The following is a 54,625-nucleotide window of genomic DNA, read 5'->3' as shown; positions in this document are numbered from 1 at the left end:
TGCTCCGGACGATCATGTTGGCCGTCTGGTGCGGGTCTTGTTGGACGAACTCACGCAGATGCCGATACAGGGCCTGGAGTTGCCCGCTTCCAGCCATCCCAAAATCAACGCGATCACCGCTGCCCTGATGGCGGAGCCGAGCGACCGTCGCACCCTGGTCGATTGGGCGGCACACGTTGCCATGAGTGAGCGATCCCTGAAGCGGCTGATGGTCCAGGAAACGGGGCTGACCTTCGGCCGATGGCGGCGGCAACTGCACCTGGTCATCGCATTGCGCGAACTGGCCAGCGGCGCGACGGTCCAGAGGGTGTCGAGCGACTTGGGATACGAATCTGCTACCGCCTTTATCGTCATGTTCAAGAAGGCATTGGGCACAACGCCAACGCGCTACTTCGCGAGCTGATTTGCCGAATGGCCAATTTCGGCAACGCTGGCCGGCCTTTGCGGCACGTGCCATGACCGCTTCGGGCCGACAGCAGACCAAAGGCGTTGGCAAGGCCACAAGCGGAAGTTGACGTGTGATCCATCCAGGATCGTGATCCGCCAGATCGATTATTAAACTGGGGCTGAAAGTGATCGCCTACGACATCGAGCAACTGGACGGCAAGGTTAGAGGCGCTTTCCTTCAAGGCGTTAATTCCGGAAAAACTGGAGTGATCGTTCTCGGCGGCTCCAGCGGCAGAGTCGATACGGCAAGGGCGGGATTGTTGGCAGAAGTCGGGGCTCGCACACTGGCGTTGCAATGGTTTGGAGGAGCTAATCAATCGCCAGGAATCTGCGAAATACCCCTTGAGACTTTCATCGACGGAACGGACCTTCTGGTGTCCAGAGGATGTGAACGAATAGTTATGGTTGGAACCTCGAAGGGCGCTGAAGCAGCCCTGCTTGCTTCGACCATTGATCAGCGTATCAACGCAGTCATAGCAATTAGTCCTAGTTCTGTGGTTTGGGGCAACATTGGCGCGGGCGTTGACAGAATAGCTTGGCCTGAGCGTTCATCTTGGTCGTTTGGTAGAGCCCCACTAGACTTCGTTCCCGCCGATATCAACTGGCAGAAGGAATACCGGGATGGACTCGTTTCCTATCGGTCATTTTTTGAAAGATGCCTCACAAACGATCTTCAAGCGAATAGACGAGCACGAATTCCAGTCGAAAATTCAGCCGCTGATTTGATCCTTGTCGCTGGCGGTAGCGATGCGCTCTGGCCATCGGACGATTTTGCTCGGGAGATAGTTCAGTCCAGGCATGCGCATGGCAGATCGGCAACGCTGATCTTTGATCAAGATGCTGGGCATCGCATTCTATTTCCCGGCGAGACGACGCCACGATCAACCCTCCACGCACACGGCGGAACTGACGAAGCCGATGCAAGGCTTGGGCAGAAGGCATGGCGAGCTATAGCCGCGATGCTATAGGTTTGTCGGTATCGCGCCAGTAGGCGACATCTGGATGATACACTGTAATCACCGATGTGGCTGTCTATAGGTCCCACTTCGGTCCGTCTGTTGACAGGACGATTTCCACCGGATCACCACACACTTCAACAAGCGGCCCATCGGTCTCATTCCAGCGGAATAGGTTGAGATGCCACCCACCGGGTATCATGCGAGACCTGTCGATGATGCCGTCTGCGCCTGCTGCTCGCGCAATATTGACAGCCCGCCACGACGCCGGTTCGCGTCCTTCCGACAATGCTGTTCGCCAAGATTCGTTAGATTACTCGCGATCTATCCCGAGGCGTTTACAAGCCTCTTCATCATGCTGGTCGAGTACCATCGCGTCGACGACCCTCAGCGGAACGACAACGCGCGGATATCCGTCCTCGCGCATGTAGCCAGCTATAGCGCGTATGGACCACTCCAATGCGGCGCTCGTGTAAAGGGTCCGCTCGCCAGGACGATGATAGCGCCCTGCACTGTTCGGTCCCGGCGGGTCCAACACTTGGTGAACTCTATCCGTCACAACAGAGCGGTAGAATGTACCGGAAATTTCCTTGAATACATCACGGGCTTCGGCCATCGCGGTAGGTCTTTCGCGCGGGGATCATTTTTACGTCTATGAAAGATGCATGACACTGGCGTGACGTCCGCTCAGGGCCGACAATAGCCTTCGGCCGCCAAAAGCGGTCAAAGGACACCTCGTCTCAAATCGAAGCTTACGCCCCCGCCGGCCTTTCCGAAGCAATTCACGAGAACGACTTCACGCCTCGTGAAAGTGTCCTCATCGCTCCTCCATTCCTTGAAAGCGATCCTCACTGCATACAGTCGAGGGGGATCGGAATGCGGGGCTCCGAGGCTCTGCGTCTCAGGCGAATAATCGCCGGGAACGGTCACCAAGACTTCGCAACAGTCGGGATTGATCGCCAGGAAATTGGACACGGACGTATAGCGCCACGGATTGCTCGCCGTCCGCTGATGACCGATTTCATGAGCGATTCCGGCTTGGACATAACGGTCTGCGGCACCGGCGATGAGGGCCTCATGTGTTACACTTTTGCAGCGTATCTCTTCTTCGGCCGAAAGAGCCTTGGCAGAGAAGCTGGCTGCATTATCAAAAGGTGCTGTCAACCACCCATAGCCCAAGTCTATGATTGCTCCGCTGGACAAGAACAGAGCGATAAGGAAGGCTGTGGCCAGGACGATCTTCGAAGTCGATGGTCTGCCCGTCATTAAGTTTATCTCCAAACGGTCATCGGCGTTATTGGTTGGATGCCGATTTGATCACATCGGACATTAAGTCAGCAATGGGCCGAGAGCGGACATCCATGGAAAACCAAAAGTGCCATCAGGCATTTGCAGCGATGCGGCTCAGAATAAATTGATCATCGTTGGCACCGCGCCGGTCACGAATGCCCTATGAGGTGTTCGACGAGGCGGGGCGCTTCTTCGGTGATTGCCAATATGATGCCTGACTTGCGTGTGGAGGCGAAATCCAGTCCGGCAAAGTAGAGGCCCGGCAAGACGCCCACCCCATCGGCGTGAACGGGCTGCCCGGCGGCATCCAGCGCACCGGGAAGTCTCATAAAGCTGAAATCGCCCTTGAAGCCCGTGCACCACACCAGGCTGGTGATGCCGGATAGGGAGAGATCGAGCGAATTGATGGCCGGGTCCGGCCGACGCCACGCGACCGTCTCCGCCGGGTCGGGCTGCGAAACCGGTGCGTCGATCCCGGTGCGGCCGATATAGTCGTCAATATGGCGTTTGGCATTGTCAGAGGCTTCATCCGCAAAACGAACATTCGTTTCGAGATCGTCGGCGAAAGAGAGGCGGCCGCCACCCGCAACCCCGGTCAATCGCCCGAGAAGCACGATACCCTGTGCGCCAAGCCCTTGAAGGCTGATCGTGTGTTCCGATCCGAGCACACCACGCGGCGGGATGCGTCCCGCAAGCCGAATGACCTCCTCTCGCCGCACGTCGAGAAGCCCGCTTTCGAGGAGCCAGATCATGATGTCGCGACCCCGATAGCGGCGTGGAAGCCGCCCGACGCGACTGGTCGCAAGGAAGACCGTCCGGCCCGCTTCCGCCAGCTCCTCCACGATCTGGGCGCCCGATTGGCCGCTTCCGACCACCAGCACTGCTCCGCCGGGCAGATCGGCAGCGCTGCGATAGCCGGAAGCGTCGATCTGGCAAAGGTCAGGCGGCAATGCATCTGGCGGGATCGGGCGCACGGGACAATTCAGGTTGCCGCTTGCGACGATCACCTTCCGCGCCCGAAGCGTGCCCTGCGAGGTGGTCAGCCGATAGACGCCATCCTCCCGCGCGAGTTCGCTCACCGCGGTATCCGCTTCGATCGGCAGCCCGTTGCGGCCGGCGAAGTCTTCAAGGAGAGCGACGAACTGATCGCGCGTGAAAACACCATAGGGATCCGGACCCTCATAGCGGTCGCCAGGCATGACGGTCTGCACGTTGGGCGTATTCATCCGAAAGGACTCCCAGCGCTGCGTGCGCCAGGTCTCGCCTATGCGACCCCGCTCCAGGACGCTATGACGCAGGCCCCGCCGTGCCAGCCAATAGCTGACACCGAGGCCCGCCCAGCCGGCGCCGATGACGACGACATCAAGAACATCGGCACTCCCATTCTTCTGCCACGATGATCTCACGAGCGGCATCCCCCAGCCATCCCCGCGCGGCATTAAGCCTTGTTCACGACAATGAGTCCAGCGTCGCCGATCTCCGTCCGACTGGCCCCGGCCGTGCCTCGTGCTGATGCCACGCATGGCATCGCAGACCTCAGCCATTTCCCATCTGGTAGCCAAATGACCGCGTCGCGCCGACTGCAGTCACGGCGCAGAAGCACGAGGATCAGTCATCGTGGCTGCCGCGTCGACGCGATCGATCCGGCAAATTGCCCGATCAGGCAGGAACATAGGTCAATCTGATCGCCTCCTCGCCGATCCGATCGCTGGCGACAAGGCGGAGCGACGGCCGGGGGCCGGTGAAGAACGGCTTGCCGCGGCCGAGCACGACGGGGTGGAAATAGAGCCGATACTCATCGATAAGGCCGAGGTCGGTCAGGCTTCCCGCCAGCTCCGGCCCGGCGACTTGGATCTCCCCGGTAAGTCCGGCCTTCAGCCCGCGGATCGCCGCCTCGACGTCATCCGCGATAAGCGTGGCATTGGGGCCGACCGACTGCAGCGAGCGCGACACGATCCATTTCGGCTGGCTCCGCCACGCCATGGCGAAGTCGCGTAAATCCGGGGTCCATTCAGGATCGTCATCGTCCCAGTAGCGCATGACCTCGTACATGCGGCGGCCGTAGAGGCTACCGCTCAGGCCGCGCACCTGCTCGATCCAATGGCGAAAGAGGGTGGCGTCGGGCGCAAATTCCTGGTGGTCGACATAGCCATCCAGCGACAGGTTCATTCCGAAGACGAGCTTCGCCATGTCATATTCTCCATCCCGGGTTCTTCAGGATAGCTTACGCCACTGATAGGGGTAAGTGAGCTAGGCATAAATTGCACGATTTACCGGTATTGTGGAGCAAGCGCCGCAAGAACCTGACGAGCACTAACGTCCGCACGCCACGTTGATGCGCGGCGCGACGAAGGCCGATGATCATCGTAGTGCTGGCGCCCCACTTTATCTTACCAATCAGGATTGACATTCTTCGCGTTGACTGCTTCTGCGAACTTTTCATTCTAGCGATCTATAGATGTACTGTCATCCAGGATCGTAGTTGCAATAATCAGGACAATGTATACTTTGCGAGCATCGCGGGGAGAGGTAAATGGCAGCAGAAAATTCCGGAACTTTAGCGGTGCTGATTGATGGCGACAATGCTTCGCCGAAGATCGTCGTCGGCCTCATGGCGGAGATCGCCAACTGCGGAACGGCCAGCGTCAAACGCATCTACGGCGACTGGACGGGTCCGAACCTAAAGGGCTGGAAGGAATGCCTGCTCGAATATTCAATCCAGCCTATTCAGCAATTCGCCTATACGACCGGAAAAAACGCGACCGACGGCGCAATGATCATCGACGCCATGGACTTGTTGTATACTGGTCGTTTCTCGGGCTTCTGTATCATCTCCAGTGACAGCGATTTTGCGCGACTGGCGGCGAGAATCCGGGAACAATGCGTCACTGTCTATGGGTTCGGTGGGAGGAAGACGCCTCGTTCCTTCATCACGGCCTGTAATAAATTCGTCTATTTCGACGTCCTCAATGCTCAGGCTGCAGAAGTCGACGAAGCAGCGGCCCCCGCCCAAAAAACCACAGTCCAGGCCAAACCTACGGCTACGAAGGCGCCGTCTAAAAAGGCTGGATTGGATAAAGCGACAAGAGACATGTTGACCAAAGCGATCACCGCAACTTCTGATCAAGACGGTCGAGCAAATCTAGCTGAAGTGGGAGGGCATCTGGTGAAGCAAGCGCCTGACTTCAAACCACGCAAGTACGGCTTCCCCAAGTTGAAGGATCTCGTGAGGTCGTCAGGTATCGTCGATGTAGAGCACGCACCGAATAACCCGAAAACAATCCTAGTTCGCCTTAAGAAGGCGTAAGCCAGCAATAGACGTGAGACCGGGATTGCCCCGCCAGCCGATCGGGCAACGCGTCGCGGACCAGGGAACAAAGTTATCTGGCGAAAGTAAGGGTGCTGAGCCGTGCAGAGGCAAAGCATTGAAGTGCTGCCTCCCAAGCTACTTCAGCATCTCTGCACGGCTCACCGAACAGTAACCCGGCCGCGGCTGAAATTGTTCCCGCTCGCTCTTTTCGCCCAGATCCAGAATCGCCTAAACCTGTCATTGTGGCTGTCGCAAAACTCCCTATCCTGCGATGTTGCAGACGGCGGTAAAATCATTGCCGGTTTGATCTCGCAACGGGAAAGGCAACCATAGCGACATGGAGGAAAAGAAACGCTGGACCAACCATAGTCAGATGTCCGATCCAATCCATCACAGGCCTTTGATGGCGGATTTGCCGAACGGGGTCGGGCGATTGAATGAAATTATTCAAGGCGTGCTCGTTCACGCCGATTGGGCAGCAGAATACGGTCTCGACCAAACAAGGTTGGACGCATCGGCGAGAAAAACATTGCCGATCGCGCAACGCTTCGACGATGTGTTCGCCAGAGATCCTCAGCCGCTCCACTGCCGGCGTCCCGCAGAGAGACGATCCACCGGCACGTGTCGCGATTTTGCACTCGCATTGTCTTCGATCCTTCGCAGCAAAACTGTTCCCGCACGCGTGCGCTGTGGCTTCGCCTCCTACTTCTCGGCAGGATGGGAGGATCATTGGGTTTGTGAATATTGGAGCGCGGCAACCAGACGCTGGCATTTGAGCGACGCGCAAATCGACCGGATGCTGAAAGAGAAAAAACAGATCAAGTTCGACCCAGCCGACGTACCGCGTGACTTTTTCATGCCCGCAGGAGAGGCCTGGCTGAAATGCCGTCGAGAGACGGTCGATCCTCAGGCATTTGGCCACGGTGAGGTGAATGGCCTGTGGTTTGTGAAGATCAATGTCATCAGAGATCACTACGTGCTGAATGGCCGAGAAACCTCCAATTGGGATCGGTGGCGCGAAGCAGATTCTTCTCAAAGGCTGATACGTCCGCAAGACCTGCCGCTGCTGGACAAACTCGCCCGTGATCCCGCGCAGGATTTGATCGAGGTTTTGCCGGACTGGCTGTCATGAGATGCCTGAAGCCGGCTAGGCTTAAAGTCTTTTCGCGCGGTTTAGTGGGATTCATTCCCGCTGCTTGTGGTTGGATCCTCGGTCAAGCGAACTTCAATAACGGAAATCATGCTTGGAAAAAGCTTATCTGATAATCTTCGAATTCACCTGATCTCTCCGGCTGAACAAGCTCTACGACGAATGTACGATCAGGAAATTGCCACCCAAGCTTTGCGATGTAGATTTCGCGCAGGCGTTCGCCCAGGATCGCCAGCTTGTCGCCGGCTACATCCGTGCATGCCGAGTGCTGAATGTCAGCGATGTGAAAATGATTCATCACCCATTCGATAGACTGGCGCGTTGCCTCAGGATTTCGTTCAAAGGATCGCAAGCCCTCCAAATTGAAACCGTCAACGAGAATGTATTTTTCAAACGCGACGAAGCGGGGCCAGAATATCTCTGAATAGCCTACTGCGAGCGAGAAATTTCCGCTGTTGGCGGTCCAGTCCCGGAGGCTGATCCCTCGACCATCATTCCAGGCTGCGAGTTCTGATTTCATACTATCTGGAATGTTCGCCAATCGTGCCCTCCCGGTCATGTAAACGTGCCGAGACCAGAAGAGCCTAACTCGTCGTTTCTTTCAAGGAACGGTGGGAACTCTTGGCGTCCGGTTGCGCCGGAAGCTGCCCACCCCGCCCCGAACCATCGTCATCTTCACTGCGGCCGGCGCTATGCCGTTGGTCAGTGATCTCAAGGAAGGGTCGGCGCGCGCATGTAGCGGGCTGTCGCGTAGACGACCGTCGCTATGATGGCAAGGAGGAAACCAAGACTGGTGGTGACGGTACCGAGGCCGAGGCCGCCATATTCCATCGGCTGGGACAGGAGGTCGCCGAAGGACGCGCCGAGCGGGCGGGTCAGGATGTAAGCCAGCCAGAAGGCGGTAGTGGCATCCAGCCTGAACTTGTAATAGGCCACCGCGATCACCACGATGATGCCGCCAAACAGAAGGCCCGTATTCAGGTAGCCCAGTTCGAAGCGTTCCGCGACCTGGTCGCCGACCGATGTGCCGAGGGCAAAGGTGAACAGGATGGCGAGCCAATAGAAACTCTCGCGCCGTGGTGTCAGGATCGAGTGGATGGAGAGCGTGCGGTCCACCCCGTACCAAATGGCGAAGGTGACGGCGAGCGCAATGCTGAAGCCCACCGTGGTGGTCATCAGCGAGACCCCGAAATTGTCAACGAGGTTATCGGTGACAAGGGTACCCACGACGCTGATCAGGACGACCGTCAGCCAATACGACCACGGAACATACTTGCCCTGGTAGAACTGGATGGCGAGCGCGCAGAGAAACACGCAGGCCATGAAAATCGACGTGGCGGTAAGGCCATAGCCGAGGTTGACGTTGAGAAAGTCTGCTGCGGTCTCCCCCATGGTGACCGCCAGCAGCTTGATCAGCCAGAAGTCGACCGTGACCTCGGGGACGCGGCTGGCAGATTGACTGAATGATGTGCTCATCTTGGTATCTCCTGAGGTCACGGGCGCGGCTTACTTGCCAAGAAGCTTCATGGCGTCCATCAGGAACTGGTCGGCACGCTTGTCGTCATCGGCATTGCAGCGCTCGACCGCCTTGGTTTCCAGCTCGTCGGCCTTCTTCATCACATCGGCCGACACCTTGGCGGTCCCCTTGGCCGCGCGGTATTCCTTCAATACGTCCTCGCACGGGCGCGAGGCTGCATTGGCCTGCGCGACGAAGGCTGCGGAGCCGAGCGTGAGGGCGGTGAAGATCAGTTTGGCGGAACGGTTCATGGTGTTTGTCTCCATTGGTTTGTCGTGCACCTGTCGGGGTACGCTCAAAGCATGGGGCGCAAGGCTTAGGAGAAACTTAGAGCCGCCGGATCAGGCGAGAGGCCATTCGAGAACGACCCGCAGGCCGCGTCCTGCAGGATTGTCCATCAGCCGGATGGTGCCACCGTTGCGGCCGGCCAGATTGCGGGCGATCGCAAGGCCGAGGCCGCTTCCATCTGTTTTAGACGGATCGATACGGTAGAAGCGGTCGAACACGCGCTCGCGCAGTTCGGCTGCAATCCCCGGCCCGTTGTCGGTCACGGAGAGAACCGCGTGATCGTTGCGTGTCAGCACGGCAAGATCCACTTGCCCGTGGTCCGGCGTGTATCGCAGCGCATTGTCAACGACGATATCGAGGATGGCGGCCAGTTCCACGGGGTCGCTCCTGACCACGCAGGGAACCGATTGCACCATGCCGAGATCGATCGCTTTTGCGTCGGCCGCTGCCAGGAACCGGCTCAGGCACTCTTGAAGCGCTTCGCCAAGATGGACTGTGGCCGCCTCGCGGCCGGCCCCCTCGCCGCTCTCGCTGCGAGCCAACCTGAGAAGCTGGGTAGACACCTGTGTCGCCCTGCGCACGCCGGCCTCCAGGTCGGCGACGGCCGCGTCGCGCTCCTCCGGCTGCCCTGCCTGCCTGAGATTATCGATCTGGAGGGAAAGTGCCGTGATCGGTGTCCTGAGCTCATGGGCCGCATCTGCAAGAAAGGCACGCTGTTGCTCCAGCGTGGCGCGGACGCGGTCAAACGCGCGGTTGATCGCCAGCACCAGCGGACGCACCTCCACAGGGGCGTCCTTGACCGAAAGAGGGTCAATGTCCTCCACGACGCGGCTTTCCACCCGGCCGGCCAGGATATGGAGACGCTCCATGATCGCACCCACCAGCCAATAGGCGGCAAGCCATGACAGGGGTATGGCCAGCAGGAACGGCCATGCGGTGTTCCAGGCGGCGTCCGCCGCAAGCTCATCGCGCTCGGCCGTGCGCTGGGCGACCATGACGGTACGGGCTGGATCGCCCTTATCGGTAAAAAGCCGCCACTCCTCCCCATTCGCCAGAAAGGTGGAGAATCCGCCAGAGGCGGGTGGTGGGAAAACCACACGCGGATCGTTCGTTCGGGTCGCTCGCGCATCCGCGAAAGTGATCCTGACAGCCACAATCTCATCGCTGGAGGCTCCCGCGCTCGCCAGAGGTTCAAGACCGCTGCCATCGCCGACCACATGAGCGATCTGCTGGAGCTGGAAGTCCAGGATGCTCCACGCCTCAAGACGTGCGCTGTAATAGGAAAAGGCTGCGGCAAAGGCCGCAAGAGCCGTTAAAAGCGCGGAAAAGACGAGAATGAACGAGCGGCGGAGCGACATGTCAGGCCTTCGGGATCATCCAGCCGGCGCCGCGCACATTGCGGATAACATCCTTATGGAAGCGCTTGCGGATATAATGGATCAGAACGTCAATCGCGTTGCTCTCGATTTCCTCGCCCCAGCCGTAGATACGCTCTTCAAGCTGACTGCGCGAGAGGATCAGACCCGGTCGCTCTGCAAGTGCCCGCAGCAGCGCGAATTCCCGCGCAGACAGGGTTTCCGTTACTTCCCTGAACGTGACAAAATGCGTTGCGAGATCCAGCGTCACCTCTCCCGCCTGAATTAGCGACTGGGTATGCCCGGCCTTGCGGCGCATCACCGCCCGGATACGGGCCAACAGCTCATCGAGCTCGAAAGGTTTCAGCACATAGTCGTCGGCGCCGAGGTCAAGGCCCCTCACACGGCTTGGCAGATCGTCGCGTGCCGTGAGGATTAGTATGGGGACGCCTTTCCCTGCCTTGCGGATCGATTCCAGCACCTGCATGCCATCGATCTGGGGCAGTCCGAGATCCAGCAGGACAACGCCGTATTCCGCGAGGCCGACGGCTTCCAGCGCAGTCTTTCCGTCCGTCACCCAGTCCACGGACATGGCACGCCGCTCCAACCCTTTCAGCAGGGCTTCGGCAATCATCCGGTCATCTTCGACAAGCAACAATCTCATCTATCAAACGTAAGCGGTCTGGTGAAATTTGTCTTCTGCTGACTTGGGCAGACGACAAGCATGAAAACCATAAAGATCGAATTTTCCAGCAGTGCCTTCTGCCGAGGACAGCGGCCTTTATTGTGATCTGTGTTTGGCACACACCATTTTGAGCGAGTTCTATCTGGTTTGAGCGAGTTCTATCTGGCACAAATAGAACGTCGCAAAAGTCAGCGTTTCGCGATCGACTTTGACATCTCGCGGACAACGACGTTTGGACGAGGCCGTCATCGATCGGCTGGCGGCGTCCGGTTCGCCGGAAGCTGCCCACCCGCCCCTCACCTTACCAATCCGTAAGTTGTCGCCCAACTGCCCGCTCAGCTAGATTACCCCCACACCTGCCGGGAATGATCGGGCTGATGCGGATCCTGCTTATCGAGGACGATCGGAAGACGTCCGATTATATCGCCAAGGGCCTTTCCGAGGCAGGCCATGTCTGCGACGTGCTCGGCGACGGCCGCGATGGGCTGTTTCAGGCGCAGCGCGAAGCCTATGACGTCGTCGTCGTCGATCGCATGCTGCCGGGGCTCGACGGGCTGGCGATCGTCCGCTCGCTGCGGGCGGCCAAGGTCGGCACATCGGCGCTGTTCCTGACGTCGATCGGCGGCGTCGACGATCGGGTCGAGGGGCTGGAGGCGGGCGGCGACGATTATCTCACCAAACCCTTTGCCTTCTCCGAGCTTCTGGCGCGCGTCAATGCGCTTGGCCGCCGGCCGCCGGTGCAGGAGCAGAGGACGGTGCTGAAGGTTGCCGATCTCGAGCTCGATCTGATCCGCCGCGAAGCCCGCCGCGCCGGCCAGGTGGTCGAGCTGCAGCCGCGCGAGTTCACCCTGCTCGAGGCGCAGAAGGCTGGCGCGCCTCTGATTCCTCGCCGGGGCAGATCATCGAATATGCCGAGCCGGAATTGAAGTGTTGGATGCCGATGCCCTCGGCCAATCTCGCTCGCATCTCGATGCCCTCCCCCTGGGAAGGCGACGACGCCCAGCAGCTCGATGGGTCGGGGATTTAAGAGATAACACTCATCGATAAAGTCTTCAGCCCGCGCGGATCACCGCGCGGCGTCATCCGCGAGAAGTGTGGCTGACTGACTGCAACGAGCGCGACACGGCCCACTTCGGCCAGCGCTGCCATGAGTTTCAGGTGTTGACATCTATGCAGAGGTTGATGGCTGTTGACCGCTTATTCTGAGTCTACTGTGAATAGCGCACCCACCATAATGAGACTTCGTGTCGCCCTTTTCCGTAATCGAAATAATCCACCGGCAGACCAGCCGCTATCTTAGCATCCGACATCGCCATTCGTTCCGCCATGCATGAGTTATCAAGCATTGCCGAGCGCAATGGCGGGGCCGTCGTGCAATATCTCGGCGATTCCATTTTCGTCATGTGGAATGCCCCGGTCGACGATATCAGCCATGCCGAACATGGTTGGCGATGCGCACTGGCGATGAAAGCGGCGGTCGACGGCTTGAACGAAGCCAATCTCAGCAATGGCCGCCCCGAGCTCCTGACGCGATTCGGATTGCACACCGGCCCGGCCGTCGTCGGCAGCTTCGGGGCGATTTCGCGTCAGCAGTACACGGCGATGGGCGATACGATCAATGTGGCATCACGGCTGGAAGGCATGAACAAGGATCTGAACACATCGATCCTGACAAGCGCCGCCACCCGCGCCGCCGTCGCCGACCGCTTCGACTTTCGCCCCTTCGGCCTGGCCCCGGTCAAGGGACGCGCCGAGAAGGTCGACATATGGGAGCTTGTCGGGGAAATCAGCGACGAGAGCAGATCCTGCGATCGATGAATGACGGCGCAGGTCGAAGCCGATTCAAGATTCACTTTGGAGAGGTAGATGATGGCACGAGTCTTAAGCGATGATCTTCGATTGCGAGTGTTGAAATATGCGGAATTGTGTAGCAACGGAAAGGTGCCCATCATTCCAGCTTCTCGAAGAACCGCCACGGCCGGTTAAGTCCACTAGCTTGCTCCCCCGAAAATCTAAACTCTCGAAGAGGATTTCCATGCAAAGTTCGCGCAAGGACCTGCTGATCGCACTGGCTCTGATAGCTGCGGGCTTCGTAGGCTTTTTTCTTTTTCTCTATCTCACAGGACACGATCCGGACGAGCGTCCATTGACCCTGATCGAATGGGTGATCGGTGGCATCCTGATCGTGCCGGGGTTTGGATATCTCGTGAAGTGGAGACGGGCGAAGGATGGCTAGAGCAATTCCAGAAAAAGCGCGAAGCGGTTTTCCGTCCGGAATTGCGTAAAAACAAAAATTTAGAGCGGTTCTGCGCTTCCGTGAAAAGCTGAACCGCTCTTGCTGCTCAGTTGAGCTCCTGCGCGAGTCCGACAAGAAGCCCCTCAGGCCCGCGGATGTAGCAAAGCCGATAGGACTCCTGATACTGAACGACTTCGCCCACTAGCTCCGCGCCCCGCGCACGCAGTCGTCCAAGCGTCTCGTCGACGTCGTCGACGGTGAACATGGCACGGAGGTAGCCAAGCGCGTTAACCGGGGCATCGCGGTGATCGGCGACGACAGTCGGCCGCAGGAAGCGGGAGAGTTCTAGCCGGCTGTGTCCGTCCGGCGTGCGCATCATTGCGATCTCGACATGCTGATCTCCCAGTCCGGTGACGCGCCCGGCCCACTCTCCCTCAATCGTGGCCCGCCCTTCGAGTTCGAGGCCCAGTTCGCGAAAGAAATCAATCGCCACGTCGAGGTCTTCGACGACGATCCCTACGTTGTCCATCCGCTTGAGCGCCATGCTTGTACTCTCCCCCTTGTCGTTCGATTTCCTTCCAGGACGTGCATGGGCCATCGCTCCCGACATCGCTATCAGAATCTTTAGGGAAAATGTCTGGAAGGATCGATCGGGCGCGCACTCTGCAATTCCGAACAATAAAAAAGGCCGGGCGAAACGCACCGACCTTCTCAACATCGCTCTTCACACCAGTGCCAGTACATCCGTGGTCAAGGGCAGATTAACGACTTCGGCGTCGCGAACGCTCCTGTGGAGCACTCACCAGCGATGCCGATGGGCAGTATGTAGCCGCTGATTGTGTTCAATTCAAGTCCACAGCGTCAAGTTATGCCGGACTAGGTCCTGTTGACAAAGTTCTCCATCATCGAATTCCAGCGAGAGCGTGGGAAACGGGTCGGCGCGCAGAGCTTCGAGACGCTCGGTCGTGCGGCGACCTGACGCAGAGCGCGCATGTGCCTTCGTTCGGCGTAGTCCGCCCCGAACAGCAAGAAGTCACGGACGAACGCATTCATCTTGCCGAGCACACGCTGGATCGTGCGGCCCGAAATCTTGCAGACGCCGTCCTCGTCGACGACGAGGACGCGGAGATGATGATAATCGCCTCCGGGCTTCACGAGCCTCGTCATGATGCTCCCGGTGCTCTCCCAGTCGCCGCTGTTCGAAACCGCGGTCTGTGCCGCCTCCTCGATGAGCTTGCTGACGACGGTTCCGTACCGGGCGGAGCGGTTACAGCTATCGATCGCCGTCGTCCGTCCGCCGGGCAGCGAAGCCGCCGCATACCAGTCCGCCGCCCGGATCTACGTCGGCGGCCGCCGCTTCGAATCCGGCAGGGTTGTCGACTTCTCGAAGGAAAAGCCCCAGTCGGCGCTTGAACGAAGTTTGTTGGAATGCGTTTACCGCGGTATTCATGAAAGGAAAATCCCATGAACAAGCTCATGATGACCGCAGCCGCAGCTACCCTCGGCGTCGTTCCCTCGTTCGTCCCGGCAGCAGAGGCTGCCAGCCAGCCCAAGCAACCGAAGCATGCCGCTCAGCAGGTCGTAAATACACCGAAGACCCGTCTTGGAACCCTGTCTTGCGAAGTCGCAGGTGGCGTCGGCATGGTCCTCGGTTCGAGCAAGGCGATCGACTGCAGCTTCAAGCAGAAGACCGGCAAGGTTGAGCACTACACCGGTACGATCGGAAAGCTCGGCCTTGATATCGGCGTAACCGGCAAATCGTACCTTAGCTGGGTCGTCGTCAATACTGCCCCTACGCGCGTAGGCGACGGCGCCCTTGCGGGTACCTATGTCGGCGCGTCAGCCAGTGCGTCCGTCGGCGTCGGCCTCGGTGCCAACGCGCTGGTGGGAGGAAATGCGAAAAACTACGCATTGCAACCACTCAGCGGTGAAGCCGGAACCGGCCTGAATGTGGCTGCAGGCGTCTCCCGTCTCCAGCTTAAGGCTGCGCGGCAGCGCTAGGAATTGCCTAAAACGCGAATCTAGGAGTTGCGTGAAGCGGCCAAGGGTGCTTGCCTCCTTTAGCCCATAGCGGACATGGGCTAAAGCACTTTTCTCTCATTTTCCAATGACATCATCTATAATTGCGCCGAATCGCCGGGATACCAGCATATGACAAGTTCAGCCCGCTCCGCCGAAGGTCGCGCCCGCTTTGAAAATGTGCAACGGGCGGTCCGCCTATCGGCAAGACTTAGCGCGATCGGCTTCGACGATCTTCCCGGCCTGCGCTCCGCCTTTGAAGAGCTAGTAGGAAAGCCAGTGGGCGATCGGTTCATGGTGATCCCTCCTTTCTCGACCGACTGCGGCTTGAACATAAGCGTGGGAGCCAACGTCTTCATCAACCAGGGTTGCCACTTCATGGATATGGGCGGCATCGCTATCGGCGATGACGTAATGATAGGGCCGAAGGTAACCATTGTTTCCGCGGGACACCCTGTGTCTCCTTCGAAGCGTCGAAACGGTATCACTGCGGCACCTGTCATCATTGGCAAGAATGTCTGGATCGGCGCTGCGGCTACCATCCTCCAAGGCGTCACCATTGGTGAGAATGCCGTAATTGCAGCCGGTGCAGTGGTTAGTCGAAGCGTCCCGGCGAACTCTATGGTAGCCGGGGTGCCAGCCCGAGTGATCAAGCATCTGTAGTCGAGCCTCTCGCCATGTCCGACATTGGCCCAAACCGGGCTTCCTTCTCAATGCAGCTGGCCGCAATCAGTCCCTCGTGGTTTGAGTGTGAATAGGCCTCGAACATTGACCCTTTACTTGTCTTCACGCCCGTAGTTGATGGCCCCTTGAATAGGTGGCATCATCATGAGCATGGGTTTAGACCGCAAACAGCAGGTACGCGGGACGACGCCGCCGTCAGTAGAGCAGCAGAAACCTCGAATTTCGAACGATAAAACACGGCGGCGCGAACCCGCCCCGTGCTTCTTCTCACACAGTCCACTCTGAAAAGCCCTGCCATTCCAGGCCAACCGCATCGGGCAGAATTCTTGATTTTTGCACGATACCGTCAACCCCCCTTATCAGTTTGGCGACGGTTGAGAGAGAGCTGAACGACCATCGCCTCGCTCGTCGAGACCTGCAAACTCAACGGCGTTGATCCGCTGGCCTATCGGACCGCCACGCTCACCGCCATCGTCAACGGCCACAGACAGAGCCGGATCGATCAACTGCTGCCAGATTCCTGTCGCAGGACCGCTGAAGATCATGAGGTTGCGGCAGGACGCCCGCGGTCATGCGTGCCGCCATACCTTGATTGCGGAAATCACCAGGATCACAGCAAGGGCAGGCAGCAGCACGACACTCGGGACGATGCCGAGGAGCTGTCCGCCGATAAACGCGCCAAGGATCGATCCAAGGGCCATGACGAGCAGGAACATACGGTTGCTTCTGATGACGGCAAAGCTTTGGTCACGGCTGTAGCGGGTAAAGCCGACGACCATCGTCGGCAGGCTGACAGCCAGGGAAAGGCTACCTGCGAGCTTGATGTCTGCGCCGAAGAGAAGAATGAGGGTTGGAATCAGAAGCTCGCCGCCCGCGACCCCGAGCAGGGATGCCACGATACCAATCACGAGCCCCGCGACCACGCCTGCTATGATCTGCGCAGTCCCCGTCACAAGGGCCGACCCGGCTGAGATGTCGTGACCTAACACCAGCACGCCCGCGATCATGAGCAGCAAGATGGCGATCACCTTGTAGAGCGTCTCGGACTTCAGTCGCGTCGCCCAGCCCGCGCCGAGCCAGGCACCCGCGAGACTTCCGGCCAGGAGGTTGACGATGATTGGCCAATGCGCCGCAATCTGGTCGAAAGGAACCGTCGCCGCCCGAAATGGCAGAGCGAATGCTACGACGACTAGGCTCATGGCCTTGTTGAGGATCACCGCCTCCAACGCTGCAAAGCCGAACGGAGCGATCAGAAGGGGCAGACGGAATTCTGCTCCTCCAAGTCCGATCAGGCCACCAAGGGTGCCGATAGCCGCTCCGCAGATAAACGCCGCTGGCCGATTGCTGGAAAGGTCCTTCAAGGCGGGATCGGCCATGGCGTTATGTTCTCAAGGAAATCACGGGCCATGACCTATGACCCGGAAGCCGCGCATCGACAAGGGTAGCATGGCGCGTGTCACCGCGAGTGGCGCATGGCAAACCTGCGAACCATGCGGCGCCCAGAACATGAGTTTCTCGGTCAACCTGCCTATGTCGCCGAGTGCGCTCTTCACGTCATCCGTCTCTGTACATATGTAAGTATCCTGACTTTTGCGGCGAGAATTGTTGTGATTTTCATCGCAAAAATGGCACTGGATGAATTCAGTGCCAGATAACCTTGAAAGCCACACCCCATGACGACCGTGATCCGCCCCATCGCTTCGCCGGACGAGGCACAATGGCTGCCGCTCTGGCAAGGCTATCTGCGCTTCTACCGCCACCGCCTGCCGGAGGAACTCACGTCGCTCGCCTTTTCGCGCCTGGTCGATCCCGGATGCCAGCCGCATGGGCTGGTGGCCGAGCGCGACGGCGCTCTGATCGGGTTTGCCCATTATCTGTTCCATCCATCGACCTGGGCAGCCAACGACGTCTGCTATCTCGAGGATTTGTTCGTTTCGCCTGAGGCGCGCGGCAGTGGCGCCGGGCGGGCCCTGATCAAGGCGGTCTACGACTACGCCGATGCGTCCGGCGCGGCCACCGTCTATTGGATGACGCAGGAGTTCAACGCCGATGGTCGTGCGCTCTACGATACGCTGGCGCGACGCACCTCTTTCATCCGCTACGAACGCTGACAGAGCCGTGCCGGATGCCGGCGGGCGTCAGCGAGGTGAAATCGACAGCGATGCCGATATTCATGCCTGGGCGCTCGCGCGGGATGATCGGATTGCATGTCCTGTCGAAGCTGTTCCGGGACGCGGGTGGGCTGTGGCTCTACCGACGTGATCCCGGCCAAATCGTCGAATACGACCGGGATGCTGGCCCTGAACACGTACCAAGCTTGCGAGGAACCTGACCATGACATGTCATATCTGCACCGCCTGCGGCACTCAGTTCGGCGAAAGCACGGAGCCACCCTCTGCCTGTCCCGTTTGCGAAGATGATCGACAGTTCGTGCCGCCATCAGGTCAGGCATGGACGAACATGGCGGTCATCGGCTCGACCCATAAAATACTCTGGACCGAGGAAGCCAAGGGCCTTCACTCTCTTCAGATGTCACCAGAGTTCGGGATCGGCCAGCGAGCCTTCCTCATCGAAGGCCCCGACGGCAATATTCTGTGGGACTGCCTCAGCCTGCTGGACGAGACCAGCATCACGAAAATTGCTGCCATGGGCGGCCTTGCGGCCATCGCGATTTCGCACCCGCATTTCTATTCGTCGATGATGGCGTGGAGTGAAGCCCTTGGCGACGTGCCTGTCTATGTCCACGCCGATGATAGCCAATGGGTGCGGAGATCAGGGCCGGCACTCAGCCCATGGACGGGCGAAATCTTCGAATTGAACCAGGCGACCCTGGTCCGCTGCGGCGGCCATTTCGCCGGCAGTTCGGTGCTCTATTGCCCCTGGCTGGAAGACGGACGGGGTGCGCTGTTTGCTGGTGACACAATGCAGGTAACCCTCGATCGCAGATATGTCAGCTTCATGCGCAGTTATCCGAACCTCATACCGTTAAATGCGCGCGCGGTGAAAGGCATAGGAGAAGCGGTGCGTCCCTTCCGGTTCGAGGCGATCTATGGAGGATTTTCAGGCAGGACGATCAAACGCGAAGGATCGCATGTCGTGGAGCGATCAATCGCGAGATACATCCGGGCGATCGAGGCCGACCCACAACAGGACTAGGCCGTGAACCCATAAGTCTTGATGACCGCCCTGGGTGGAACCCGTCATGCAAATCGACTAGTCGTAGTCCATGCTTAAGTTTGTAGAACAACAGCTCGGCCAAGGTTGGGTCGCCGAGCCAAATGCGCCAGAGCCTCAGGTTTCAGTTGCAGGCCCCTCGGTCAACGTCTGTTTCCGCTCGTATAGGCCCGTGCAAGACAGAAAACCGTCGGGTATTCTCAGGGCTTTGAACCTATTTTCGAAGGCCGGTCCGAAGTTTGATGAGACATGGGGCACTCTAAGCTTCATTGGTTGCAGCCGGTGGCGCTGGGACGACACCAACGATCATGAATGGTATAAGGTAGATGGCCATGGTCGCTACAGTGGCATAGCCCCGCGTTGGGGCGAGTTCTATGAGTTAGTTGGCCACGACACGATCCGCGATGCCGTGCCTTGGGAGACAATCCGGGCAGACACCGCTAACTCCCGACATTTCCTCTATTATTTTCGCGACGAAACGCTTGAGTTCATGGCCGAGGAGTGGTCTTTCATCCCTAGCCTGACGGTCTAATTTTGCGTTCGTTTGGAGCTGAGACTTTCCTGTAGTAGCGGAACCTGATTCAGATTCCAGGATGAGCCGCTATGATCTAACCGACGTTGAATGGCGCGTAGTTGCGCGGATTTTACGAGCTTGGGTTTAAGCGCCATCTCTCTCGCTCATTGAGCAAGCCGCCCCAAGGCTGCCACCATGACGGACGGCAACTTCGCGCAGTAGCGCGTTATATCTACACGATTATGCATCCGTTTCTTCAGGCTGGACTACGGAGACCATCACCGTCGTCCAGATAGCGAGCCTTCAAGTTATTGGCGACCGATAGATAATAGTTTCGAGCAGTGGCGTTCATTTGGCGCTCCCCTAGCTCGCGCAGCGCTTTCATCTTGACTGTCATCGCCGCGCGGTTGCCGGGCTCGAGGTCGAGCAGATAGTCCGCTTGCTCTGCAGCCCACTGAAACTCACCGGCTGCGAGCGCCGCTTCAGCACTTTCCAGCATTTTGGCGGAGCCGCCCGACATCGCTACGAGTTTTCCCGCTCGCTCTTTCGCAGGAAGGGGCCAAATATTGGTTGGGTTACCATCGAACCAGCCTGCATTGTGGCAATAAATGCCACGGATCGACCACGGCACGGTCCCATAGAATTCCTGCAGGTAGGGATGCTGCGCTAGCTCTTCAGGCAACTTGATTTGCTGTACCAGCTCATCAGGGGTCATACCCTTGGCAATGCCTTCCATCGTCTTTTCGTACACGAACTTGATGGCATCCCGATAAGCCGTCAGTGCGTTGCGAGCATCGGCCGCATTCTCGATCACACCCATGTGGCCCGGTACAATAAAATCCGCTTCGAGCGAGAGCAGCTTGTCCAAGCTCTCGATCCACTTATCTGCCGGGCGCGTCGGCAGGCCGCGCAACGGAGCGATATTCGGAAAAGTCTTCAGCAAGACATCGCCGGCGATGAGTACCTTTTGCTCCGGGAGCCATACCGAAATGTTGTCGTCCGCTTCCCCAGGGGTCAAAATCGGTTGAAGTGCGATACCTGCGATAGTGATAGGTTTCTCATCACCATCGAACGTATTGGTCGGCGGCAAAAAACCTTGGCGGGTATGAGGCATCGTCCTGCCGTATTCCAACTGCGTGCCCGCGTTGATGAAGTCCTCGGCCGGAAGATGCATGCCGAAGGCATCGCCTCCATCGCGCTGACCGCGACCCATGCTGGGTGTCGCAGAACGCAAAAGCTCGTGGCTATAAATTCCTGGGTTTTCATTGCCCGCGAACACAGTCGCACCGCCCGTATGGTCGGGGTGATTATGGGTATAGATGATCGCCTTGACGGGACGAACGAGGTGAGAACCAAACGCCTCTACGATGGCCGTCGCATCAACAGGATTGGCGGCGGTGTCGACGATAATCGAACCTCCCCGGCCGGCAATCAAGGTGACGTTGCTCGCCGAGTAGCCGATGGCGGCATATACCCCGTCGGTGACGTGGACGACGCGTGGCCGAAATTCCTCCGAATGGGCAATCAGCTTCTCCCTACCAATGAACTCGTCTTGAGAGCCGGTTTGGAGTGTAGGTTTAATGGTCATGGCATCCCGTTTCCGTCTGTCGTCGCGAAGGCATCTTACTAATCGGGGGCCTGAGGTCGAGAACTTCATGGCCGCAATTGAACCTATAGAGCCTTTGGAAACATATACCCTGCGGGATAATTCCACGGCAGGAGGCCCTGACTGAGCAGGGCCCCCGCACCTTACCAATCCGTAAGTTGTGGCCAAGCCGGCGCCTCGGCTAAATTGCCCGCTCCAGGCATGTCGGGAACGATCGGGCCGATGCGAATCCTGCTTATCGAGGACGATACCAAGACGTCCGACTATATCGCCAAGGGCCTTTCCGAGGCAGGCCACGTCTGTGACGTGGTCGGCGACGGCCGCGATGGGCTGTTTCAGGCGCAGCGCGAGGCCTATGACGTCATCGTCGTCGATCGCATGCTGCCGGGGCTCGATGGGCTGGCGATCGTTCGCTCGCTCCGGGCTGCCAAGATCGGCACATCGGCGCTGTTCCTGACGTCGATCGGCGGCGTCGACGACCGGGTCGAAGGGCTGGAGGCGGGCGGCGACGATTATCTCACCAAGCCTTTCGCCTTCTCCGAGCTGATGGCGCGCGTCAATGCGCTTGGCCGCCGGCCGCCGGTGCAGGAGCAGAAGACGGTGCTGAAGGTTGCCGATCTCGAGCTCGATCTGATCCGCCGCGAAGCCCGCCGCGCCGGCCAAGTGATCGAGCTGCAGCCGCGTGAGTTCGTCCTGCTCGAAGTGCTGATGCGCGGCGAAGGCCGGGTCATCACCAAGACGATGCTTTTGGAGCGGGTCTGGGATTTCCACTTCGATCCGAAGACCAGCGTCGTCGAGACCCATATCAGCCGCTTGAGGGCCAAGGTCGACAGACCGTTCCAAGCCCAGCTTCTGCACACGGTCCGCAACACCGGATACAGCCTGCATGCGCCGCGTTAGAACATGATGGCTCCCAACCCCACAGGATTTTTGGCATCGTTCTCCAGCCTGCGCCGGAGCACGCCGTTCCGGCTTGCCGTCACCTTCGGCTTGCTCTTCGTCGTCACCTTCTTCTTGAGCGGCGCGATCATCTATCACATGCTGGACCTTGGCCTCTCCCGCGATCTCGAACAGTCGCTCACCGAGATGAATTCGCTGATCGTTTCGACCTACGAGCCCGGTGACACCGGGGATCTCGTCAACACGCTGAACAATTATGCGAGCTTCCAGTCGACCTCCGACGGGCTTTATTCGCTGACCGACCATGCCGGCAAGAAGCTCGCCGGCAATTTCGCCGCACCGCCCATCCCGAACGGCGTCTATACCGTCAGCTCGGGCGATGTCGGGCTGAAGGGGCATGAACGCTACCGGATGCAGGTGTCGACGATCGGCCCCTACAGCCTGGTGGTCGGCGACAACTTCAACGATGTCGACGAGATGCTGAGGATCGTGCTTGAAAGTTTCGAATGGGCCGCGGCGATCGTCGTGGCGACGGCGATCGGCGGCGGCGCCTTTCTCGCCGTTCGCGCCCAGGCGCGGCTGGACAGGGTGGCCAACACCATGAACGACGTGTCCCACGGCGCGCTCGACGCCCGCATTCCGATCAGCGGCAACGGCGACGATCTGGATACGGTGGCGATCCAGATCAACGCGGCGCTGGTGCGGCTGCAGACCTTGGTCGAGAGCATGCGGCAGGTGAGCACCGATATCGCCCATGATCTGAAAACGCCGCTGAACCGGCTGCGGCTGACGCTCGATGCCGCGGTGGCGGGCAATGACCGGCAGGCGGATGTGTCGGTCCTTCTCGACGAAGCGAGAAACGAGAGCGACCGGATCAACGCCACTTTCGAGGCGCTGCTGCGCATTTCCCAGATCGAGGCCGGCGCCCGCAAGGAGCGTTTCCAGCCGACCGATCTCGATGCCGTGCTTGCGGTGATTTCCGAGGTCTATGTCGACGTCGCCGAAGATGCGCAGAAGTCGCTGCGGATAACGGCGCGCGCTCCCGCCATCATCCGCGGCGACCGCGATCTGCTGACCCAGATGATCGCCAACCTGGTGGAGAATGCGATCAACCACTGCCCGGCTGGAACGGTGATCACGGTTTCGCTGCGCCGTGAGCACGATCGCGCCATCCTCTCGGTCGCCGATACCGGCCCCGGCATTCCCGCCGGCGAAAGGGACAAGGTCTTCCGACGGCTCTATCGGCTGGACAAGAGCCGGACGACGCCCGGAAGCGGGCTCGGGCTCAGCCTCGTCAAGGCGATCGCCGAGCTGCATGCGGCCGAGATCACCATGGGAGACAGTCAACCCGGCCTCATCGTCTCGATCGCCTTCCCCCTACTCTCGGGAGAACGATCCTGACCGCTCATCCCGGCGAGCGATCCTGACCTTTCATCCCGGGTGAGCGGTCCCGACCGCTCACCCTCGACACCGCGAGGCGGCTGAAGCGGGCTGCAAAGCGGCGTATTTCGGCAGCAGTGCGATAGGGCAGAACGCTCCACGGCCGGCGGCGGCCAAGCCGGTAGGCCGAAAGCCCTGACTGGATCTGCGAGCTGGCATCCGCCCTCTGGCTGACCGGCAGCGGATCGACGAAGCAGGCGCTTAAGCCCTCGTCGAATTCCAGGTCGAAGGCGAGATCATAGGGCAGCCGCATCGGCAGCAGCGCGCCGACCATCCAGCCGGCCGCCTTGCGGTTGATCAGATAGGCGCCGGAGCCCTTCTCGCGGGTCAGCGCGATGGCGAGCGAGCGCGATGCCGTCAGCGGCGCCACTTGGTGCTTGCGCCCGGTGTTGACGGTGGAGAGACGCAGGATGTCCCAGCGCTCCTTATGCTGAAGGGCAGCCTCCACCACATCGGCGAGGTCATCGTCGAAATCGAGGTCGTCTTCCAGAATGAGGGCGAATTCGGCATCGCCGGAGAGGAAGCGCCAGGCGCATTCGACGTGGCTGAGATAGCAGCCGATCTCGAAAAGGTTCGGCCGGCGGCCATGCCGGCTCAGATAGGAGGCTTCGTCGAAATCCGGATGCGGCAGGCTGAGCGTTGCGCCATCCACCGCCGCCACCCGCTCGAAGGCAAGGCCGATGCCGGAAAGCAGGCGCTCCATGCGAAACCGCCGCAATGGCGCCCGGTCGAGATTGATCAGATAGGTGTTGACCCGCAGACTGACCGGATGGATCGCCGGCATCAGGGCGGCAGGTGTAGCGCGCATGTTCATGAGAAATCTGGCCTTCGACTTGGCAATGACTGCGCCAAACCTGCGCTCGAAATCTCACCGGCACCTCGCCGGGGCTATACATTTTCGTAAGGTGGCAAGGGTTCGAGTGTGGGGCGGCTGACGTGCGGGCGCCTGCACCCGGACGAGACATCCGGCGGCGGTTCCCAGACGGCAGACTTTGCTAAGCGACAAGAAGACGGTTGCCGCGATCCGGATCGCCGATCCTCAATCGGATTTGCAGCCCTTGGAAATCCCGCCGATTCAAGACAGACTCGTCCCGCTCTAACTCTTGGGGACAATCTGATGGAAAACCACGAGCCGTTTTTACGCGAGGCGATTGCCCTCTCGAAATCCGCGATGGACCGAGGCGACGAACCATTCGGCTCGGTGCTGGTGAAGGACGGCGAGATCATCCTGCGCGCCGAAAACAGCGTCTTCACCGGCCACGATATGACGAACCACGCCGAGATGAACCTGGTTAAATCTGCGGCGCAGCACTACGACACCGGTTTTCTCGCCGACTGCACGCTCTACACCAGCACGGAGCCGTGCGCGATGTGCTCCGGGGCGATTTACTGGTCGGGCATCGGGCGTATGGTGTTTGCGTGCTCCGAAGCCCGGCTTGGCGAGATCGCCGGGATCGGATTGAACGTGCCGAGCCGGGCGATCCTGCAAACCGGCGCGCGCATCGTCACCGTGGTTGGCCCGACGAACCTCGAAGACGAAGCCGCCGAAGTGCATCAGGAATTCTGGCCGAAGCATCTGGGCAAGGTTTAGCCTCAGCTGGAAGTTTGGCGAAACCGCGCCCCCAACCTCCGCCTGGGATCCATGTCCGCCGCTGACGGATGCCGCCGTGGATCCTCGGGTCAAGCCCGAGGAGGACGGAGTGTGGGGTGAGCTTTGGGGCAAATAGCATCGGGAATGGCGGGAGAGGCAACGTAAAGACTGCGGTTCACATCCAACGCCGACGCGCCATCCGTTGCGCAGGCCGGGAGTTTGGCGAAAACACATCCCCAATCTCCGTCATCCCAGGCCTTGAGCCTGGGATCCATGCCCGCCGCCGACGGAGCCCGCCGTGGATCCTCGGGTCAAGCCCGAGGAGGACGGAGCGTGGGGTGAGCTTTGGGATAAATACACTGTTGTGTCAGGACATGGGCGGCAATGAGCCGAAGCGGTCAGTGAAGAAGGGGAAAATCTTGGCCGAGAATGATTATGATGCCTTCGCGGCGGCTTATGACGCGGATAATGAGGTCAATGCCTGGAATGCCTATTACGAGCGGCCGGCCATTCTTGCCTTGGTCGGCGAGGTCGCCGGGCTTTCGGTGCTCGATGCGGGATGCGGCGGCGGGGCGCATGCGGCAGAGCTGATTGCGCGCGGGGCAGATGTCACCGGGATCGATTGCAGCGCCGGCATGCTGCAGATCGCGCAACGTCGCCTCGAGGGGCGGGCGCGCCTGCTACAGGCGGATCTGAGCGTTGCATTGCCGTTCGAGGATCAGGCGTTCGAGCTGATCCTCGCCTCGCTGGTGCTGCATTATCTGCCGGACTGGTCGGGGCCGCTCATGGAATTCAACCGGCTGCTGCCGCAAGGCGGCCGCCTGGTTTTCTCGACACACCATCCCTTCATGGATCACCCGTCGAGCGGCCGCGACAATTATTTCGAGACCTACAGTTTTGACGAGACCTGGCAGCGCGGCGAAAAGCAGATCGCCATGCGCTTCTGGCATCGGCCGCTGCACGCCATGTTCGACGCACTCAAAACGGCTGGATTTCAGATCGACATCGTCAGCGAGCCGCAGCCAGATCCTGGCGCCCGGACGCTATTCCCTGAGGCCTATCGGAGCCTGACGATGACGCCGCGGTTCCTGTTCTTTTCGGTGGTGAAAACATGACGATGTGGATGATAAAAATTTTCCCTCCGCTCGGGAACAACAGCCTCCGCCAATCGTAAGTATGATGGGCCGTGCGGAGGTGCGTCATAACACAGCCATGCACTTCGATACTCTGTGCGGCCCACTCCTGCCCCACCCCCAGTGATCCTCACCCCACCTCGCCCAGATGGCGTTGGACCCACTTTGTCTCTTCCGATGCGGTGCGGCCGAAATGGCGTTTGAAGTCGCGGCTGAATTGGGCCGGGCTGGCGTAGCCGACGGAGGCTGCGACCTCGGCGATCGTGCGCGTCTGGCGGGCGATCATCAACCGTGCTTCGTGGAGGCGGATCGCTTTGACATATTGCATCGGGCTGCTGCCGGTCAGTTCCTTGAAGTGGACATGGTAGGAGGGAATGCTCATGCCCACCTCCTTGGCCAGATCGGCGACCGCGATCTCGCAGCCAAAGTTTTCCCGCAACCAGGCGAGGCTCCGGATGATCTTTCCGGATCTGCCTTTTTGCTGCAGCGCCGCGATCATCGCGCCGCCTTGCGGCCCGACCAGCACCCGGTAGTGCAGTTCACGCAGCAGGCCGGCGCCGAGCACGGCGACGTCGGCGGGGCTGCGAAGCGCCGTCAGCAGCCGCAGCAGGACATCCTCGATATCGCCAGCCATCCGGCTCGACACCAGACTTTTCGGCGCGTCGCTTCTCAGTTCGGCGTGTTTTTCCACCTGCAGGGCGATCTCGGCCGCCATCTGCATGTCGAACTCGACATAGACGGCCAGCAACGGTCGCTCGGCGCTGGCCGTCGACTTCATCCGGAAGGGAACGGGCAGCGACACCGCCAGATAATGGTCCTCATCGTAAGCGAAGACTTCCCCTTCGAGGATGCCCTGCTTGCTGCCCTGCAGGACGAAAACCGCGCCTGGCTTGTAGAGCACCGGCACGTCGTCGAGCACCGCTTCGGTCCGCAAGATGCGGACGGAGCCAAGCGCCATCGGATTGTAACCATGGCGGGGCGCGAGCGCTGCGGCCAGCTCGACCATTTCTCGCCGCCTCGACGGGTTTCGATCGTTGATAGGATTTGGCAACATATTCAAACAATCCGCCATCGAAGCACCGATCGCTTCATATTATTTGTCAAACACCCGCAATCAAGGAGTGTTTGCAGATCATGTCGAAAAAGACCTTCTTCATCACCGGCGCCAATTCCGGCTTCGGGCTGGCCATTGCGACGGCGGCGGTCGCGGCCGGCCACAGGGTGATTGGCACCGTTCGCTCGGAGGCCTCACGCGCAGCGCTCGCCGCAGCCCTGCCTGCCCTGCGGCCGGTCCTCTGCGATGTCACCGAGTTCGACCGTATCGCTGACGTGGTCGGCCAGGCGGAGGACGCGCATGGGCCGGTCGACGTGCTGATCAACAATGCCGGCTACGGCCATGAGGGCGTGCTCGAGGAGTCGCCGATCGAAGAGATGCGGCGTCAGTTCGAGGTGAATGTCTTCGGCGCGGTGGCGGTGGCCAAGGCGTTTCTTCCGAGGTTCCGCGCCCGACGCAAGGGGTTCATCGTCAACGTCACCTCGATGGGCGGGATGATCACCATGCCCGGCATCGGCTATTACTGCGGCAGCAAGTTTGCGCTGCAAGGCATATCGGAGGTGATGCGCTCGGAAATGGCGCCGTTCGATGTGCATGTGACGACGCTCTGCCCCGGCTCGTTCCGAACCGACTGGGCCGGTCGATCGATGGTCCGCACGGAGCGGACGATCGCCGATTACGATGGCCTGTTCGATCCGATCCGCCAGGCGCGGCAGGCGGTCAGCGGCAAGCAGCTCGGCGATCCCGCCAAACTGGCCGCCGCCGTCCTGGCGCTGGTGGAATCCGACACGCCACCGCCGCAACTTCTGCTCGGCAGCGATGCGCTGAAGCATGTGACGGGCAGGATCGCCCGCCTCAGCCAGGAGATCGAAGCATGGAAGCCTGTCACCCTCTCGACCGATGGGTGACAGGAAGGAAGGCGGCAAGTGCACCCGGCGCCCCGGATATTTGGGCCAAGACTTACGACGCCTTGCGCTTTGCGAAGCCGAATGTCTTTCGCAGACTGCTGTCGACCGCGTTTGCCGGCATGAACCGGCGCAGCCGGCTGAGAAGCGTCGCCTGGCCACCGGCCGGTTGACGCATTTTGTATGGACCGTTGATTGCGGCGAGGATTTTCTCGGCGACTGCCAGTGGCGACGGCGCGGTTTTGATCTGGGCCTGTACCGCCTTGATGGTCGCGTCGGCCTGCGTGGCGTAAGCGCCCAGGGGCGCTGCGGTTTGGGCCGCGTTTACATCGAGCTTGGTGTTGGTAAAGGTCGGTTCAACCAGCACGACGCGCACGTTGAACTCTCGGATCTCATGGTCCAGCGACTCCGACAGTCCTTCGAGTGCATGCTTGCTGCTGGCATATAATCCCATGAACGGGGCCGGCAGGAAGCCGAGGACCGAGCTGATATTGATGATCAGACCGCTCCGAGCGGCGCGCATGGAGGGCAAGGCCGCGCGGATCATGCGCAGAGGGCCGAAAACATTGGTATCGAAGACCGCTTGAGCTTCGGCAGGCGACGTGTTCTCGACCGGGCCGACCAGCGAAACGCCGGCATTGTTGATCAGGATGTCGATCCTGCCTGCCTCGGACAAAACCCATTGAACGAAATCGGAGACCGAGGCGTCATCGGTCACGTCGGCAGTCCCATAACGCACGCCGGGAATGGCATTGACGCGCTGCGGGTTACGCACGCCGCCAAACACCTGGAAGCCGTTTTGGGCAAGAAGACGGGCCGAGCTTCGCCTATTCCGGAGGATGCCCCGGTGATGACGACAACTTTATTTTGAGACATGGATGCTCCTGGTTGGGCGCGAGTGGTTGATTGCGGGCTTCGCTAGAAAGGTCGGACTTTTCACCCTGTCGGCAAAGGACAGCAGAACCTGGCATCCAAGCGCGTAAGATTTCGATCGACATCTATCTACACTTTAGATGTCAATCGAAATATAAAATCAAGCACTTTTTGCTTTACGGAGATTTTTTTCGGTGATCACGCCTCCGGACGCGCCGGGGCATAACGCCGAGCCCGTGCGGCCCGCCGAGGTGACCAAGCAGCACGAGCCTCACGAACTCAGGATTTCGGAGCGGCAGTCCCGGCTCGGTTTCGAGCGACCATTTCGTCGTGGGTCAGGCTCGTGCCTGCCGCGAAGAATTCCTTGATCAGGGCGTCGCGATGATCGGCTGCGCGGGATCGATCCGCCGATCGCAGCGCCTCTTCCAGCTCACTTGCTGCAAGCTCGGTGCAATAGGCTGGGTTGCCGGGCTGCTGACGCCAGGACTCCGCCAGCCCTCCTGCATCCAGCGCATTAAAGCCGGTGGCCTCAACCAGCTCCATGGCAGTCGCCTTGGCTTCCGGAGCATCGCCTGCAACCGGAATGGCGATGCGTCCATCCGTGCCGTCAGGCCGCCCCTTCTCCGAGAGCGTTGCCGCCAGTACGGCATTCCACGCCTTGACGACGGGTCGGCCGATTTGCCCGCTCACCCAAACGCTTTCGGGCATCCCGCCATCGACGTCCGCGATCGCACCGTCGCGAAACGGATAATAGTTTGACGTATCGATCACCACGACCTCTTTGGGCACGTCATTGAAGAGCCCACCGAGATCGCGACAGCTTGCGAATGGGATCGAAAGAACCACCACCTCGACGCCCCGGACGGCTTCTTCCTTCGAAACGGCGGCCGCTCCGATATCGCCGGCAAGATCGCGGATGGTGTCCGGCCCCTTCGAATTGGCGAGCTTGACCTCATGGCCGCCGGCGGCGAATTTTCTCGCCAGCGTCGCGCCGATATTTCCAGCGCCGATGATCCCGATCTTCATGGGATGTCCTTTCTCTGATGTGGAGGAACGCCCGGCTCAATCGCGGGCGGGGCGAGCGAATGCGTGCAGCGTGTCGCGCAGATCGGCCAGCCCCTCGTCCGCGAGCTGGCAGGCGGTTTTGATCTTGTCGGTGACGGCCCAAAGTTCCTCGCGCAGGGATTCACCGGCTTTGGTCAGATGGATGAGCACCCGCCGCTCGTCATGGTGATCGCGCGTCCGGGTCACCGTGCCGGCCGATTCCAGACGCTTCAGCAGCGGCGTGATCGTTCCGGTGTCCATATCGAGCTTTAAACCCAACTCTCCAACGGCGCGGGGCGTACCGCTATAAAGTTCAAGCATCACCAGGTATTGCGGGAATGTCAGGCCGAGCGGCTGCAAAAATGGCTTGTGAAGGCGCGCCATCCGATTGGCGGCGCCATAAAGCGCAAACGAAAGTTGGGTGCCGACCGCGCGGCGGGATGCGATCTCGTTGTTCGACATGGCTTCATCTAGTGTGCATTTATCTAGTGTGCTAGATAATGGCTTTATCGGAAAGAACAAGGCCGGCAGCGCTAAATTACGCGCTGATCCCTTTCGGTGACGTCGCGCGGTCTGACGTGCCGAGCGCTGTCAGGATGAAGCGGATTTGGGCATGGACGCTGACTGCGGTCGCCTCACCCTCCTGAACGCGCTGCTCGACCAGAACCGGATGGAAGAACGGCAGGAAGGCGGTGATGATGCCGCGCGCGGCTTCGTCGGCGTCTTCAACCTTGAACTCGCCTGTCTGCACACCCTCGCGGACAAGCGCTTTGAGGATTGCCAGGATCTGCTCATTATGGGCGTTGATGGTTGCCCAACTTCCATCCGCGGCGGCGACGAGCAACTGGTGCATGGGTCTATCCTCCACCAGCCTTCTCGCGCTGTGCCCATGAATGGCGGTCAAGAGATCCGCCAGCTTTTTGCTCGCCGGCGCATCGGTTTGTGCGATTGCCAGAGCGATTTCAGCAACCTCTTTGACCACCAGCCCGCAGACGGAACTGTTGATTGCCGTCCTCGAGGGAAAGAAGCGATAGATATTGGCGCGGCTCATGCCGAGTTCGGCGGCGATGTCGGCGACCGACGTCTTATGATAGCCGATCCGCCGAAAATACCTTTCCGCCACTTCGAGTATCCGCGTCCGCGACTGCTCGAGGTCAGTTGCTGTCGGATCCGCAAAAGTCATGACCGCCTCCGGAGATATCACTCGGCAGCCATTGCCGTCGGTGACTCCACCGCCTTCGGTGAATTTTCATGGCTCTCGTTTTTTGTCGGCTTGATGCGGAACCAGATGGCGTAGAGAGCGGGAAGGAAGAGCAGGATCATCACCGTGCCGACCGCCGTTCCGCCGATCAGCGTGTAGGCCATCGACCCCCAGAACACCGAGTGCGTGAGAGGAATGAAGGCAAGCACGGCGGCAAGGGCGGTCAGGATCACCGGTCGCGTCCGCTGCACCGTCGCTTCGATGACGGCGTGATAATCGTCGAGACCGGCTGCCTTATTGTCCTTGATCTGTTCGGTCAGGATCAAGGTGTTGCGCATCAGGATGCCGGCCAGCCCGATCAATCCGAGAATGGCATTGAAGCCGAAGGGCTTGTCGAAGAGCAGCAGAACCGGAACCGCTCCGGCAAGACCGAGAGGCCCCGTCAGCATGACCATGGTCATCGTCGCCAGGCTACGGACCTGCAGCACGATAACGATCAGCATGGCGGCAATCATCATCGGGAAGATTTTCACCAGGGCGTCGTTGGCCTTGGTTGATTCCTCGATGTTGCCGCCCATCTCGATCCGATATCCGACAGGAAGCGAGGCAATCAGCGGCTGAAGCGCCTTCATGACCTGCTCCGAGACTTCAGGCGGCTGCGACGCCTCGCTGATATCGGAACGGATGGTGATGACAGGCGTACGATCGCGGCGTTTCAGGATCGGTTCTTCAAACCGGATTTCCGAGTGGCCGATCTGATCGAGCGGAACCTGTCGCCCATCCCGGCTCATCAGCGAGAAGTCTGCCAATCTGGACGGATCGAGCCGGTTGCCGCCGGCACTGCGGGCAACGACAGGCACGTTGCGGATATTCTCGCGAACCTCGGTGATCGGAACTCCGCTCAGCAGCAATTGCAGCTGTTGGGCCGCCTCGGCCGGCGACAGGCCGATCAGGTTCAGCCGATCCTGATCGGGAACGAAGCGCAACACCGGCGTGCGGTTGCCCCAATCGCGGTTTGCCTGGCGCACATCCGGCACGCTCTTCATGATATCGAGGGCTTTGTCGGAGATCTGGTACAGTTGCTGCGGATCCGGGCCGGTGATCCGGAATTCGACCGGAAACGGCGTGTAAGGACCGAAGACCAGCTGCGTGACGCGGACATAGGCTTCAGGGGCGAGCCCGTCCGAAACGGCGGCGCGCAGGCGAAGCTTCAAGTCCTCGCGTGTGTGAGCGTCAGGGGTCAGCACGACGATCTTGGCGAAGGACGGGTCCGGCAATTCCGGCGCCATGGCAAAGAAGAAGCGGGGAGCGCCCTGACCGACATAGCTGGTGACGGTCTTTGCCTCCGGCTGCTTCTGCAGCCAGTCTTCAAGCTTCTCAACCGTTGAAGTCGTCGTCTCGATGCTGGTGCCTTCGGGCATGCGGACTTCGACGAGGACTTCGGGACGGTCCGAGGTCGGGAAGAACTGCTTTTTCACCGATCCCATTCCAACGACGGAGGCCCCCATGGCGATGGCGACCACCACACAGGTGACGAACTTGTGGCGCACGGTGAACTCGATAACCCGCCGCAGGCGCCGGTAGTTCGGGGTGTTGTAGATGGCGTGATGGCCACCTTCGACCGGCTTGATCGCCGGCAGCATCTTGACGCCGAGATAGGGCGTGAAGGTTACCGCGACAATCCAGGAGACGATCAGGGCAAAGCCGACGACCCAGAAGATGTTGCCGGCATATTCGCCGGCGGTCGACCGGGCAAAGCCGACCGGCATCAACCCTATGATCGTCACCAGCGTGCCCGACAGCATCGGGGCCGCGGTATGGCTCCAGGCATAGGCTGCCGCCTTGATGCGATCCATCCCCTCCTCCATCTTCACCACCATCACCTCGATGGCGATGATGGCGTCGTCGACCAGGAGGCCAAGCGCCAGGATGAGCGCACCAAGGGTGATGCGATCGAAGAACCGGCCGGTTTCCAGCATGATGAGGAAGACGACGGCAAGGGTGAGCGGAACGGCCAGGGCGACGACGATGCCGACACGCCAGCCGAGCGCAATCAGGCTGACGAACAACACGACGCCGAGCGCCATGGCGAATTTCAGCATGAACTCGCCGACGGCTTCGTCGATGTTGACGGCCTGGTCGCTGACCTTGGCGAGCGTCATGCCGAGCGGCAAGGTCTTTGCGATGGCGACGGATCTTTCTTCCAGCGCCTTGCCGAGGTCCAGACCGTTCCAGCCCTGTTGCATCACCGCGGCGAGCATGATGGCGGGTTCGCCGTCATGGCGAATGAGATAGGTGGCCGGATCTTGATAACCGCGCCGCACTTCGGCAAAATCCGAGAGCTTCAAGGTGCGTCCGGCCGCAGCGATCGGCGTGTCTGATATCGCCTGGATGCTGTCATAGGCGCCGTCGAAGCGAATGAACACCTGGGGCCCACGCGTATCGATCGATCCGGCCGGCGTCAGGGTGTTTTGCCGCTGCAAGGCGGCCGCGATGTCCTGTGCCGAAATGCCGAGGGTGGCGAGCTTGGCATAGGAGAACTCGACGAAGATCTGTTCGGGCCGCTCTCCGAGGATGTTGATCTTCTTGACGCCAGGCACATGCAGGAGATCCTGGCGGATCACCTCGGCCTGGCGCACAAGCTCGCGCATCGGCATGCCCTTGGCCTTCAGCGCATAAAGCCCGAAGCTGACATCGGAATACTCGTCGTTGACAAAGGGACCGAGCACGCCCCTGGGCAGGTTGCGGGCCTCGTCTCCAAGCTTCTTTCGAGCCTGATAGAATTCCTCCTCGACGGCCGTGGCCGGCGTACTGTCCTTCAAGGTGACGGTCAAAAAGGCGTAGCCGGGCCGCGTTGTCGTCTCGACACGATCGTACCAGGTGAGTTCCTGGAGACGTTTTTCGAGCGGCTCGGCGACCAGATCCTGCATTTCGCGCGCTGTCGCGCCCGGCCACACCGTTGCCACGGTCAGGGTCTTGATGGTGAAGGACGGGTCCTCGGCGCGCCCAAGCTTGACGAAGGCATAGGCCCCGGCGGCGGCGAGCAGTACGATGAAGAACAGGGTGACGGCCCGCTCGCGAACGGCGAGCGCGGAAAGATTGAAGTTCATCAGTTTGCCGCCTCTGCCTGTTCCACCTTGGCGCGCACGCTGGCGCCGTCCTGCAGCAGATGGGCGCCGAGAGCGACGACCGGCTCGCCTGATTTGACGCTGGAAACCACCGCCACCTCCTCACCCATCTGTTCGATTTTCACCTGCCGGAAGTGGACGGTCGACGATGTCTGATCGAAGACCCAGACGCCGGTGCGGCTGCCATCGTCCAACACGGCGCCGACCGGCACCGCGGCATGCGATTGGCCGCTGCTGTTGGCGATCCTGATCGTCACCGTCGCGCCCAGCGGCGCTGACGCTGCAGCGCCATCCAGAACCCAGCGTGCCTCATAGGTGCGGGTTTGCGGATCGGCAGCGTCGGAGATCTGGCGCAGCCGCGCCTTGCCCTGTCGGCTTTCGTTTCCGTAGAGACTGGCATCGGCTATCTCGCCGAGCTGCGGCCTGAGGAATTCCGGAAGCCAGACCAGCGCTTCACGCGGGCCGGCCTGTGCGAGCCGGGCCACGGTTTGGCCCGCGGTCACGACCTGCCCCGGCTCGCCCAGCGTTTCGACAACCGTTCCATCGGTATCGGCAACCAGGACGGAATAGGCAGTCTCGTTTTCCGCCACCTTGGCGTCCGCCTCCGCCGCGGCAAGCTGCGCGGTGGCGGTGTCAAGCGCTGCCTTTGCCTGCTCGTAGCGCTGCGGCGTCGCGGCCAATCCGTTTTTCACCAAAGCGGCGTAGCGTCTCTCGTCTGCCTGCGCTTGGGTCAGCACGGCCTCAGCGGCAGCGACCGCGTTTCGTCTCGCCGTCAGGGCGAGCCGCAGATCGGTTTCGTCGATGCGCATCAGCGGCTGACCGGCCTTGACCTGCACGCCGACGTCCACATAACGCTGGACGATCTTGCCGGGCACCCGAAATCCAAGATTGCTCTGCACCCGCGCGGCGATGGTGCCGGTGAAGCTGCGCTCGGCTGTCTCCGGCGTCGTTGCTTCAACCAGCTTGACGAAAGGCGGTGCGGTGCGGGGATCGGCAGCTTGTGCGCTTCCTTGCGAGGACGCCCCGACAAAGAAGTATGCCATGGCGCCGGCAGCTGCCAGCAGGCCGAACGAGGCGAGGAGAATTTTGCGGTTCATGTCGGTAAGCCTTCTTGACCTGCGCAGTGATTAATTTAGATTGCGATCTAACTCTAATTCTGGTATAGATGTCAAATGAAATCTAATTGGAGATCGATATGAGAGTCAGTCGCGCTCAGGCCGAGGCCAATCGTGAGACGGTGATCGATGTCGCAAGCCGGCTCTTCCGCGAGCATGGCTTCGACGGCATCGGCCTGAAGGACCTGATGAAAGGAGCCGGCCTCACCCAAGGCGGGTTCTACAAGCAGTTCGAATCGAAGGATGATCTTGTGGCGCTGGCATCCGGGCGAGCGATGGAGAGCGCGGTGCGCAGATGGTCGAGGGTTGCCGCCGGAAGTCCCAATCCGCTTGAAGCGGTTGTCGATCTCTATCTCTCGCCCGGCCACCGGGAGGAGAAAGGCGATGGTTGTCCCTTGGCGGCGCTCGGCGCCGATGCGGCCCGCCAGAGCGAAGAGGTCCGCGCTCCATTCCAGAACGGCATCGAAGCTCATCTTCAGATTCTCGACGAGTTGATCCCCGCGTCGGACGGCGCAAAACCCTATGACAAAGCCATGGTCATCCTGTCGCTGATGGTGGGCGCCGTCACCATCTCGCGCGTCATGACCGATCAAGGCATGTCGGAGCGTGTGCTCGAAACCGCGACCGATGCGGTCAAACGGATCGCCGGCGAGACAGCGGCGGAATGACATCCCGGTTCTTCGGCTCAGACGTTATTCCAAGCCTTGCAGAGCGCCAGGGTCGCGAACCACTCGCCGATGCGGGGGCGGGCAGCCAATGACGGCGCTCGGTCGTATGGGGAACGTAAAAAGCCCCGCCAACATGGCGAGGCTCTCCGACTGCTGATCTGGCCGACAGTTCATAGAACTTTGCGCCGATACCGAACTTGAGCTCGTGCTGGTCGAGGTCGACATCAACACCCAGAATATCTTTTTGCCGAAGTCGTTGAAGCGATATTCGCCACAGACGAAGATATTGTCGGTGAAGGCAAAGTCGACGCCAGCGCCGACGGTGTAGCCGTTGAACGTTTCCGTTTCCTTGTCGAGGCCCGGCAGGTCGACGTAACCGCGTGGCAGTCCAGCGAGCTGCGCCGAAGACGAGTGCCTTGTCGAAAGCGCAAGCAACACGACAACCAACAGCGCCGGCCCAATCGGTTTAACAACTATCGTTTTCCGCTTGACTGCCTACCTACTGGAAGGTAGAAGCAACCCATGATCAATCTTCTCACGACATCCGATGAGATCCTTGCCTCGGCGCGGGCGCTGATTACCACCGGCGGATATAACGGCTTCAGCTATGCCGATATTGCCGAGGTCGTCGGCATCCGCAAGGCCAGCATCCATCATCATTTTCCCAGCAAGACCGATCTGGTGCGCACACTTATCCAGCGATATCGGGACGATGCCGAGATGGGGGTGGCGGCTCTGGAGCGGAACGTGCAGGACCCGCTCGCGCTCCTCAAAACCTATGCGGGCCATTGGGCCAAGTGCATCGACGATGCCAGCCGGCCGTTTTGCGTCTGCGCGCTGCTGGCGAGCGAACTGCCGGCGTTGCCGCCCGAGGTCGCCGAGGAGGTCAAGGGGTTTTTCCGCTTTCTCTCGGCCTGGCTGACTTCGGTCATGGAACGCGGCGCCAAGACCGGGGCTTTGAGCCTGTCCAGCGAACCCCGCGTCGAGGCCGAAGTGTTCATGGCATCCGTCCATGGCGCCATGCTTTCCGCACGGGCTTACGGGACGCCGGAGGTGTTTCCCACCATTCTGGCCCCGACCCTGCAGCGGCTGTCTCCGACCGTCGCTCGATAAGGTTCCGGGCGGAATGGCCGCCCGGAGTGACAATTCCGGCCTACAAAACTACCAACTAGTAGGAAGAACAAGATGAAAACGAACTTTCTCCCCGCCCTTATGCTCAGCCTCTCGGCGATCTCGTCGGTGGCTCTATCGGCCATGCCTGTCTTCGCTGAGGACCAGAAGGCCGAGCAGATTCACGTCAGAGGCAGCATCGTCAATTACAGCGGCTCGACCCTCACGGTGAAGACGCGCGAAGGGGCGAGCGTCGATGTCACCCTCGCCGACGGCTGGAAACTTGCGGGCGTCGCCAAGGCTGAGGTCACCGACATCAAGCCGGGTGATTTCGTCGGCATCGCCTCGCTGCCGAAAGAGGGCGGCGGTGACGGCGCGCTTGAGGTGCTGATCTTCCCGCCGGCCATGAAAGGCGCCGGTGAAGGCAGCTACGGCTGGGATCTCAAGCCGGACAGCAGCATGACCAATGCCACCGTCGCCGACGCCGTCAAGGGCGTCGACGGCCGGACGGTCACCGTCTCTTATCACGGCAAGGAAAAGAAGATTTCCATTCCGGACGGCACGCCGGTCGTCACCATCGCTCCGGCAACCAAGGATGATCTTGTTGCCGGCGCCGTCGTCTTCGTGCCCGCCGAGAAGGCCGCCGCCGGCACCATCGCCCATCAGGTGCTTGTCGGCAGGAATGGCGTGGTTCCGCCGATGTGAGCCACGCCGTCGCCGGTCGGCCCGGCCGCCCCGGGTCGATCGGCGACCAACAATCCCAAACTCAGGAAAGAACTCATGATGACCTACGATCAAACCACCGTCGCCGCTGGCGACAGGGAACAATGGCTGACGCGGTATTATTTCACCCGCGCAGCGTTTTCTCTCCTCTGGGTCGCAGCCGCCCTGACTGCCGGCCGCCAGTCCTTCTCGGTGGCGGCAGCGCTGCTGATCCTCTACCCGGCCTGGGATGCCGCCGCCAATTTCGTCGATGCTGCTCGACATGGCGGCCTGGCAAATAACCGCAGCCAGGCGATCAACGTCGCCGTCAGCGCAGTGACAACGGCCGCCGTGATCGCCGCGCTGACCATGAGCATGAACTCAGTCCTCGCCGTCTTCGGCCTGTGGGCGATCTTTTCCGGTCTGCTGCAGCTCGGAACGGCCGTTCGCCGCTGGAAGACCAACGGCGGCCAATGGTCGATGATCCTCAGCGGCGGCCAGTCGGCCGTCGCCGGCGCCTTCTTCATCGCCCAGGCGCAAATGCCGGAACCACCATCCATCGCCAACATCGCCGGCTACGCCGGCCTCGGCGCCTTCTATTTCCTGGTCTCGGCGGTATGGCTGGCTGTGACGCAGATGCGGCGGAGATAGCAGGACGCCTCGGCTGTCCGGTTCGCGCCGGCGGTTAAAACAAAGACCAGGCGCGGAGCCACGGCGTCAACAGGACGTGGACCCAAAGCCATCAATCGCCTCCGCCGCCACAACAATCGCTGCGGCAGAATTCAGCGCAGTTGTTCGGCCAGATCGGCAACGCGTTTGTCGAAAGCAGGCCCTCAACCTCCGTCATCCCAGGCCTTGAGCCTGGGATCCATGCCGCAGCTCGTGGAGGCCAGCGTGGATCCTCGGGTCAAGCCCGAGGAGGACGGAGGGTGGGGTAAGCTCTCCGGTAAACACAGGATGGCGGACAGAGGAAGCGGCGGATTTTGCTTGGGTCATGCAAAGGCGTCCGCGCTTACGCCGCCAGTCCGTAATCATAAGCCTTGCCCCTCTCCGTTCCCCGCCCGCTCTACCATGCACGTCCCCTCTCCCCATTTTTCGGGAGTTCGAAGGACGGGTCGAGCCACGCCGCGCCAACCGGACCGCCTTGGGCCGGCAGCAGCCACAATTGCCAGTTGCCTTGCCAAGCTCGCGGTCAGCGACAGGCTTTCGCGTCTTATGCTATCTGGTTGTTCCAGAGCGATCAGCGGAAAAGTTCGATTCGAAAGTGGAACGGAATGGGCAAACCGGCGACAGAAGCGTCAAAACGCAGCGAGATCCCGCAGCCCTCACGCGACCTCACGCACCCGAGCATCCCCTCTCAGTTGTCTGCAAAACGCGGGAGCAGCGCCGATGCTCGACTTTGATCCGCTGTATTCGACCCCGCGGATTGAGGCTGTCAAACAGTTCATCGATCAGCACTATTCGCTTGCCGGGCCGGTCTCTTGCCGAATGCTGCAACGCGGCCTGAACGATGTTTATCTTGTCGTTGGGAGCAACGGCGAGCGTTATGTCTTCCGACTTTCCCATCAGCGGGCGCGGGGTCCGGCCGACGTCAGAACCGAAACGGCTTTCCTCACACATCTCACGCAATCGGCCGTTCCGGTCGCAGCACCGATCCCGACACGCGATGGCGCCCTGTCCCTGCAGGGATATGCGCCGGAGGGTGCGCGCGAGGGGGTGCTCTTCCGGGAGATCGAGGGCCGCAAGCCGCAGGCGGCGGATGCCGGCGATGCCGCCGCCAACGGCAAAACCCTTGCTCTGATGCACAATGCAGCCGAGACATTTTCTCCGGACGGAGCACTCTATCGGCTTGACCTCGAACACCTGCTGTTTCGGCCGCTCGCGCGAATACGCGACAGCGGCATTGTCGAAGACGCCGACGTCCGTAGCGATCTCGAACAGATCGCGGCGCGGACCGCAAAGGCGATCGAAGCCTTCGGAGATCTGACCTGGACCTATTGTCATGGCGATTGTCACGGCTTCAACTCGCGGATCAACGACGCTGGCGAAGCGGTATTTTTCGACTTCGACGACGGCGGCCCGGGGTACCTCGCCTACGACCTCTCAGTCTTTTTGTGGGCGCAAGTCTCCTTCGGCCGGAGCTCGACCGCCATGTGGAACGCCTTCATCGACGGCTATCGCGCCGTCCGGCCGATCACGCCGGACGATTTTGAGGCAGCCCTTCGCTTCGTGATCGTCCGCCACTTCTGGCTGATGGGCGAATATGCCAGCCGGGCACAGGAATGGGGAAGCGAGACCGTCGGCTGGATCGCGCGGGAAGCGGATTTTCTGAAGACCTGGGAGACAGAGCAATTTGTCGATCGTCTGTTCTGAAAGAGGTTCTCGGCCTGGTCAGCAACGATATTGCCAAGTTCCTCGGCTTCAACTAAATTAAGAGCGCACACATCAGGGTTGAGGGTATAACTCAGTCCGTTGCACGCTATCAGCGGCCGAGTGCGGGTGGGCTCTTCGAGCTAAGCAACTTCTGGATCAACGAAAAGATCTCAGGAGTTTACGTGTCAAAACAGTTACAGAAATTGAGAAACGAAGCGTCCGTCCGTCAGGCCGGTTGCTGCTGGTATTGTGATTGCAAGATGATCAATAGCACTGCAGCTTCAATCCGCCGGTGCACAGCTGAGCACTTGGTGCCGCAATCATGCGGCGGCAAAGATAACGTTGGGAACGTGGTGGCTGCCTGCTGGTTTTGCAACCAAATCCGCCACAGGCAGAGGCAGGTGCTAGCACCCGAGAAATACCGCAAGTTCGTCCAGAGGAGGCGCGCTATAGGCAAATGGCACGGGTTCTCATAGCAAGCGTCGCCCGCTCGCAAATGTTGCGCTCGATCGGCGAGGCGTTTGTCGAAAACGCGCCCCCAACCTCCGTCATCCCAGGCCTTGAGCCTGGGATCCATGCCCCAGCTGATGGAGGCCGGCGTGGATCCTCGGGTCAAGCCCGAGGAGGACGGAGGTGGGGTAAACTCTCTGGCAAACTCAGCGACGGCGGACGGAGGAAGGGGCCAATTTTGCTTCGGTCCGCAATCATCGTCATGCCGCCAATCCGACGCTCAACCACAAGCCTCACCCCCTCCATCACCCACCCCTCGCCCCGCGCAACGCGATCAACCCCCGCCGCAGCCACAGCAATTGCTGCGGCGGCATCTGGCGCAGGTGTTCGTAGTCCATCACCGTGACGTTATAGACCGTGCTCCTGACCTGCGGGCCGTCCTGGCAGCGCAGCAGGATGCCCTGCAGGGCCATCATGCGGTTACTGGCTTTGCGGGCGCGGTCGGCGAGGCTTTCGGTCACTTCGCCTTCGTGGCCTTTGACAGTGAAGAGCGATTGGGCGCGCGGGCTCGGGGCCGGGATGCCGGTGGTCTTGTGGTAGCGGGCCATGGCCTCGGCATAGTCGTCGCCGGCCTGGCGCTGCTCGGCGCTGATCAAGCCGTCGAGGAACATGCGGCCGAGGGTATAACCGGCAAACGGGCTCTTGACCGTCTCGTCATCGACCGTCCGGCCGAAGCCGTGGATGCGGCGGCGGGCTGATATGGCGACGCTGATATTGTCCTTCTCGGTCTCGAAAGGCTTGATCTTGCCGCAGGGAAAACGCTCGACATTCTCCTTGCGCGGCCGGCCGGCGCCCTTGTTTGCCCGTTGTGTCCTAGCCTTGGCTGCTTTGCCACCCATGCTGATTGTCCTTCCTATCGAATGATGCCGTTGCGCAGTGCGGCGGCGACCAGGGCGGTATCCTTGAAGATGCCGAGTCTCGCCTTGGCGTTGGCGATGTGGGTATTCACCGTGATGTGGGAGATGCCGAGAATGGTGCCGATCTCGGCGGCGGTCTTTCCGGCCGCCATCCAGCCGATGATTTCGGTCTCGCGTGGGGTGATCTTGCTCATGGCGCCGGCCCATCGATGAACGGCACGCGCGGCATCGTCACTTCGGCGCCGGAAAACGTCACCCGCCGGACGCGGTCGGGATGGCGGATCGGCGCGGCCGGCGCGGCATCGGCCTCCGGCGGCTTCTGCCTTGTGTCCTGCCTGGCGTCCTGCCTGGCGGGGAACCTGTCGCGGTTGCGGTGCGCCATGTTGATGACGGTGTTCTTCTTCGAGCCGAACAGCTCGGCGATCGCCCTTGCCGAGCGCCCTTCGTTCCAAAGCTGCGCCGCCTTGGCGATCCGGTCTTCCGTCCAGAATAATTCTCTCACCCTGCTGCCTCCTGCGCGTCGTGTGCCGCCCTTGCGATGATCGGGTTGTCGGGAAACATTTTCGCCAGCTCGCGCTTGGCGCTGCGGCTGCCATTGGCGGCAGCGCTCAGCAGTTGCATCTTGTAGGCGGCGACTTTCGGCTTCGGCGTCTCGGGCGCCCGTTCGATGCGCGGGCGGCTTTGCGCTTCCATCGCCGCCTGCTGATGACGGCATTCCTCGGCAAAACTGGCGCTGCTCGGGGCAAAGGCGCGGTTGTGATCCCTCACCTTTCCCGAGATGAAGCCTCTGGCGGCCCGCCAGACCGCCTCATCTGCAATGCCGTCGATGGCGACGAGATAGGCGCGGATCTGCATGTCGGGATCAGTGCCGGCGGATGCCGGGAAACCCGAAAGCATCCCCGCTATGATCTTCACCGGAGAGGAAATCTCTTGCGGCATCGACTGTCGTCCTTCTCGTGCTGCTGTTGATCGACCCGGCTTCCCTCGCCTTCTCCTTGAGGTACCAGTCGCATTTGATCGCCTGCCAGCCGCGGAAGATCTGCATCTCGGCGGCGCCGGCCGGATCGCCGGTCAGCAGATATTCCCTGGCCTGCATCCGGGCGGCATAGGCCGTCAGCGGCTTCCTCAGCGTGCGCTTGCGATGCTCGATGACGGCTGCCGCCAGCTCCTCCCCCAGCACCGGGCTGAGAATGTCCATGATGTCCTTGCCCATTGTTTCCTTCGCCATCCCGTTTTCCTTCCTCCCGCCGATCTCAAATCCGAAGCCGCCGCTGCCCGCCGGCAAAATTGACCGGCGTGCCCGGCTTGATGCGGTGGGGAAACCGCCGGATCTCCGCGCCGGCATGATCCTGCTGCGCGGTATCGCCCTTCTCGGCGCTTCGAAGCCGGTGGATCTCGATTTCCACAGACGGCACCGACATGCCGAGGATGGCTGAGATTTCGATATAATCCCTGCCGGTGCGGAAGAGCTCGAGCGCGTTCATGCCGGTGTGATCCTTCGTGTTCATTTCGAGCGCAGCGTGCCGTTGCCGCCAAAGCGGGTGCTGCCAGGTGCTTCGTTTGAATTCATCGACGCCGGGCCGCTGCCCGGGGAATGGATGCCGGCGTCGCCGAGGGAGGGCAACGACGCCGGCCACCGATAGCCGTCAGGGAGGAGTGAGGCTGTCGGGATCTGGGAGCGGTGAAGAGCGGGGCTGCCACATCTCTTTCGGGGCGGTCTGCCGGCCGCAATTCTCGCAATGGCGCTCGATCACCTCGGCGATCGACAGCGCCTTGCCGCAGAGCGGGCAGCCGGTATAGCGCAGGCTGCGGCGCTTCATCGGGCCGATTGCTGCCGGGGTGGAGGCGTTGATGTTTTCGCTGTTTGTCATGCACATTAGGGTATATTTAATACCCGATATGTCAAGCGCAATAGGGCATGACATATACCCTAAACTAGGGTATTTTTTATATCATGTTGAAAGATCAGGAACAATTTGAGCGCGAAGAACGCGCAAAGCGGCTGGTCATGGCCAGGAAAAACGCCGGCTTTGCCGGGCCGAAAGCGATCGTCGATCGGTTCGGCTGGAATGCCAATGTCTACAAGGCGCATGAGTCCGGCCGCAACGGCTTCGGCATCGCCGATGCGAAGAAATATGCCCGCGCCTTCAAGGTCAATCTCAACTGGCTGCAGTTCGGCGCCGGCAATGCGCTCGATCCGGATGAGCTGCCGGTCTCCGTCGCCGACGTGCCGAAGATCTCCTGGGTCAGCGCCGGCCAGCTGAGCGAGCAGGCGCCGATCACCGACTTTTCGGAATTCCCGACGGTCGCCGCCCTCGATCTGCCCGACGGCGAATGGATCGCGCTCGAAGTCGAAGGCAATTCGATGAACAAGATCTCGCCGCCGGGCTCGATCATCTTCGTCAATCTTCGCGACAAGCGCCTGGCGCCGAACGCGCTCTATGTCGTCGCAGACGAAACCGGTGCTGCTACCTACAAGCGTTATCGCCCGAACGACGACCCGCCCTTCCAGCCCGCTTCCTACGAGGATGTGTCGCCGCCGGAATTCCAGGGCGCCGTCACCATCGTCGGCCGCGTCCGCCGGTCGATCATCGAGATGTAGGGACCGATGCTCGGCAGCAATACTGCAAATCAGCCCTATTCATCAAGGAAACCAAGATGATCCGCCCTTCCTCGCGCGCCGGCCGAATCTGGTTCTATATCGTTACATTCGCGGTGTTTCTGCTGGCCTTCAGCGCCGCCCGCGAGATGTACGGCCTGTAGGATTTCGCTCCGATCTCCCCGATCCGGCGACCAGGATCTATCAGGGTCTCGGGCATTCCTCCTGAAACCAAAAATTGTGGAAGCTCCGAATGCCGCGCTTGCATCTCTTGTCACCGCCAGCAGGATCGATCGCATGGCTGCGGGGAACCTGTCCTTCGGCACTCCCTCCTCCACCGATCGTAAACTCCGATCATCTCGTCGGTGATTTCGATCTCGTTGCGCATGGCCGGCGTCCGTTTTTCTCGCTGCATCAGACTCCAAGATAGGCTTTGATTTCTATCTCTCTGTCTTAGCTCCTGAAGGCTGGTGAGGGAGGGTTCCGGCCAAAGCTTCCCCCTACCCCATGAGCAAAGCCCATGAAGCCGGGAGAGCATTGGCCAGGTCCTGAAGGCCGGAGCCGGGATGGGACACGTGCCAGAGGGGCCATTCGCTTCGCCCTCGTCCTGATTTTCTGACAGCGCACTTAAGGACTTTCGCTTCCCGCGCCGCTGGGCTTCGTCAGCTCGGGAGTTGCACCCGGTCGCCCAATCACTGGCGACAGACATACGCCTATGATTCGTACCTCGTCAATCTGTAGGGTATTTTTTATACCTGATACCATTGACGCAATCGGGTATGATATATACCTTCTTCTCACAAACCGATCAGAGGCGCGTGTGGGGACAGGCGATGCAGCACATCCGCAATATCGAGACCGAGGAGAGCAAACGTGACGCCCGCTGGAATGGCGCGTGGGGGATGAACGACTGCAGCGCCTATATGGCGATCGAGGCGCAGCGCATGGGCGCCCTCGGCTTTGCCTTCCTGCGCCGTCCCGAACATTCGATCCGCGGCCCCTCCTGGCTGCGCGGCGCTGCGGCCTCGGTCGAGGAGCATTACCGCTATGCCCGCGAGATCATGGGCATGACCGATCACGATCAGCTTTACGCCTGAGGAGAACGGAGATGCCTGCCGATTGCATCATCAAGGCGTTTTCCGGCTGCTCCTGCTTGAGCCGTGAATGCGTGGAAAAGCCCCTCACCCCGGCGCCGGTAACCTTCATCTCCCGGCGCAAGCAGGCCATCGCCTGCCTTACCTTCGGCTTCCTCGCCGCGATCATCACGGCCGCCTGGATGGAGACGCAGTTCAAGCACCAGGATCGCACCGATCAGGAACAGGTCTCATGGAAGTGAGCCAGGACTTTGCCCGATATCACCGATCACGAGCTGTACTTGATGTCGCTCGCCTTGGCCGCAGTGATGAAGGCCCGCCGCACCTGCTCGGGCTCGGCGGCATCGTTGAAGACGTCAAGCACAAGCCGCTCAGCAACCTTGGCCGCCGCCGTCTGGTCGGGCCAGTCATTCAGCAAAGTGTTGCCGGCCTGGACGACATTATAGACCGTCCTCACCTTGCCATTGATGGTGATCTTCACCGGTTTGAAGCTTCGTCGCTTGCTCATGGCGCAGTATCTCACACGGAACTCGACTCAACGAATCACTTTGGGACTCGTTCCGGTTGATTCGAAAACCGGCGCATCAAAGCTGATTCGGGCAATGCCGATGCCGCGCGCTGCTGTTCAATCGCGTCGTTATAATTTTCCTGCAGAAAAATTATAACTGGAGAGAAGAGCGAGCTGGTGAAGGCCTTCTGCGGCAAGGGACCGATCTAAACCCTACCTTCCAAACGAGATCGTGATATGCTCGGAGTCCAATTTGGAGAAACAACTATGTTGAAAAATCATATAGTTGGACTGGCGGTTGGCGCGCTTGCGGTTTTTTTGACCGACGCAGTCGCGACCGCCGATCCGCTCCCCAAAGGTTTTGAACGCCACAAGTTCAACGGATCTGTCAGACCGGAGGCCAAGGACGGCGTGACCCGGTTTCAGATATTCGACCGTCAATGTTCCAATGTCGACTATGGAGATGGACGCGGCGAAAATGATTGTCGCAATGGCAACGTCCGCTCGACGATTCGCTATACGCGAGACATGAAGGCTGGCGAAAGCGTCGAATACACGTTTGATTTCCGGCTCGATCCGACTTTTGCCTACGAAGGCTGGCACAACAACTCCGCAAATGGCTTTTATCCCGATGGCCGGGACAGCCATTTGCGTTTCGCCTCCTGGGAAGGGCCGGCAGTCCACAATTTCATCTACATGCTGAAAGCCGACACGCGCAACGGCGTGAACTTTCTCGCCCACCAGTGCCAAAAACCGGGAGATTTCGGCAAATGGGCGACATTCTCGCTGAAAATCCGATGGGCAAGCGATGAGAGCGGATGGGTTACGGCAAGCTGCGACAACAAGGTGATCTACGCCGCCGAAGGCGAAGCAACCAACCAGGCTCCGAATTGCTGGGAAGCGAACGAGTGCGAGCCGCAATCACACCGCGACCCGAAATCATTCAACTTCATTCTCGGCCCGGTGATGATGGGTTGGGGTCATGACTGGAAGACCTATGACAATCATACGTCCCAGTTTGACGTGGTGCAGCGCGATGGTATCGGCATCGATGTCCGCAATGTCAGTGTGACCCGCGGTGTCAGCGACTATTCCGCCGCACAGGCCGTTTTGCTCAAGACGTTGCAGCAGCAACTGGCTCATTTGGGCTGCAAGCCAGGGAATGTTGAGGGCAAGCCTGACAAGGCAACACGGCAAGCCGCGCTCTCTTGCCGCAAGTTCAAGAGCGGTTCGCTTCCCCAAGCGCTCAACCTCACGACGCTGCAGGCCTTCGCTGACGCCTATGCCAGGCCGGAGACCGCAAGTCTGCCTTCAGGCAACGCCGCGGCCGGTAGCGAAAACGTTTCGTCCAAACCGAGGACCTATATCAAGCTGGGCGAAATGCTTGCCATGACGACGGGCAAGGACACCAAGGTGAATTCCGACTTCTTTGGCAAGATCAAAGGCGCCAAGAAAGGGCAGAACGAGCTGGACTTCATTGTCCTGGGTCAGTTCGACTACACTGACAACACGTTCAGCCAGCTGTCATTTCTTCTGCAAGACAAGCTCTCCAAGGCCGAAGTGAATGCGGCGGCCAAGTGCGGCTATGGGACGATCAGATTTCCAGACGGCTCTGATCATGTGGAGATCCGCATGCAACGTTCAGGAAACACGTTCTCGTCCCCGCCAAGAACTGACTGCTTGATTCAAGCGCTCGGCAAACGACCGGCATCGCAGGTTCCCTACCTCACCACGGGGTTTGCCGATCTGGCTAAATCAATGGTTTCCGACGGCAGTTGGAAGAAACTCAGGCATGAAGGTTTGAAGATATTTGTGAAACGTGTTGCCGATGGTGAGATCACAGTCGGCGGCTGAGATCGCAGCAAACATGCTGGGGATTTTTGCAGACATCAGCGAGAAACGAAAAACCCCGCCGGAGCGGGGGTTCTATCTGGTCGGAGTGAGAGGATTCGAACCTCCGACCCCCACGTCCCGAACGTGGTGCGCTACCAGACTGCGCTACACTCCGTGACCAGCGGCGCTTCTATAGAACAGCCTATCTGGTTGCACAAGCACCAAATTCCAAAAAGCCGGTGGATTTTTTGACGGGTTGATGACAGGGCGGGCGGTGCGCCGCTGCTGCAAAAAGACACACTCGGAGCAAATCGTCGGGAAGTGCCACAGGGGCAATTTTCTTTTGCCGGGTTCCGCGCTAAAGGGCTCGACGGGACAGGCGAAAGCGCGCGTAAAGAGCGGATTCGCAGCCACTGCGCTAGAGATCAGGGACGACACGATGAAACTCCGCACCATCACCGCGGCCGGGCTTGCAATTGGGCTTGCCGGATGCACCACCATACCTTCCGCCGGCAATCCGATCGAGGCCCGCTGGGTCGGCAAATCGGCCGGCATCTTCTTTGCCGCCTACGGGCCGCCGCTCAGCGACCGCGAGGAAGGCGCAACTACCGTCTATACCTGGCGCGGCGGCTACAAGACCGTGCGCATTCCGGCTAAATATGCCGAAGGCGCCGACGGCAAGCGCGGCAAGCAGATCGCGTCGGCCCGCACCTCCTATCTGCGCTGCCAGACCGAAATCACCACCAGCTCGGACTACACGATCCGCGACGTCCGCACCGTCGCCGACATTCCCGGCGTCAACGGCCCGTCCTATTGCGCCGAGTTCCTGGCGCCCGAACAGAAGTAACGGTCGACCTTAAGAGACGAGCAAACAGGCGGCCGATGTGCCGCCTGTTTTGTATTGGCTGAAAAAACGAAGACCTGCGGGTGATCGTCGGTTCACTGTGGGCGTCGAAGGATGTGGCCCTGGTTGTGCTCTTCGGTGCTCTCGGCTACATTTTGCGCAAGGCTCCGCCTTGATGTTGCTGACACTCATTCTGCCGGCGATCCGAAAGGGCCGCAAAGCGGCATTCGATGCGAGCGAGGACTGGACTAAGCGATGACAGTCGCTCGAACGAAGCCGGCGAGCCATCCGTTGCGAGGCGTCCTGGCGCTGGACGATTTCGAGGCCAAAGCGCGGCGCCATCTGCCGCGCCCGCTGTTCGGCTACATTGCCGGCGCGAGTGAGACCAACGCATCCCTGCGGATGAACAGGGATGCGTTTCAGACATACGCTTTCAAGCCGAGAGTGCTCATCGACGTTTCGGCGCGCAGCAGCGAAACATCGATCTTCGGAACCAGATATGCGGGGCCTTTCGGCATCGCGCCGATGGGGATCAGCGCCTTGATGGCCTATCGCGGCGACCTGGTTCTGGCATCGGCAGCGGCGCAGGCAGGCATTCCGATGATCATGAGCGGCTCGTCGCTGATCCGGATGGAGGAGGTGGCGAAAGCCAATCCCGATGCCTGGTTCCAAGCCTATCTGCCTGGCGCGCCGGATCGAATTGACGCCCTGGTAGACCGTGTTGCGGCTGCCGGTTTTAAAACCATCCTGCTGACGGTCGATACCGCAACGCTGGCAAACCGTGAGAACAACATCAGGGCGGGGTTTTCGACGCCGCTGCGTCCCAGTCTTCGGCTGCTCTGGGAGGGCCTGTCACACCCGCGCTGGAGCCTTGGCACATTTCTTCCCACACTCGCAAACCACGGCATGCCGCATTTCGAGAATTCCTACGCCGAGCGGGGTGCGCCGATCATCTCCTCCAAGGTGATGCGTGACTTCGCCAAGCGGGATCATCTGAACTGGTCGCACTTGCAGCGCATCCGCAGCAGATGGAGCGGGAACCTGGTGGTCAAGGGCATTCTGCACGAAGACGATGCCGTCAAGGCGGTGGAGGCCGGCGCCAACGGCATCATCGTCTCGAACCATGGCGGCCGGCAACTGGATGGCGCAATGTCGCCATTGCAAGCGCTGCCGGGAATCGTCGAAAAGACCGGACAGTCCGCGACCATCATGATCGATGGCGGCATAAGGCGGGGAACCGATATTCTCAAGGCGCTGGCGTTGGGCGCGAAGTTCACATTCGTTGGAAGACCGTTTCTTTACGCGGCCGCAGTTGCCGGACAGGCGGGCGCCGAGCGCGCAATCGAGATCCTTCAGACGGAAATTCAGCAGAACATGGCGCTGCTCGGCATTACCTCGCTTGCCGAGCTCAATGAACAGCACGTTCTGCGACATCACGGCTAAAGAGAAGTGCGCCTCAAATCGGTGCGCCCGCCAAGCAGCGCGCGGGCAGGTCGACAGATTTGTTGATCCAACGGCACACCTGCGACCAAACCCCGTCTCAAAAAGGGGCTTGCCGCACTCAACCGTCCGGCGTATCTATTGGCCGTCGCGAAAAGCGGCTGCTTCCCTTGATCCGCTCAGTGGCGGAGTAAACAGGTGGACGAATTGTCGTCCAGGCGGTCGAGCACACGCCATCCATGCGCCAGCGCATGGTTCGGCCAGCATTTCCCAGAAACCAAACGCCTGACACAGCGTCAGACTTCATCGTGAGCCATCGGCGTCCCCGAGCAATTCCACTGGTTTGTCCAGGTATTGCCCGGCGACCAAGGCTGGAGCCGTTTTTCGCCTTGATGAAGGCGGGAACCGCTCCGGCGGTGCTGCAGGCTCGCGTCGACCCGGAACGCACCATGACCAGATCCCTTATCGTCATCTTCACCGCCATTGTCCTCGATGCCGTCGGCATCGGGCTGATTTTCCCGATCCTGCCGTCGCTGCTGCGCGATATCACCCATGCCGAAAACGTCGCGCCCATGATCGGCACGATGACCGCGCTCTATGCGGTGATGCAGTTCATCTTCGCGCCGGTGCTCGGCGCCCTCAGCGACCGGCTGGGCCGCCGGCCGGTGCTGTTGATTTCGCTGGCGGGCGCCGCCGTCAACTACCTGTTCCTGGCGTTTGCGCCCAATCTTTGGATGCTGTTCCTCGGCCGGGCGATCGCCGGGCTGACCAGCGCCAACATTTCGGTGGCCTCAGCCTATATCACCGACATTTCGCCCGAGGAGAAGCGCGCCCGCCGCTTCGGGCTTTTCAACGCGATGTTCGGCCTCGGCTTCATCATCGGCCCGGTCGCCGGCGGCGTGCTCGGCGACCATTGGCTGCGGCTGCCGTTCATTGCGGCGGCGGTGCTCAATGGCGCAAACCTGCTGCTCGCCCTGTTCATCCTGCCGGAATCGCGCCCGGGCAGCCGCGAGACAATCGACCTTTCCTCGCTCAATCCGCTGAAACCGCTGCGCGCGGTGCTGGAGGTCAAAAGCCTGCTGCCGCTCGTCATCCTGTTCTTCATCTTCAGCGCCACCGGCGAGGCCTACGGCACCTGCTGGGCGCTGTGGGGACAGGATGCCTTCCAGTGGAACGGGCTTTCGATCGGCCTTTCCCTCGGCGCCTTCGGCATCTGCCAGACCCTTGCCCAGGCCTTTCTGCCCGGACCGGCCGTCAAGCTTTTCGGCGAACGCGCGGCGATCCTGACGGGTGTCGCCGGCGTCTCAATCGCGCTCACCGTCATGGCCTTTGCCGGAAGCGGCTGGATGATCTTCGCGATCATGCCGATCTTCGCGCTCGGCGGCATCGGCGTGCCGGCGCTGCAGTCGCTGGCCACCCGGCAGGTCGACGAGAACAGCCAGGGCCAGTTCCAGGGCGTGCTCGCCTCGGCCGTCAGCCTCGCCTCGATCGTGGCGCCGCTCGCCTTCTCCAGCCTCTATTTCCTCACCCGGGAGGAATGGCCAGGCGCCATCTGGCTATCGGTCGTCATCGTCTACGCGCTCACCGTGCCGCTGGTTCTCGGCTTGCGGCTGAAGACGGCGGAGCGGGCGGCGGTTTGGTGACATGAACGCGGTGCTTGCGGCCATGGGTCCTCGGGTCAAGCCCGAGGACGACGGAGGGTGGGGGAACGCATGCGAGAAATATCAACGTGTGCGGCGGTCTATTGGAATTGCCGCCTATCATTTACGCGATTGCCGCGCAAAACCGCTCGCGCATTTTACTGGAATTCCTCCGGACGTCTCCCCTCTTGCCGCTCGTTGTCCCCGCTCTCCGTCATACTCGGGCTTGACCCGAGTATCGGGCTTGACCCGAGTATCGGGCTTGACCCGAGTATCGGGCTTGACCCGAGTATCGGGCTTGACCCGAGTATCGGGCCTGACCCGAGGATCCGGCTTGACCCCAGTATCCACAACCAAGCACTCTGCGGGCATGGCGGGATATGTCTACATCATCACCAATCAGAAAAACGGCACGCTCTATATCGGCGTGACATCCGATCTGGAGCGCCGCATCTATGAACATCGCGAAGGGCTGACGAAGGGCTTTGCCTGGAAATATGGGTGCACACGCCTCGTCTGGTACGAGGAACATTGGGATATCGGCAGCGCGATCCAGCGTGAGAAGTCGTTGAAACGCTGGTACCGGCAATGGAAGATCGATCTGGTCGAGGCGATGAATCCTGAGTGGAGCGACCTCTATCTTACGCTGTGGTAACGCCAACGCAGTGCTTGCGGCCATGGGTCCTCGGGTCAAGCCCGAGGACGACGGAGGGTGGGGGAGCGAGCGCGACAAATAGCGAAGTATGCCGCGGTCTATTGGAATTGCCGCCTATTAATTTTACGCGATTACCGCGCAAGACCGCTCGCGCATTTTACTAGAATTCCTCCGGACGTATCCCCTCTTGCCGCTCGTTGTCCCCGCTCTCCGTCATACTCGGGCTTGACCCGAGTATCCACGCCGCAAGCACTCCGCTTGAATTTGTTCGGCGATCGCTATTGTCAGTGTGAGCGCAACGCAGCGCTTGCAGCATGGGTCCTCGGGTCAAGCCCGATACTCGGGTCAAGCCCGATACTCGGGTCAAGCCCGATACTCGGGTCAAGCCCGAGTATGACGGAGGGTGGTGGAGCCTATGGGGCAAGGGCCGCAAACGCGTGATGTTTTGTTAGAATTGCCGTCGTGCCGTCGTTGTTTACGCAATTCCCATTTTGCTGGAATTCCCTCCAGACGTCTCGCCTCTTGCCCCGCGTGCCCCACCCTCCGTCATACTCGGGCTTGACCCGAGTATCGGGCTTGACCCGAGTATCGGGCTTGACCCGAGTATCGATGCCGCAAGCATTTCGCTTGAATTTGTTCGGCGCCTGACGCCGGCCAAGCCCCGCCTACGCCGCCTCGCCCGCCTGCACCGCACCCTCCGCCAGCTTGCGCGCCGCGACGAAATCGACCTTGCCGGAGCCGAGGACCGGCACCTTGCCGATGGTGACCTCGGCCGGCACCATCATGTCCATGGCGCCCTTCGACTTGGCGAAGGCGAGGAATTCTGTGCGGGTGGCATTGGGGGCGTCGGTCAGCAGCACCAGGCGCTCGCCCTTCTTGGCGTCCGGCAGCGAGGAGACGACCGAGAGGGCGCCGGGCCAGAGTTCGGCGGCGAGCGTTTCGACGGCGGCGAGCGAGATCATTTCGCCGGCGATCTTGGCGAAGCGTTTGGCGCGGCCGCGGATCTTGACGAAGCCGTCCTCGTCGATGGTGACGATGTCGCCGGTATCGTGCCAGCCATCGGCGAGCGGCTCGAGCACGCCGGGCTTTTCGGCGCGGAGATAACCGGCCATGACATTGGCGCCGCGCACATGCAGCCTGCCGCCCTCGTCGATGCCGGGCACCGGTTCGAGCTTCCAATCCATGCCCGGCAGGATTTTGCCGACGGTGCCGGATTTGTTGTACATCGGCGTGTTGATCGAAATCACCGGCGCCGTCTCGGTGACGCCGTAACCTTCGAGAATGCGCAGGCCGAATTTTTCCATATAGGTCTGGCGGGTCGAGGCCTTCACCGGCTCGGCGCCGGAAAAGATATAGCGGATCGAGCGGAAGTCGTAGGGATGCGCCGTCCTGGCATAACCGTTGAGGAAGGTATCGGTGCCGAAGATGATCGTGGCGTTGGAGACATAGATCAGCTCCGGCACGATGCGATAATGCAGCGGCGACGGATAGAAATAGACCGGCACGCCGGAGATCAGCGGCAGCACGGTGCCGGCCGTCAGCCCGAAGGAATGGAACACCGGCAGGATGTTGAACACCTTGTCGCCGCTGTGGAAATCGATGCGGGCGGCGGCCTGGGCGGCGTTCGACAGGATGTTGCGGTGGGTGAGCACCACGCCCTTCGGCGTGCCCTCCGAGCCCGAGGTGAAGAGGATGACGGCTGGATCATCCGGCTGGCGCTTGACCAGCGGCCGCCCCTTGCGCAGCAGCCCGCGGATCTTGTCGAGAAGGCCGACTTCGGCTCTCAGATCATCGAGCCAGACGATCGTCACCTGCTTTTCCATCTCTTCGATCACCGGGCCTAGCTTGGCCTGGGTGACGAAGGCGCGCGAGGTCAGCACGTGCCTGATCTCGGCGGCCTTGCAGGCGGAGAGAATATTGGCGGCACCCGCGGTAAAATTCAGCATCGCCGGCACCTTGCCGGCGCTCATCACGCCGAGAATGGTGGCGGCGGCGCCATTGGCATTCGGCAGCATGACGCCGAGGTTGTTTTCCGGGAAGCGCGCGCGGAATTTGGCGCCGAGCACGGCCGCCCCGGTCAAGAGCTTGCCATAGGTCAGCCGGCCGGTGACCGGATCCTCGACGGCGAGCTTTTTCATGCCGAATTCGTGGCCGGCCTCGATGACGCGGCCAAGAACG

The 54,625-nt window shown here is 60.6% G+C and carries 59 protein-coding genes, 1 tRNA gene and 4 pseudogenes (2 of these 64 cut by a window edge); 33 read left to right on the top strand and 31 right to left on the bottom strand.

From position 1 onward, the window contains the following. Positions 1-403: the 3' portion of a helix-turn-helix domain-containing protein gene (locus HJB82_RS20225; RefSeq protein WP_221116986.1), read on the top strand. 401 nt of this gene lie to the left of the window's left edge; 403 of the gene's 804 nt are visible here — the last part of the coding sequence; the start codon falls outside the window, past its left edge; it ends in the stop codon at positions 401-403. Between the two features lie 169 nt (positions 404-572). Next, on the top strand, positions 573-1,415 hold the full coding sequence (locus HJB82_RS20220; protein ID WP_207583334.1) for an acyl-CoA thioester hydrolase/BAAT C-terminal domain-containing protein: 843 nt from the start codon (positions 573-575) through the stop codon (positions 1,413-1,415). A gap of 711 nt (positions 1,416-2,126) precedes the next feature. On the opposite strand, the gene HJB82_RS20215 is transcribed toward HJB82_RS20220, so the two are convergent. From HJB82_RS20215 to HJB82_RS20205, 3 genes are all read right to left on the bottom strand, one after another. Further along, complete coding sequence (locus tag HJB82_RS20215) at positions 2,127-2,669, bottom strand: hypothetical protein (RefSeq protein WP_207583333.1); 543 nt, start codon at positions 2,667-2,669, stop codon at positions 2,127-2,129. 173 nt (positions 2,670-2,842) lie between these two features. Continuing rightward, on the bottom strand, positions 2,843-4,108 hold the full coding sequence (locus tag HJB82_RS20210) for an NAD(P)/FAD-dependent oxidoreductase (RefSeq protein WP_221141175.1): 1,266 nt from the start codon (positions 4,106-4,108) through the stop codon (positions 2,843-2,845). A gap of 244 nt (positions 4,109-4,352) precedes the next feature. After that, the gene (locus HJB82_RS20205; protein ID WP_221141173.1) at positions 4,353-4,883 is read right to left on the bottom strand and encodes a dihydrofolate reductase family protein; all 531 of its coding nucleotides are present in this window, start codon (positions 4,881-4,883) and stop codon (positions 4,353-4,355) included. A gap of 343 nt (positions 4,884-5,226) precedes the next feature. On the opposite strand from HJB82_RS20205, the gene HJB82_RS20200 reads away from it, so the two are divergent. Both HJB82_RS20200 and HJB82_RS20195 read left to right on the top strand, forming a co-directional pair. Continuing rightward, on the top strand, positions 5,227-6,000 hold the full coding sequence (locus HJB82_RS20200; RefSeq protein ID WP_221141171.1) for an NYN domain-containing protein: 774 nt from the start codon (positions 5,227-5,229) through the stop codon (positions 5,998-6,000). Positions 6,001-6,340: 340 nt separating this feature from the next. Beyond that, positions 6,341-7,135 carry a transglutaminase domain-containing protein gene (locus HJB82_RS20195; RefSeq protein WP_221141169.1) on the top strand — a complete coding sequence of 265 codons (795 nt, stop codon included), beginning with the start codon at positions 6,341-6,343 and terminating at the stop codon, positions 7,133-7,135. 106 nt (positions 7,136-7,241) lie between these two features. Here HJB82_RS20195 and HJB82_RS20190 read toward each other — a convergent pair whose 3' ends face one another. The 5 genes from HJB82_RS20190 to HJB82_RS20170 all read right to left on the bottom strand — a co-directional run bounded on the left by HJB82_RS20190 (position 7,242) and on the right by HJB82_RS20170 (position 10,976). Continuing rightward, positions 7,242-7,694 carry a hypothetical protein gene (locus tag HJB82_RS20190; RefSeq protein ID WP_221141166.1) on the bottom strand — a complete coding sequence of 151 codons (453 nt, stop codon included), beginning with the start codon at positions 7,692-7,694 and terminating at the stop codon, positions 7,242-7,244. Positions 7,695-7,864: 170 nt separating this feature from the next. Then, positions 7,865-8,629 (bottom strand): hypothetical protein, encoded by a 765-nt coding sequence (locus tag HJB82_RS20185; protein WP_221141164.1) that lies wholly within the window; start codon positions 8,627-8,629, stop codon positions 7,865-7,867. Between the two features lie 30 nt (positions 8,630-8,659). Further along, the gene (locus HJB82_RS20180; RefSeq protein ID WP_207583326.1) at positions 8,660-8,920 is read right to left on the bottom strand and encodes a hypothetical protein; all 261 of its coding nucleotides are present in this window, start codon (positions 8,918-8,920) and stop codon (positions 8,660-8,662) included. 90 nt (positions 8,921-9,010) lie between these two features. Next, complete coding sequence (locus HJB82_RS20175) at positions 9,011-10,315, bottom strand: HAMP domain-containing sensor histidine kinase (RefSeq protein WP_221132195.1); 1,305 nt, start codon at positions 10,313-10,315, stop codon at positions 9,011-9,013. 1 nt (position 10,316) lies between these two features. Continuing rightward, on the bottom strand, positions 10,317-10,976 hold the full coding sequence (locus HJB82_RS20170; RefSeq protein ID WP_221141162.1) for a response regulator transcription factor: 660 nt from the start codon (positions 10,974-10,976) through the stop codon (positions 10,317-10,319). Between the two features lie 398 nt (positions 10,977-11,374). Between HJB82_RS20170 and HJB82_RS20165 the strand changes: the two are divergent. The 3 genes and pseudogenes from HJB82_RS20165 to HJB82_RS20155 all read left to right on the top strand — a co-directional run. Then, positions 11,375-11,869 (top strand): annotated as a pseudogene (locus HJB82_RS20165) (response regulator transcription factor); the annotation flags it as partial. A gap of 463 nt (positions 11,870-12,332) precedes the next feature. After that, a pseudogene (locus tag HJB82_RS20160) lies at positions 12,333-12,815 on the top strand (adenylate/guanylate cyclase domain-containing protein); the annotation flags it as partial. Positions 12,816-13,032: 217 nt separating this feature from the next. Beyond that, positions 13,033-13,233, top strand: a complete 201-nt coding sequence (locus tag HJB82_RS20155) for a hypothetical protein (RefSeq protein WP_207583323.1) — start codon at positions 13,033-13,035, stop codon at positions 13,231-13,233. Positions 13,234-13,339: 106 nt separating this feature from the next. Here HJB82_RS20155 and HJB82_RS20150 read toward each other — a convergent pair whose 3' ends face one another. Further along, positions 13,340-13,777: a VOC family protein gene (locus HJB82_RS20150; RefSeq protein ID WP_207583322.1), complete on the bottom strand. Its 438-nt coding sequence runs from the start codon at positions 13,775-13,777 to the stop codon at positions 13,340-13,342. Positions 13,778-14,109: 332 nt separating this feature from the next. Next, entirely contained in the window at positions 14,110-14,400 is a 291-nt protein-coding gene (locus HJB82_RS20145) for a hypothetical protein (protein ID WP_221116977.1), read from the bottom strand. On the opposite strand from HJB82_RS20145, the gene HJB82_RS20140 reads away from it, so the two are divergent. The 4 genes and pseudogenes from HJB82_RS20140 to HJB82_RS20125 all read left to right on the top strand — a co-directional run. Beyond that, positions 14,399-14,701, top strand: a complete 303-nt coding sequence (locus HJB82_RS20140) for a hypothetical protein (RefSeq protein WP_221116976.1) — start codon at positions 14,399-14,401, stop codon at positions 14,699-14,701. The genes HJB82_RS20145 and HJB82_RS20140 overlap by 2 nt on opposite strands. Next, entirely contained in the window at positions 14,698-15,234 is a 537-nt protein-coding gene (locus HJB82_RS20135) for a DUF992 domain-containing protein (RefSeq protein ID WP_207583320.1), read from the top strand. Before HJB82_RS20140 ends, HJB82_RS20135 begins: the two co-directional genes overlap by 4 nt. Before the next feature lie 150 nt (positions 15,235-15,384). Beyond that, a complete protein-coding gene (locus HJB82_RS20130) occupies positions 15,385-15,915 on the top strand; it encodes a sugar O-acetyltransferase (RefSeq protein ID WP_207583319.1) in 531 nt (176 codons plus the stop codon). 416 nt (positions 15,916-16,331) lie between these two features. After that, a pseudogene (locus HJB82_RS20125) lies at positions 16,332-16,451 on the top strand (transposase domain-containing protein); the annotation flags it as partial. Between the two features lie 54 nt (positions 16,452-16,505). Here HJB82_RS20125 and HJB82_RS20120 read toward each other — a convergent pair. Further along, positions 16,506-17,312 (bottom strand): sulfite exporter TauE/SafE family protein, encoded by an 807-nt coding sequence (locus tag HJB82_RS20120; protein WP_207583318.1) that lies wholly within the window; start codon positions 17,310-17,312, stop codon positions 16,506-16,508. A gap of 297 nt (positions 17,313-17,609) precedes the next feature. Here HJB82_RS20120 and HJB82_RS20115 point away from each other — a divergent pair, with 297 nt between their 5' ends. From HJB82_RS20115 to HJB82_RS20105, 3 genes are all read left to right on the top strand, one after another. Next, positions 17,610-18,047 (top strand): GNAT family N-acetyltransferase, encoded by a 438-nt coding sequence (locus tag HJB82_RS20115; protein WP_207583317.1) that lies wholly within the window; start codon positions 17,610-17,612, stop codon positions 18,045-18,047. Positions 18,048-18,270: 223 nt separating this feature from the next. Further along, positions 18,271-19,092: an MBL fold metallo-hydrolase gene (locus HJB82_RS20110; protein ID WP_207583316.1), complete on the top strand. Its 822-nt coding sequence runs from the start codon at positions 18,271-18,273 to the stop codon at positions 19,090-19,092. Between the two features lie 70 nt (positions 19,093-19,162). Further along, positions 19,163-19,642 (top strand): hypothetical protein, encoded by a 480-nt coding sequence (locus HJB82_RS20105; protein ID WP_207583315.1) that lies wholly within the window; start codon positions 19,163-19,165, stop codon positions 19,640-19,642. A gap of 238 nt (positions 19,643-19,880) precedes the next feature. Here the strand turns inward: HJB82_RS20105 and HJB82_RS20100 are convergent, their stop codons facing one another. Then, positions 19,881-21,212 (bottom strand): alkyl/aryl-sulfatase, encoded by a 1,332-nt coding sequence (locus HJB82_RS20100; RefSeq protein WP_221141160.1) that lies wholly within the window; start codon positions 21,210-21,212, stop codon positions 19,881-19,883. 240 nt (positions 21,213-21,452) lie between these two features. Here HJB82_RS20100 and HJB82_RS20095 point away from each other — a divergent pair, with 240 nt between their 5' ends. Next, the gene (locus HJB82_RS20095; RefSeq protein WP_207583313.1) at positions 21,453-22,130 is read left to right on the top strand and encodes a winged helix-turn-helix domain-containing protein; all 678 of its coding nucleotides are present in this window, start codon (positions 21,453-21,455) and stop codon (positions 22,128-22,130) included. 3 nt (positions 22,131-22,133) lie between these two features. Next, entirely contained in the window at positions 22,134-23,531 is a 1,398-nt protein-coding gene (locus tag HJB82_RS20090; protein WP_207583312.1) for a HAMP domain-containing sensor histidine kinase, read from the top strand. 4 nt (positions 23,532-23,535) lie between these two features. Here the strand turns inward: HJB82_RS20090 and HJB82_RS20085 are convergent, their stop codons facing one another. Beyond that, complete coding sequence (locus HJB82_RS20085) at positions 23,536-24,384, bottom strand: glycosyltransferase family 25 protein (RefSeq protein ID WP_221141158.1); 849 nt, start codon at positions 24,382-24,384, stop codon at positions 23,536-23,538. 303 nt (positions 24,385-24,687) lie between these two features. Between HJB82_RS20085 and HJB82_RS20080 the strand changes: the two genes are divergently transcribed. Beyond that, on the top strand, positions 24,688-25,161 hold the full coding sequence (locus HJB82_RS20080; RefSeq protein ID WP_221141156.1) for a nucleoside deaminase: 474 nt from the start codon (positions 24,688-24,690) through the stop codon (positions 25,159-25,161). A 419-nt stretch (positions 25,162-25,580) separates the two neighbouring features. Then, positions 25,581-26,276 carry a class I SAM-dependent methyltransferase gene (locus tag HJB82_RS20075; protein ID WP_221141154.1) on the top strand — a complete coding sequence of 232 codons (696 nt, stop codon included), beginning with the start codon at positions 25,581-25,583 and terminating at the stop codon, positions 26,274-26,276. A 148-nt stretch (positions 26,277-26,424) separates the two neighbouring features. Here HJB82_RS20075 and HJB82_RS20070 read toward each other — a convergent pair whose 3' ends face one another. After that, entirely contained in the window at positions 26,425-27,348 is a 924-nt protein-coding gene (locus tag HJB82_RS20070) for an AraC family transcriptional regulator (protein WP_221141152.1), read from the bottom strand. 80 nt (positions 27,349-27,428) lie between these two features. Here HJB82_RS20070 and HJB82_RS20065 point away from each other — a divergent pair, with 80 nt between their 5' ends. Continuing rightward, complete coding sequence (locus HJB82_RS20065; RefSeq protein WP_221141150.1) at positions 27,429-28,256, top strand: oxidoreductase; 828 nt, start codon at positions 27,429-27,431, stop codon at positions 28,254-28,256. Between the two features lie 52 nt (positions 28,257-28,308). Here HJB82_RS20065 and HJB82_RS20060 read toward each other — a convergent pair. From HJB82_RS20060 to HJB82_RS20035, 6 genes and pseudogenes are all read right to left on the bottom strand, one after another. Continuing rightward, a pseudogene (locus tag HJB82_RS20060) lies at positions 28,309-29,129 on the bottom strand (oxidoreductase). Between the two features lie 276 nt (positions 29,130-29,405). Continuing rightward, on the bottom strand, positions 29,406-30,152 hold the full coding sequence (locus HJB82_RS20055) for an NADPH-dependent F420 reductase (RefSeq protein WP_207583305.1): 747 nt from the start codon (positions 30,150-30,152) through the stop codon (positions 29,406-29,408). A gap of 36 nt (positions 30,153-30,188) precedes the next feature. Next, a complete protein-coding gene (locus HJB82_RS20050; RefSeq protein ID WP_207583304.1) occupies positions 30,189-30,632 on the bottom strand; it encodes a MarR family winged helix-turn-helix transcriptional regulator in 444 nt (147 codons plus the stop codon). Between the two features lie 76 nt (positions 30,633-30,708). After that, positions 30,709-31,353: a TetR/AcrR family transcriptional regulator gene (locus HJB82_RS20045; RefSeq protein ID WP_207583303.1), complete on the bottom strand. Its 645-nt coding sequence runs from the start codon at positions 31,351-31,353 to the stop codon at positions 30,709-30,711. A 17-nt stretch (positions 31,354-31,370) separates the two neighbouring features. Further along, positions 31,371-34,481: an efflux RND transporter permease subunit gene (locus HJB82_RS20040; protein WP_221141148.1), complete on the bottom strand. Its 3,111-nt coding sequence runs from the start codon at positions 34,479-34,481 to the stop codon at positions 31,371-31,373. Next, positions 34,481-35,596, bottom strand: a complete 1,116-nt coding sequence (locus tag HJB82_RS20035; RefSeq protein ID WP_221141146.1) for an efflux RND transporter periplasmic adaptor subunit — start codon at positions 35,594-35,596, stop codon at positions 34,481-34,483. The genes HJB82_RS20040 and HJB82_RS20035 overlap by 1 nt, the downstream gene beginning before the upstream one ends. Positions 35,597-35,694: 98 nt before the next feature. Here HJB82_RS20035 and HJB82_RS20030 point away from each other — a divergent pair, with 98 nt between their 5' ends. Beyond that, on the top strand, positions 35,695-36,282 hold the full coding sequence (locus HJB82_RS20030) for a TetR/AcrR family transcriptional regulator (RefSeq protein WP_207583300.1): 588 nt from the start codon (positions 35,695-35,697) through the stop codon (positions 36,280-36,282). Positions 36,283-36,306: 24 nt separating this feature from the next. On the opposite strand, the gene HJB82_RS31670 is transcribed toward HJB82_RS20030, so the two are convergent. Continuing rightward, positions 36,307-36,720 carry an outer membrane protein gene (locus HJB82_RS31670; RefSeq protein ID WP_405049231.1) on the bottom strand — a complete coding sequence of 138 codons (414 nt, stop codon included), beginning with the start codon at positions 36,718-36,720 and terminating at the stop codon, positions 36,307-36,309. An 84-nt stretch (positions 36,721-36,804) separates the two neighbouring features. Here HJB82_RS31670 and HJB82_RS20020 point away from each other — a divergent pair, with 84 nt between their 5' ends. The 5 genes from HJB82_RS20020 (at position 36,805) to HJB82_RS32025 (ending at position 40,943) form a co-directional block, all read left to right on the top strand. After that, entirely contained in the window at positions 36,805-37,395 is a 591-nt protein-coding gene (locus HJB82_RS20020) for a TetR/AcrR family transcriptional regulator (RefSeq protein WP_221141144.1), read from the top strand. 72 nt (positions 37,396-37,467) lie between these two features. Further along, entirely contained in the window at positions 37,468-38,097 is a 630-nt protein-coding gene (locus HJB82_RS20015) for a hypothetical protein (protein WP_207583298.1), read from the top strand. Between the two features lie 75 nt (positions 38,098-38,172). Then, positions 38,173-38,745 carry a DUF308 domain-containing protein gene (locus HJB82_RS20010; RefSeq protein WP_207583297.1) on the top strand — a complete coding sequence of 191 codons (573 nt, stop codon included), beginning with the start codon at positions 38,173-38,175 and terminating at the stop codon, positions 38,743-38,745. A gap of 738 nt (positions 38,746-39,483) precedes the next feature. Beyond that, on the top strand, positions 39,484-40,467 hold the full coding sequence (locus HJB82_RS20005; protein ID WP_221141142.1) for a phosphotransferase enzyme family protein: 984 nt from the start codon (positions 39,484-39,486) through the stop codon (positions 40,465-40,467). A gap of 182 nt (positions 40,468-40,649) precedes the next feature. Beyond that, the gene (locus HJB82_RS32025) at positions 40,650-40,943 is read left to right on the top strand and encodes an HNH endonuclease signature motif containing protein (RefSeq protein WP_221116956.1); all 294 of its coding nucleotides are present in this window, start codon (positions 40,650-40,652) and stop codon (positions 40,941-40,943) included. A gap of 279 nt (positions 40,944-41,222) precedes the next feature. On the opposite strand, the gene HJB82_RS19995 is transcribed toward HJB82_RS32025, so the two are convergent. The 7 genes from HJB82_RS19995 to HJB82_RS19965 all read right to left on the bottom strand — a co-directional run bounded on the left by HJB82_RS19995 (position 41,223) and on the right by HJB82_RS19965 (position 43,705). Beyond that, on the bottom strand, positions 41,223-41,816 hold the full coding sequence (locus HJB82_RS19995; RefSeq protein WP_207583294.1) for a hypothetical protein: 594 nt from the start codon (positions 41,814-41,816) through the stop codon (positions 41,223-41,225). Between the two features lie 14 nt (positions 41,817-41,830). Continuing rightward, on the bottom strand, positions 41,831-42,028 hold the full coding sequence (locus tag HJB82_RS19990; RefSeq protein ID WP_207583293.1) for a response regulator transcription factor: 198 nt from the start codon (positions 42,026-42,028) through the stop codon (positions 41,831-41,833). Then, positions 42,025-42,336 (bottom strand): GcrA family cell cycle regulator, encoded by a 312-nt coding sequence (locus HJB82_RS19985; RefSeq protein WP_221141140.1) that lies wholly within the window; start codon positions 42,334-42,336, stop codon positions 42,025-42,027. The genes HJB82_RS19990 and HJB82_RS19985 overlap by 4 nt, the downstream gene beginning before the upstream one ends. Then, complete coding sequence (locus tag HJB82_RS19980; RefSeq protein ID WP_221141227.1) at positions 42,333-42,731, bottom strand: hypothetical protein; 399 nt, start codon at positions 42,729-42,731, stop codon at positions 42,333-42,335. The genes HJB82_RS19985 and HJB82_RS19980 overlap by 4 nt, the downstream gene beginning before the upstream one ends. Further along, positions 42,697-43,062: a hypothetical protein gene (locus tag HJB82_RS19975; RefSeq protein WP_221141137.1), complete on the bottom strand. Its 366-nt coding sequence runs from the start codon at positions 43,060-43,062 to the stop codon at positions 42,697-42,699. Before HJB82_RS19975 ends, HJB82_RS19980 begins: the two co-directional genes overlap by 35 nt. A gap of 25 nt (positions 43,063-43,087) precedes the next feature. Next, the gene (locus HJB82_RS19970; RefSeq protein WP_259673974.1) at positions 43,088-43,318 is read right to left on the bottom strand and encodes a sigma-70 family RNA polymerase sigma factor; all 231 of its coding nucleotides are present in this window, start codon (positions 43,316-43,318) and stop codon (positions 43,088-43,090) included. A 162-nt stretch (positions 43,319-43,480) separates the two neighbouring features. After that, a complete protein-coding gene (locus tag HJB82_RS19965) occupies positions 43,481-43,705 on the bottom strand; it encodes a hypothetical protein (RefSeq protein ID WP_221141231.1) in 225 nt (74 codons plus the stop codon). Positions 43,706-43,788: 83 nt separating this feature from the next. On the opposite strand from HJB82_RS19965, the gene HJB82_RS19960 reads away from it, so the two are divergent. The 3 genes from HJB82_RS19960 (at position 43,789) to HJB82_RS19950 (ending at position 45,769) form a co-directional block, all read left to right on the top strand. Continuing rightward, a complete protein-coding gene (locus HJB82_RS19960; protein WP_221141133.1) occupies positions 43,789-44,436 on the top strand; it encodes a S24 family peptidase in 648 nt (215 codons plus the stop codon). An 830-nt stretch (positions 44,437-45,266) separates the two neighbouring features. Continuing rightward, the gene (locus HJB82_RS19955) at positions 45,267-45,530 is read left to right on the top strand and encodes a hypothetical protein (protein ID WP_221141130.1); all 264 of its coding nucleotides are present in this window, start codon (positions 45,267-45,269) and stop codon (positions 45,528-45,530) included. 11 nt (positions 45,531-45,541) lie between these two features. Next, complete coding sequence (locus tag HJB82_RS19950; RefSeq protein WP_221132212.1) at positions 45,542-45,769, top strand: hypothetical protein; 228 nt, start codon at positions 45,542-45,544, stop codon at positions 45,767-45,769. 26 nt (positions 45,770-45,795) lie between these two features. Here the strand turns inward: HJB82_RS19950 and HJB82_RS19945 are convergent, their stop codons facing one another. Then, positions 45,796-46,035, bottom strand: a complete 240-nt coding sequence (locus HJB82_RS19945) for a DUF982 domain-containing protein (RefSeq protein ID WP_207583287.1) — start codon at positions 46,033-46,035, stop codon at positions 45,796-45,798. Between the two features lie 267 nt (positions 46,036-46,302). Here HJB82_RS19945 and HJB82_RS19940 point away from each other — a divergent pair, with 267 nt between their 5' ends. Continuing rightward, complete coding sequence (locus HJB82_RS19940) at positions 46,303-47,889, top strand: hypothetical protein (RefSeq protein WP_221141128.1); 1,587 nt, start codon at positions 46,303-46,305, stop codon at positions 47,887-47,889. 77 nt (positions 47,890-47,966) lie between these two features. Here the strand turns inward: HJB82_RS19940 and HJB82_RS19935 are convergent. Next, positions 47,967-48,043, bottom strand: a tRNA-Pro gene (locus HJB82_RS19935). A gap of 264 nt (positions 48,044-48,307) precedes the next feature. Here HJB82_RS19935 and HJB82_RS19930 point away from each other — a divergent pair. From HJB82_RS19930 to HJB82_RS19915, 4 genes are all read left to right on the top strand, one after another. Beyond that, positions 48,308-48,715, top strand: a complete 408-nt coding sequence (locus HJB82_RS19930; protein WP_207583285.1) for a hypothetical protein — start codon at positions 48,308-48,310, stop codon at positions 48,713-48,715. Positions 48,716-48,967: 252 nt separating this feature from the next. Next, positions 48,968-50,155, top strand: a complete 1,188-nt coding sequence (locus HJB82_RS19925) for an alpha-hydroxy acid oxidase (protein ID WP_221141126.1) — start codon at positions 48,968-48,970, stop codon at positions 50,153-50,155. A 446-nt stretch (positions 50,156-50,601) separates the two neighbouring features. Continuing rightward, entirely contained in the window at positions 50,602-51,795 is a 1,194-nt protein-coding gene (locus HJB82_RS19920; RefSeq protein ID WP_221141124.1) for a TCR/Tet family MFS transporter, read from the top strand. Positions 51,796-52,162: 367 nt separating this feature from the next. Continuing rightward, positions 52,163-52,447: a GIY-YIG nuclease family protein gene (locus HJB82_RS19915; RefSeq protein ID WP_221132260.1), complete on the top strand. Its 285-nt coding sequence runs from the start codon at positions 52,163-52,165 to the stop codon at positions 52,445-52,447. A gap of 665 nt (positions 52,448-53,112) precedes the next feature. Here the strand turns inward: HJB82_RS19915 and HJB82_RS19910 are convergent. Further along, positions 53,113-54,625, bottom strand: partial view of an acyl-[ACP]--phospholipid O-acyltransferase gene (locus tag HJB82_RS19910; RefSeq protein ID WP_221141122.1) — the 3' end only. Its footprint extends 1,883 nt past the window's final position; 1,513 of the gene's 3,396 nt are visible here — the last part of the coding sequence; its start codon lies off the right edge, out of view; the stop codon is at positions 53,113-53,115.

Origin of the sequence: Rhizobium sp. NZLR10, assembly GCF_019685125.1 — a bacterium.
Classification (GTDB): Bacteria; Pseudomonadota; Alphaproteobacteria; order Rhizobiales; family Rhizobiaceae; genus Rhizobium.
This window is presented reverse-complemented; position numbering and strand designations above follow the sequence as displayed.

Coding starts and splice junctions, on each gene's coding strand:
- HJB82_RS20020 (WP_221141144.1), top strand. CDS start 36,805: ATGATCAATCTTCTCACGACATCCGATGAGATCCTTGCCTCGGCGCGG.
- HJB82_RS20045 (WP_207583303.1), bottom strand. CDS start 31,353: ATGACTTTTGCGGATCCGACAGCAACTGACCTCGAGCAGTCGCGGACG.
- HJB82_RS19970 (WP_259673974.1), bottom strand. CDS start 43,318: ATGAACGCGCTCGAGCTCTTCCGCACCGGCAGGGATTATATCGAAATC.
- HJB82_RS20105 (WP_207583315.1), top strand. CDS start 19,163: ATGCTTAAGTTTGTAGAACAACAGCTCGGCCAAGGTTGGGTCGCCGAG.
- HJB82_RS19965 (WP_221141231.1), bottom strand. CDS start 43,705: ATGACAAACAGCGAAAACATCAACGCCTCCACCCCGGCAGCAATCGGC.
- HJB82_RS20180 (WP_207583326.1), bottom strand. CDS start 8,920: ATGAACCGTTCCGCCAAACTGATCTTCACCGCCCTCACGCTCGGCTCC.
- HJB82_RS20140 (WP_221116976.1), top strand. CDS start 14,399: ATGATGCTCCCGGTGCTCTCCCAGTCGCCGCTGTTCGAAACCGCGGTC.
- HJB82_RS20055 (WP_207583305.1), bottom strand. CDS start 30,152: ATGAAGATCGGGATCATCGGCGCTGGAAATATCGGCGCGACGCTGGCG.
- HJB82_RS20050 (WP_207583304.1), bottom strand. CDS start 30,632: ATGTCGAACAACGAGATCGCATCCCGCCGCGCGGTCGGCACCCAACTT.
- HJB82_RS19960 (WP_221141133.1), top strand. CDS start 43,789: ATGTTGAAAGATCAGGAACAATTTGAGCGCGAAGAACGCGCAAAGCGG.
- HJB82_RS20185 (WP_221141164.1), bottom strand. CDS start 8,629: ATGAGCACATCATTCAGTCAATCTGCCAGCCGCGTCCCCGAGGTCACG.
- HJB82_RS19930 (WP_207583285.1), top strand. CDS start 48,308: ATGAAACTCCGCACCATCACCGCGGCCGGGCTTGCAATTGGGCTTGCC.
- HJB82_RS20010 (WP_207583297.1), top strand. CDS start 38,173: ATGATGACCTACGATCAAACCACCGTCGCCGCTGGCGACAGGGAACAA.
- HJB82_RS19920 (WP_221141124.1), top strand. CDS start 50,602: ATGACCAGATCCCTTATCGTCATCTTCACCGCCATTGTCCTCGATGCC.
- HJB82_RS19925 (WP_221141126.1), top strand. CDS start 48,968: ATGACAGTCGCTCGAACGAAGCCGGCGAGCCATCCGTTGCGAGGCGTC.
- HJB82_RS19915 (WP_221132260.1), top strand. CDS start 52,163: ATGGCGGGATATGTCTACATCATCACCAATCAGAAAAACGGCACGCTC.
- HJB82_RS20115 (WP_207583317.1), top strand. CDS start 17,610: ATGACGACCGTGATCCGCCCCATCGCTTCGCCGGACGAGGCACAATGG.
- HJB82_RS20090 (WP_207583312.1), top strand. CDS start 22,134: ATGATGGCTCCCAACCCCACAGGATTTTTGGCATCGTTCTCCAGCCTG.
- HJB82_RS20215 (WP_207583333.1), bottom strand. CDS start 2,669: ATGACGGGCAGACCATCGACTTCGAAGATCGTCCTGGCCACAGCCTTC.
- HJB82_RS20170 (WP_221141162.1), bottom strand. CDS start 10,976: ATGAGATTGTTGCTTGTCGAAGATGACCGGATGATTGCCGAAGCCCTG.
- HJB82_RS19945 (WP_207583287.1), bottom strand. CDS start 46,035: ATGAGCAAGCGACGAAGCTTCAAACCGGTGAAGATCACCATCAATGGC.
- HJB82_RS20135 (WP_207583320.1), top strand. CDS start 14,698: ATGAACAAGCTCATGATGACCGCAGCCGCAGCTACCCTCGGCGTCGTT.
- HJB82_RS20070 (WP_221141152.1), bottom strand. CDS start 27,348: ATGTTGCCAAATCCTATCAACGATCGAAACCCGTCGAGGCGGCGAGAA.
- HJB82_RS20080 (WP_221141156.1), top strand. CDS start 24,688: ATGGAAAACCACGAGCCGTTTTTACGCGAGGCGATTGCCCTCTCGAAA.
- HJB82_RS19980 (WP_221141227.1), bottom strand. CDS start 42,731: ATGCTTTCGGGTTTCCCGGCATCCGCCGGCACTGATCCCGACATGCAG.
- HJB82_RS20175 (WP_221132195.1), bottom strand. CDS start 10,315: ATGTCGCTCCGCCGCTCGTTCATTCTCGTCTTTTCCGCGCTTTTAACG.
- HJB82_RS19990 (WP_207583293.1), bottom strand. CDS start 42,028: ATGAGCAAGATCACCCCACGCGAGACCGAAATCATCGGCTGGATGGCG.
- HJB82_RS20085 (WP_221141158.1), bottom strand. CDS start 24,384: ATGAACATGCGCGCTACACCTGCCGCCCTGATGCCGGCGATCCATCCG.
- HJB82_RS20100 (WP_221141160.1), bottom strand. CDS start 21,212: ATGACCATTAAACCTACACTCCAAACCGGCTCTCAAGACGAGTTCATT.
- HJB82_RS20035 (WP_221141146.1), bottom strand. CDS start 35,596: ATGAACCGCAAAATTCTCCTCGCCTCGTTCGGCCTGCTGGCAGCTGCC.
- HJB82_RS19995 (WP_207583294.1), bottom strand. CDS start 41,816: ATGGGTGGCAAAGCAGCCAAGGCTAGGACACAACGGGCAAACAAGGGC.
- HJB82_RS20040 (WP_221141148.1), bottom strand. CDS start 34,481: ATGAACTTCAATCTTTCCGCGCTCGCCGTTCGCGAGCGGGCCGTCACC.
- HJB82_RS19955 (WP_221141130.1), top strand. CDS start 45,267: ATGCAGCACATCCGCAATATCGAGACCGAGGAGAGCAAACGTGACGCC.
- HJB82_RS20015 (WP_207583298.1), top strand. CDS start 37,468: ATGAAAACGAACTTTCTCCCCGCCCTTATGCTCAGCCTCTCGGCGATC.
- HJB82_RS20120 (WP_207583318.1), bottom strand. CDS start 17,312: ATGGCCGATCCCGCCTTGAAGGACCTTTCCAGCAATCGGCCAGCGGCG.
- HJB82_RS20110 (WP_207583316.1), top strand. CDS start 18,271: ATGACATGTCATATCTGCACCGCCTGCGGCACTCAGTTCGGCGAAAGC.
- HJB82_RS19950 (WP_221132212.1), top strand. CDS start 45,542: ATGCCTGCCGATTGCATCATCAAGGCGTTTTCCGGCTGCTCCTGCTTG.
- HJB82_RS20155 (WP_207583323.1), top strand. CDS start 13,033: ATGCAAAGTTCGCGCAAGGACCTGCTGATCGCACTGGCTCTGATAGCT.
- HJB82_RS20205 (WP_221141173.1), bottom strand. CDS start 4,883: ATGGCGAAGCTCGTCTTCGGAATGAACCTGTCGCTGGATGGCTATGTC.
- HJB82_RS20030 (WP_207583300.1), top strand. CDS start 35,695: ATGAGAGTCAGTCGCGCTCAGGCCGAGGCCAATCGTGAGACGGTGATC.
- HJB82_RS19975 (WP_221141137.1), bottom strand. CDS start 43,062: ATGGCGAAGGAAACAATGGGCAAGGACATCATGGACATTCTCAGCCCG.
- HJB82_RS20130 (WP_207583319.1), top strand. CDS start 15,385: ATGACAAGTTCAGCCCGCTCCGCCGAAGGTCGCGCCCGCTTTGAAAAT.
- HJB82_RS20065 (WP_221141150.1), top strand. CDS start 27,429: ATGTCGAAAAAGACCTTCTTCATCACCGGCGCCAATTCCGGCTTCGGG.
- HJB82_RS20150 (WP_207583322.1), bottom strand. CDS start 13,777: ATGGCGCTCAAGCGGATGGACAACGTAGGGATCGTCGTCGAAGACCTC.
- HJB82_RS20210 (WP_221141175.1), bottom strand. CDS start 4,108: ATGCCGCTCGTGAGATCATCGTGGCAGAAGAATGGGAGTGCCGATGTT.
- HJB82_RS20095 (WP_207583313.1), top strand. CDS start 21,453: ATGCGAATCCTGCTTATCGAGGACGATACCAAGACGTCCGACTATATC.
- HJB82_RS20005 (WP_221141142.1), top strand. CDS start 39,484: ATGCTCGACTTTGATCCGCTGTATTCGACCCCGCGGATTGAGGCTGTC.
- HJB82_RS20200 (WP_221141171.1), top strand. CDS start 5,227: ATGGCAGCAGAAAATTCCGGAACTTTAGCGGTGCTGATTGATGGCGAC.
- HJB82_RS20145 (WP_221116977.1), bottom strand. CDS start 14,400: ATGACGAGGCTCGTGAAGCCCGGAGGCGATTATCATCATCTCCGCGTC.
- HJB82_RS19940 (WP_221141128.1), top strand. CDS start 46,303: ATGTTGAAAAATCATATAGTTGGACTGGCGGTTGGCGCGCTTGCGGTT.
- HJB82_RS20195 (WP_221141169.1), top strand. CDS start 6,341: ATGGAGGAAAAGAAACGCTGGACCAACCATAGTCAGATGTCCGATCCA.